Source organism: Maricaulis sp. (assembly GCF_030149235.1).
Taxonomy (GTDB): domain Bacteria; phylum Pseudomonadota; class Alphaproteobacteria; order Caulobacterales; family Maricaulaceae; genus Maricaulis.
Map to the genome: position 1 here is coordinate 1 of NZ_JASBRW010000081.1, position 44525 is coordinate 44525.

43 protein-coding genes are annotated in these 44525 nt (G+C 61.9%); 19 read left to right on the plus strand and 24 right to left on the minus strand.

Features of this window, described 5'->3' with window-relative positions:
- Positions 1 to 124: 124 nt before the first annotated feature.
- Positions 125 to 988, minus strand: a complete 864-nt coding sequence (gene coxB / locus Q1V51_RS12080) for a cytochrome c oxidase subunit II (protein WP_300556691.1) — start codon at positions 986 to 988, stop codon at positions 125 to 127.
- A gap of 248 nt (positions 989 to 1236) precedes the next feature.
- On the opposite strand from coxB, the gene Q1V51_RS12085 reads away from it, so the two are divergent.
- The 4 genes from Q1V51_RS12085 (at position 1237) to Q1V51_RS12100 (ending at position 6740) form a co-directional block, all read left to right on the plus strand.
- Positions 1237 to 1791: a tetratricopeptide repeat protein gene (locus Q1V51_RS12085; RefSeq protein ID WP_300556693.1), complete on the plus strand. Its 555-nt coding sequence runs from the start codon at positions 1237 to 1239 to the stop codon at positions 1789 to 1791.
- A 110-nt stretch (positions 1792 to 1901) separates the two neighbouring features.
- Entirely contained in the window at positions 1902 to 3317 is a 1416-nt protein-coding gene (tldD, locus tag Q1V51_RS12090) for a metalloprotease TldD (RefSeq protein ID WP_300556695.1), read from the plus strand.
- Between the two features lie 136 nt (positions 3318 to 3453).
- Positions 3454 to 5595, plus strand: coding sequence for a TonB-dependent receptor (locus Q1V51_RS12095; RefSeq protein ID WP_300556697.1), 2142 nt, complete (start codon positions 3454 to 3456; stop codon positions 5593 to 5595).
- Positions 5596 to 5768: 173 nt separating this feature from the next.
- Positions 5769 to 6740, plus strand: a complete 972-nt coding sequence (locus tag Q1V51_RS12100) for a pepsin/retropepsin-like aspartic protease family protein (RefSeq protein ID WP_300556699.1) — start codon at positions 5769 to 5771, stop codon at positions 6738 to 6740.
- Positions 6741 to 6815: 75 nt separating this feature from the next.
- Here Q1V51_RS12100 and Q1V51_RS12105 read toward each other — a convergent pair whose 3' ends face one another.
- From Q1V51_RS12105 to Q1V51_RS12115, 3 genes are all read right to left on the minus strand, one after another.
- Positions 6816 to 8645 (minus strand): peptide MFS transporter, encoded by a 1830-nt coding sequence (locus tag Q1V51_RS12105; protein WP_300556701.1) that lies wholly within the window; start codon positions 8643 to 8645, stop codon positions 6816 to 6818.
- 122 nt (positions 8646 to 8767) lie between these two features.
- Positions 8768 to 10144, minus strand: coding sequence for a glutamate--cysteine ligase (locus Q1V51_RS12110; RefSeq protein WP_300556703.1), 1377 nt, complete (start codon positions 10142 to 10144; stop codon positions 8768 to 8770).
- Positions 10145 to 10236: 92 nt separating this feature from the next.
- Complete coding sequence (locus tag Q1V51_RS12115) at positions 10237 to 10995, minus strand: 16S rRNA (uracil(1498)-N(3))-methyltransferase (RefSeq protein ID WP_300556705.1); 759 nt, start codon at positions 10993 to 10995, stop codon at positions 10237 to 10239.
- An 80-nt stretch (positions 10996 to 11075) separates the two neighbouring features.
- Here Q1V51_RS12115 and ubiA point away from each other — a divergent pair, with 80 nt between their 5' ends.
- From ubiA to Q1V51_RS12140, 5 genes are all read left to right on the plus strand, one after another.
- Complete coding sequence (ubiA, locus tag Q1V51_RS12120) at positions 11076 to 12005, plus strand: 4-hydroxybenzoate octaprenyltransferase (RefSeq protein ID WP_300556707.1); 930 nt, start codon at positions 11076 to 11078, stop codon at positions 12003 to 12005.
- Positions 12002 to 12658, plus strand: coding sequence for a 50S ribosomal protein L11 methyltransferase (locus Q1V51_RS12125; protein ID WP_300556709.1), 657 nt, complete (start codon positions 12002 to 12004; stop codon positions 12656 to 12658). Before ubiA ends, Q1V51_RS12125 begins: the two co-directional genes overlap by 4 nt.
- Positions 12659 to 12799: 141 nt before the next feature.
- Positions 12800 to 13231, plus strand: coding sequence for a MarR family winged helix-turn-helix transcriptional regulator (locus Q1V51_RS12130; RefSeq protein WP_300556711.1), 432 nt, complete (start codon positions 12800 to 12802; stop codon positions 13229 to 13231).
- A 39-nt stretch (positions 13232 to 13270) separates the two neighbouring features.
- Positions 13271 to 14047, plus strand: a complete 777-nt coding sequence (locus tag Q1V51_RS12135; RefSeq protein WP_300556713.1) for an enoyl-CoA hydratase-related protein — start codon at positions 13271 to 13273, stop codon at positions 14045 to 14047.
- A 10-nt stretch (positions 14048 to 14057) separates the two neighbouring features.
- Positions 14058 to 15401 carry a serine hydrolase gene (locus Q1V51_RS12140; RefSeq protein ID WP_300556715.1) on the plus strand — a complete coding sequence of 448 codons (1344 nt, stop codon included), beginning with the start codon at positions 14058 to 14060 and terminating at the stop codon, positions 15399 to 15401.
- Here Q1V51_RS12140 and Q1V51_RS12145 read toward each other — a convergent pair.
- On the minus strand, positions 15398 to 15838 hold the full coding sequence (locus tag Q1V51_RS12145) for a BLUF domain-containing protein (RefSeq protein ID WP_300556717.1): 441 nt from the start codon (positions 15836 to 15838) through the stop codon (positions 15398 to 15400). The two genes, Q1V51_RS12140 and Q1V51_RS12145, sit on opposite strands and share 4 nt — an antisense overlap.
- Before the next feature lie 182 nt (positions 15839 to 16020).
- Here Q1V51_RS12145 and Q1V51_RS12150 point away from each other — a divergent pair, with 182 nt between their 5' ends.
- A complete protein-coding gene (locus Q1V51_RS12150) occupies positions 16021 to 17532 on the plus strand; it encodes a UbiD family decarboxylase (protein WP_300556719.1) in 1512 nt (503 codons plus the stop codon).
- On the plus strand, positions 17522 to 17869 hold the full coding sequence (locus Q1V51_RS12155; RefSeq protein WP_300556721.1) for a hypothetical protein: 348 nt from the start codon (positions 17522 to 17524) through the stop codon (positions 17867 to 17869). Before Q1V51_RS12150 ends, Q1V51_RS12155 begins: the two co-directional genes overlap by 11 nt.
- 53 nt (positions 17870 to 17922) lie before the next feature.
- On the opposite strand, the gene Q1V51_RS12160 is transcribed toward Q1V51_RS12155, so the two are convergent.
- The 6 genes from Q1V51_RS12160 to Q1V51_RS12185 all read right to left on the minus strand — a co-directional run bounded on the left by Q1V51_RS12160 (position 17923) and on the right by Q1V51_RS12185 (position 25539).
- Positions 17923 to 19860, minus strand: coding sequence for a prolyl oligopeptidase family serine peptidase (locus Q1V51_RS12160; RefSeq protein WP_300556723.1), 1938 nt, complete (start codon positions 19858 to 19860; stop codon positions 17923 to 17925).
- Between the two features lie 976 nt (positions 19861 to 20836).
- Entirely contained in the window at positions 20837 to 21478 is a 642-nt protein-coding gene (locus tag Q1V51_RS12165; RefSeq protein WP_300556725.1) for a TIGR02594 family protein, read from the minus strand.
- A 77-nt stretch (positions 21479 to 21555) separates the two neighbouring features.
- The gene (locus Q1V51_RS12170; RefSeq protein ID WP_300556727.1) at positions 21556 to 22482 is read right to left on the minus strand and encodes a lysophospholipid acyltransferase family protein; all 927 of its coding nucleotides are present in this window, start codon (positions 22480 to 22482) and stop codon (positions 21556 to 21558) included.
- Positions 22479 to 23501 carry a tetraacyldisaccharide 4'-kinase gene (gene lpxK / locus Q1V51_RS12175; RefSeq protein WP_300556729.1) on the minus strand — a complete coding sequence of 341 codons (1023 nt, stop codon included), beginning with the start codon at positions 23499 to 23501 and terminating at the stop codon, positions 22479 to 22481. The genes Q1V51_RS12170 and lpxK overlap by 4 nt, the downstream gene beginning before the upstream one ends.
- Entirely contained in the window at positions 23498 to 24784 is a 1287-nt protein-coding gene (locus Q1V51_RS12180) for a 3-deoxy-D-manno-octulosonic acid transferase (protein WP_300556731.1), read from the minus strand. The genes lpxK and Q1V51_RS12180 overlap by 4 nt, the downstream gene beginning before the upstream one ends.
- Positions 24781 to 25539, minus strand: a complete 759-nt coding sequence (locus Q1V51_RS12185) for a lysophospholipid acyltransferase family protein (RefSeq protein ID WP_300556733.1) — start codon at positions 25537 to 25539, stop codon at positions 24781 to 24783. Before Q1V51_RS12185 ends, Q1V51_RS12180 begins: the two co-directional genes overlap by 4 nt.
- A 97-nt stretch (positions 25540 to 25636) precedes the next feature.
- Here Q1V51_RS12185 and Q1V51_RS12190 point away from each other — a divergent pair, with 97 nt between their 5' ends.
- Together Q1V51_RS12190 and Q1V51_RS12195 are read left to right on the plus strand one after the other, a co-directional pair.
- Positions 25637 to 26305, plus strand: coding sequence for a sulfur transferase domain-containing protein (locus tag Q1V51_RS12190; protein WP_300556735.1), 669 nt, complete (start codon positions 25637 to 25639; stop codon positions 26303 to 26305).
- Between the two features lie 133 nt (positions 26306 to 26438).
- Positions 26439 to 28070 (plus strand): hybrid sensor histidine kinase/response regulator, encoded by a 1632-nt coding sequence (locus tag Q1V51_RS12195; RefSeq protein WP_300556737.1) that lies wholly within the window; start codon positions 26439 to 26441, stop codon positions 28068 to 28070.
- On the opposite strand, the gene Q1V51_RS12200 is transcribed toward Q1V51_RS12195, so the two are convergent.
- The 6 genes from Q1V51_RS12200 to Q1V51_RS12225 all read right to left on the minus strand — a co-directional run bounded on the left by Q1V51_RS12200 (position 28067) and on the right by Q1V51_RS12225 (position 32928).
- Entirely contained in the window at positions 28067 to 29821 is a 1755-nt protein-coding gene (locus Q1V51_RS12200) for an ABC transporter ATP-binding protein (RefSeq protein ID WP_300556738.1), read from the minus strand. The two genes, Q1V51_RS12195 and Q1V51_RS12200, sit on opposite strands and share 4 nt — an antisense overlap.
- A gap of 6 nt (positions 29822 to 29827) precedes the next feature.
- Positions 29828 to 30085, minus strand: coding sequence for a DUF4170 domain-containing protein (locus tag Q1V51_RS12205; protein WP_300556740.1), 258 nt, complete (start codon positions 30083 to 30085; stop codon positions 29828 to 29830).
- 20 nt (positions 30086 to 30105) lie between these two features.
- Positions 30106 to 31467 (minus strand): TldD/PmbA family protein, encoded by a 1362-nt coding sequence (locus Q1V51_RS12210; RefSeq protein WP_300556742.1) that lies wholly within the window; start codon positions 31465 to 31467, stop codon positions 30106 to 30108.
- Between the two features lie 39 nt (positions 31468 to 31506).
- The gene (locus Q1V51_RS12215) at positions 31507 to 31896 is read right to left on the minus strand and encodes an MAPEG family protein (protein ID WP_300556744.1); all 390 of its coding nucleotides are present in this window, start codon (positions 31894 to 31896) and stop codon (positions 31507 to 31509) included.
- 2 nt (positions 31897 to 31898) lie between these two features.
- Positions 31899 to 32576, minus strand: coding sequence for a DsbA family oxidoreductase (locus Q1V51_RS12220; protein ID WP_300556746.1), 678 nt, complete (start codon positions 32574 to 32576; stop codon positions 31899 to 31901).
- 133 nt (positions 32577 to 32709) lie between these two features.
- Positions 32710 to 32928, minus strand: a complete 219-nt coding sequence (locus tag Q1V51_RS12225) for a hypothetical protein (RefSeq protein ID WP_300556748.1) — start codon at positions 32926 to 32928, stop codon at positions 32710 to 32712.
- 144 nt (positions 32929 to 33072) lie between these two features.
- Between Q1V51_RS12225 and Q1V51_RS12230 the strand changes: the two genes are divergently transcribed.
- On the plus strand, positions 33073 to 33639 hold the full coding sequence (locus tag Q1V51_RS12230; RefSeq protein WP_300556750.1) for a YkvA family protein: 567 nt from the start codon (positions 33073 to 33075) through the stop codon (positions 33637 to 33639).
- A gap of 9 nt (positions 33640 to 33648) precedes the next feature.
- On the opposite strand, the gene Q1V51_RS12235 is transcribed toward Q1V51_RS12230, so the two are convergent.
- The 4 genes from Q1V51_RS12235 to xseA form a co-directional block, all read right to left on the minus strand.
- Positions 33649 to 34842 carry an LL-diaminopimelate aminotransferase gene (locus Q1V51_RS12235; protein ID WP_366522747.1) on the minus strand — a complete coding sequence of 398 codons (1194 nt, stop codon included), beginning with the start codon at positions 34840 to 34842 and terminating at the stop codon, positions 33649 to 33651.
- A 246-nt stretch (positions 34843 to 35088) separates the two neighbouring features.
- A complete protein-coding gene (locus tag Q1V51_RS12240) occupies positions 35089 to 35985 on the minus strand; it encodes a M23 family metallopeptidase (RefSeq protein WP_300556754.1) in 897 nt (298 codons plus the stop codon).
- A complete protein-coding gene (locus tag Q1V51_RS12245; RefSeq protein WP_300556756.1) occupies positions 35982 to 36212 on the minus strand; it encodes a DUF2093 domain-containing protein in 231 nt (76 codons plus the stop codon). Before Q1V51_RS12245 ends, Q1V51_RS12240 begins: the two co-directional genes overlap by 4 nt.
- A gap of 45 nt (positions 36213 to 36257) precedes the next feature.
- Positions 36258 to 37712 carry an exodeoxyribonuclease VII large subunit gene (xseA, locus tag Q1V51_RS12250; RefSeq protein WP_300556757.1) on the minus strand — a complete coding sequence of 485 codons (1455 nt, stop codon included), beginning with the start codon at positions 37710 to 37712 and terminating at the stop codon, positions 36258 to 36260.
- Positions 37713 to 37819: 107 nt separating this feature from the next.
- On the opposite strand from xseA, the gene purD reads away from it, so the two are divergent.
- The 5 genes from purD (at position 37820) to Q1V51_RS12275 (ending at position 43038) form a co-directional block, all read left to right on the plus strand.
- Entirely contained in the window at positions 37820 to 39097 is a 1278-nt protein-coding gene (purD, locus tag Q1V51_RS12255; protein WP_300556759.1) for a phosphoribosylamine--glycine ligase, read from the plus strand.
- A 61-nt stretch (positions 39098 to 39158) separates the two neighbouring features.
- Positions 39159 to 40454 (plus strand): amidohydrolase family protein, encoded by a 1296-nt coding sequence (locus Q1V51_RS12260; RefSeq protein WP_300556760.1) that lies wholly within the window; start codon positions 39159 to 39161, stop codon positions 40452 to 40454.
- Positions 40454 to 41518: a phosphotransferase gene (locus tag Q1V51_RS12265; RefSeq protein ID WP_300556762.1), complete on the plus strand. Its 1065-nt coding sequence runs from the start codon at positions 40454 to 40456 to the stop codon at positions 41516 to 41518. Before Q1V51_RS12260 ends, Q1V51_RS12265 begins: the two co-directional genes overlap by 1 nt.
- 180 nt (positions 41519 to 41698) lie before the next feature.
- Entirely contained in the window at positions 41699 to 42448 is a 750-nt protein-coding gene (locus Q1V51_RS12270) for a TSUP family transporter (RefSeq protein ID WP_300556764.1), read from the plus strand.
- On the plus strand, positions 42448 to 43038 hold the full coding sequence (locus Q1V51_RS12275; RefSeq protein ID WP_300556766.1) for a GNAT family protein: 591 nt from the start codon (positions 42448 to 42450) through the stop codon (positions 43036 to 43038). Before Q1V51_RS12270 ends, Q1V51_RS12275 begins: the two co-directional genes overlap by 1 nt.
- On the opposite strand, the gene Q1V51_RS12280 is transcribed toward Q1V51_RS12275, so the two are convergent.
- From Q1V51_RS12280 to tadA, 3 genes are all read right to left on the minus strand, one after another.
- The gene (locus tag Q1V51_RS12280) at positions 43016 to 43390 is read right to left on the minus strand and encodes a hypothetical protein (RefSeq protein WP_300556768.1); all 375 of its coding nucleotides are present in this window, start codon (positions 43388 to 43390) and stop codon (positions 43016 to 43018) included. The genes Q1V51_RS12275 and Q1V51_RS12280 overlap by 23 nt on opposite strands.
- A gap of 90 nt (positions 43391 to 43480) precedes the next feature.
- Positions 43481 to 43903 (minus strand): hypothetical protein, encoded by a 423-nt coding sequence (locus Q1V51_RS12285; protein WP_300556770.1) that lies wholly within the window; start codon positions 43901 to 43903, stop codon positions 43481 to 43483.
- Between the two features lie 90 nt (positions 43904 to 43993).
- Positions 43994 to 44476, minus strand: coding sequence for a tRNA adenosine(34) deaminase TadA (gene tadA, locus Q1V51_RS12290; protein ID WP_300556772.1), 483 nt, complete (start codon positions 44474 to 44476; stop codon positions 43994 to 43996).
- Positions 44477 to 44525: the final 49 nt, after the last annotated feature.

Genomic DNA, 44525 nt, shown 5'->3' on the forward strand with positions numbered 1-44525 from the left:
CGAAGATCAGGTACATCGTGCCGATGTCTTTGTGGTTGGTGGAGTAAACCCACCGCTTCCAGTCCCACATGCTGGGGGTGTGATCGTCGTGCATTGCTGCGTCAGCCATTGCTCGGCCCTTCCCTTAGTCCAGCTGCGCCAGGCGCGTTTCACGCGCGGCGGTATATTCGGTGATCAGTTGATAAGCGTCCGAAGAGTACGGGTCCTCGGAGGACAGCTCGATCCAGCGATCGAAGACGTCCTGGCTCACGACATGAACTTCGATCGGCATAAAGGCGTGACGGATGCCGCAGAGCTCGGAGCACTGGCCGTAATAGACGCCTTCGCGGTCAACGCGGAACCAGGTCTCGTTGATGCGGCCCGGGATGGCGTCCATCTTCGAACCGAAAGCCGGCATGGCCCAGTTGTGGATGACGTCGCCCGCGGTGACCTGCAGGCGGACCGTGGTGTTGACCGGGATCACGATCGGCTGGTCGACAGCCAGGTTACGCGGCTGGTCCGGGCGCAGATCCGCTTCCGGGACCATCGTTGAGGCATATTCCTCGATACCGTGATCGGGATACTCATAGCCCCAATACCACTGATAGCCGACAGCCTTGATGGTGAACTCCGATTCCGGGATCTCGTCCTGGAAGTAGAGGATGGGGAAGGAGAAGAAGGAGATGAAGATCAGGATCAGGATCGGAACACCCGTCCAGATCACCTCGATCGTGGTGTTGTGGCTGAATTTCTTCGGCTCCGGATTGGCGCTACGGCGGTAGCGGATCATTACATAGGCCAGCAGGCCCATGACCAGGAGCGTAATCGGGATGATGATCCACAGCATCAGATTATGGAAATCATTCACCCGGTCCATGATCGGCGTAACACCGGGCTGGAATCCGAGAGCACCATCGGTGGGCTGTCCATAGACCGGAGCCGCAAGAGCACCGTCAGAGATCATGGCCCAGGTCAGGGCGGTGAGCGCGAAGGCTGTCAGAAGACGCATGGCTTCCCCATACAAGTCAGGCGTGAAGGCAGGCACCCCTGCCGATTGGCGCGGAATATAGAGCCGGACTTCCCTGCTGTCAGGTCATCTACGGTATTTTTTGTAGTACGGATCGCAGAGCGTCGAAAAATGCCCGGAAAACTAATCAGGACAAGGCGTTTCGCCTTTACCCAAAGCGCTTTGCGCTGGGTCCGGTCGGTTTCGTGTGCTAACTTAATACCCCGGATGACCCCTGCCTGGAGGCGATGATGCGTCCTTATGTCCCAATCCTGGCTCTGATCGCGATGATTTCGGCTCCGGCCGCCGCTCAAGTCACGGTGTTTGGCGAATCACACGCCGCATCCTGCTATCAATCTGCCGTTTCGGCGCGCTCGGACATCTATGCCCTGACCGATTGCGAGCAGGCGCTCGACCGCCGCCAGCTGCCGCGCCGGGACCGGGCAGCGACGCATATCAACATGGGCATCATCCTGCTGCACAGCGGACAGTATGAAGACGCGCTGGCGTCATTTGACGAGGCCGAGGCGCTCAATATCGGGATGCGAAGCGCGCTCGCCGTGAATCGCTCCAGTGCCCTGATCCGCATCGGCCGCTTTGATGACGCCCTGGTCCAGACCGGCATTGCGATCGACGCAGATGAAGCCAATATCGCCGATGCCTGGTTCAACCGTTCCATGGTACTGGAACGCCTCGGTGACCTTCCCGGCGCCTATCGGGCACTGAGCCGGGCCCTGGAAGAACGCCCCGGCTGGCCCCTCGCCCAGCGCGAAATGGATCGCTTCTCTGCCCAAGACGGCAGCTAGGCCCGTCCACACGGTTCGCAGTTTTCCTGCCGCCAGCGAGTTTCCTCTGGCCCCGGGCTCCACTATGTCTTTATGCAACAAACGCAAACACGAGGACCGGGACCGAAACCATGAGTGATGATCCGATCGAACAGTTCGATTTCGACGCCGACAGCGTTCACCCGGTCCTGGCCGATGCCATGCACGGTGCCGATGATGGCGAGCTATTCCTGGAAACGGCGAGCTCGGAAGCCCTGGTCTTCGATGACGGCCGGCTGAAGTCCGCCAGCTTCGATGCCGAACGCGGCTTCGGTCTGCGCTGCGTCGCCGGCGAAGCCTACGGCTATGCCCACTCCTCTGATCCGACCCTGGATGCGGTCAAGCGAGCCGCCGAAACCGCCAGCGCGGTCAAACGCGGTGCACCGGCAACATTGGCTCCACCGCCGCCTGGCACCAATCGCAAACTTTATGACAGCGTCGATCCGGTCGCCGCGCCGGGCTTCGAGGTCAAATCCGCCCTGCTGCAGGAGATCGATGCCTATTGCCGCGCCAAGGATGCCAGCGTCGTCCAGGTCAGCGCCTCCCTGGCCGGTTCGCGCCGGGCGATCTCGATCATTCGCGCCGATGGCGACATGAAAACCGATATCCGCCCGCTGGTCCGGCTCAATGTCTCCGTGACCGTCGAGCGCGATGGCCGCCGCGAAACCGGTTCCGCTGGCGCCGGTGGACGCGCCCTGTTCGATGCCTGGATCAAGCCGGAGGCCTGGAAAGGCCTGGCGGACGAAGCCCTGCGCATTGCCCGTGTGAATCTCGACGCGGTCGACGCACCAGCCGGTGTCATGGATGTCGTGCTCGGCGCCGGCTGGCCAGCCGTTCTGCTGCACGAAGCCGTCGGTCACGGGCTGGAAGGCGATTTCAACCGCAAGGGTTCCTCCGCCTTCGCAGGCCGCATCGGCGAGCGGGTGGCCGCCGACGGTGTGACGGTGATCGATGACGGCACCATGCCGGAGCGCCGCGGCTCTCTGACCATTGATGATGAAGGCACGCCGACCGAGCGCTCCGTGTTGATCGAGGACGGCATTCTTGTCGGCTATATGCAGGACCGGATGAATGCCCGCCTGATGGGCCAGAAGCCGACCGGCAATGGACGGCGCCAGTCCTTCGCCCACGCACCGCTGCCGCGCATGACCAATACCTATATGCTCGGCGGCTCGCACAAGCGCGAGGAAATGGTTGAAAGCCTGAAGGACGGTATCTACGCCGTGAACTTCGGGGGCGGACAGGTCGACATTACCTCCGGCAAGTTCGTCTTCCAGTGCACCGAGGCCTATCGCGTCATCGACGGCAAGATCGAGGCGCCGGTCAAAGGCGCGACACTGATCGGCGATGGCCCCAGCGCTCTGACCCAGATCACCATGATCGGCGATGATTTCGAGATGGACCCCGGTGTCGGCGTGTGTGGCAAGGCCGGTCAGGGCGTACCGGTTGGCGTGGGTCAGCCGAGCCTGAAGATCGCCGGCCTGACCGTCGGTGGCGCCGGCGGCTAACGCCTTACATTACCGATCGCTAACACCTCTCACGCGGCTGTGACCCTTGTTACGGAAGGTTACATATTAATTCCGGCTGCGCTGGATTATCCCTCTTCCCGGGAATGTTGGGCGGGCAGAGCACCCTGGGGATTTCATGCGAGGGTTTTATCTCAACGCGGTGGCTTGCACCGCTCTGATGACGGCAATCGGAACACCGGCATCAGCTTTACAGACGGAGATCGCCGCGGACTGCCTGGCGGCAGCCATTGGCGGCTGTGCGACCGTTGCGGCCAGCCATGTGGCAACGAGCAATGGCGTCGCCGTCTATGCGGCCGCTTTCTTCCAGACCTATTCACCCGTCACCGCCTTGGACATGGTTCAGCGTGTACCCGGATTTTCCCTGTCCGGGGGCGATGAAGGCCGACGCGGCCTGGCGGACAGTTTCGGCAATCTCCTGATCAATGGCGCACGCCCGTCGAACAAATCACTGTCCCTGCAGACCGTGTTGCAGCGTATTCCGATGGCCGATGTCGAGCGTATCGAACTGGTCCAGGAAGCCCTGCCGCAATACGACATGCGCGGCCATGCACGTCTGGTGAATGTGATCCTGCGCGAAGGTGCGGGCAATTCCGGCAGTTATTCGGTAGTCGCTCGCCTGTCTGACGCCAACCGCGTTGGTCCGGGCGTCGATGCGTCCTACACCATGCGCGTCGGGGCCGGTGAAATCACGGCCGGGATCGATGCCGGTTGGATGGGCAACCGGGTGCGCCGCCGCGAGGAATTGTGGACCGGTGGCGGCAATACGCTGGCCGAGCGCCGTTTCGACAATGACCAGCGTCACTACCAGGAGATCACCCCGACTTTCACGCTCAACTATCCGCTGTCCGATCGCTCCAACATCCTTTTCGATGCCCGCGCAAATTGGTGGGAGTGGCGCCGCACCCAGCGCTCCTTCATCGATGATTCTGCCGGGGATCCGCTGCGCTTCGAGCAGAACGCGACCGATAATAACGGCAATAGCTGGTCGGCCACGGCCACACATACGTACGAGCTGACCGATCAGCTCTCGCTGGAAACCATCGGCCTGATCAGCCGCGAGCAATGGGATGACGGCCCGGAAGCCTTCGAGACCTTCACCCCGGGCACCGGCTTTGTCGGCGCGATGATTTTCGAGGCCAATGGCGAATACGAGGAAACCGCACTGCGTTCGACCGTATCCTGGACCCCGAACGCACGACACAGCGTCGAATTCGGCGCCGAAACCGCGATCAATGCCCGCGATACGGCCTTCTTCCTGTTCGATGATGACGGCACCACGATCACGCCGATCAATGTCCCGGTCTCCGACACTCGGGTCGAGGAAACCCGCAGCGAGCTGTTTGCCAATCATGTCTGGTCGGTGAGCGACCGGCTCAGCCTGGAAACCGGCTTGCGCTATGAATTCTCCGAGATCGAGCAGACCGGGGATGCAGAACAGTCGCGCTCCTTCACCTATGCCAAACCGTCAGTGACGCTGACCTGGCGTCATGATGACGAGAACCGTTTCCGCGTCTCGGCGCGCCGCGATGTCGCCCAGCTCAGCTTCGGCAAATTCGCCAGCTCCATCGACTTGACCGACAATAACTCGGTGCTGGGCAATCCGGACTATGTGCCCCAGCGCACCTGGACGCTCGAGGCGGAATGGGAGCGCCGTTTTGGTGACGGCTCCTTCTCCCTCGTCGTCGGTCACGACTGGGTCCAGGATCTCGACGACTTTATCCCGATCATGTCCGGCGGGCAGGTCTTTGACGCACCGGGCAATATCGGTGATGGCACCAATCTGCGCGTCACCGCCAATCTGACCGCACCGCTCGACCGTTTCGGCCTCAACAATGCCGTGCTCGATGCCTTCCTGGAATGGTATAATACGGACGTCGAAGATCCGCTCACCTTCGAGAACCGGCCCTGGTCCGGCTATCGCGAATGGGAGTTGCGGCTGGATTATCGCCAGACCTTCCCGGAGGCCCAGATGGCCTGGGGCTGGGATTATTTCTGGCTCTCCAATGGCGAGATTTATCGGGCCCAGGAATTCCGCCAGCAGGGCTTCACCGATGGCGATCTGGACATCTATGTCGAAACAACACGCTATTGGGGTGTCACCATCCGCGCCGGCATCGATGGCGTCATCAACAACGGCGATGACCGCGAACGCATCTTCTATGACGGTTCGCGCGCCAACGGCATCATCGACGCCATCGAGTATCAGAACGCTTCGATGGGTGACACGGCCTATATTCGTGCGCGCGGCACGTTCTAACTCAATCTGCGGACCTATGGCGTTGATTTGTTCAACGCCATAGGAATTCGCGGATGATCATGCTAAGTTTGGAGTGCTGGGGCGTGGCGTTATCCGTTTGAACGATGGAAACGCCAATTAAATGCACTGCGCCGTACCGCGATCAGCGGGCGTGATGCAGGCAAGGAGGCCTTATGCTTCAAAACCTACTGCGCTCTAGTGCGACCGCAGCCCTGTTCCTGTCCCTCACCGCAGCCCCGCTCCTGGCTCAGGATGTCGAGCTCCCGGATCCGCCGCAGACGCTGCAGATGCACCGCGTCGCTGATACATTCCTGGCACTGCCGGTGAGCATCGGTGACGGCGAGCCAATGAACTGGATTCTTGACACCGGGGCGAGCCACTCGGCCATCGCCCAGACCATTGCCGAGGAGCTCGGCTTCGTCTCAGCCCGGCAAGCGCTTGCGCCGGAGCTTGACCCGGTCCAGACCCTGACCCGCATGTATGATGCGGAACGGTTCTGGACCCGTGACATGTCGATCGCCGGCCAGCCGCTGCAGGACATCAACATGGTCGTCGTACCCGTGCCGCCGGAAGGGCCAAGCATCGCCGCTGGCCTACTCGGCTATGACGCCTTCGCCGAACACGATCTGCGGATCAATTTCGATACCGGCGAGCTGGTACTGGGCGAACAGACCGTCGAGCACACCGATGCCCGCATCGCCCCGGACCGCCAGCTCATCTTCGCCGCCGCCCGCGTGGGCGCGCCGCGGCGTTATGCCCGCGTGCTGATCGACAGCGGCTCACCCGTCACGCTGGTCAATAATGAACTGAAACAGGCCCTCTCCTCCGGCGGCGTGCAATTGCGCACGATCACCGGCGTTGACGGTCTGCGCAACGAGCAGGCCGCGCCGGTTGTGCTGCGCAATCTGCGCGTCGGCGGGGTGTGCCTCGGCCGGCAGTCGGCCTTGCATGCGGACCTGGATATTTTCGATGCCCTGGGCTGGGACGATGAACCCGCCATTCTCATCGGCATGGACCTACTGCCCTATATCGAGATGACGCTCGACAAGGAGAGCGGCGCAGTAGAGATCTCCGCCGTCCGTGACCAGGATGTCTGCGACCAGCGCGTGCAGTGGGACAGGCGCTTCGGCGATCAGCCTGCCTGATTAGAGCGCCAGAGAAGGCAAAAGGCCGCGGAGCACATGCTCCGCGGCCTTCCTGTTTGGGTGTTGTGGGCGCGCTTACGACGCGTCAGAGGAGCGGTCAATGGAGGAACCGCCCGCCTCGGTCTCACGCGGATGCGGCACCATGGTTTTCTCCGCATCGCCCATCAGCTTCTTGATCAGCGGCGCGATAATCAGCATGCCGACCGCAATCGCCATGGCGATCAGGCCCACCTGGGAATAGACCTCGGTATAACCTGCCTTGGCAGCCGCGACATCCGTCAGCTGACCACCAATCGTCTCGGCACCGGTGGTCGAGGCGATAATACCCGCCAGGAAGTTGGACAGGCCGGAATATAGGAACCAGGCGCCCATCGTCATGCCCACCACGCGGGCCGGGGCCAGCTTGGTCACAGCTGACAGACCGACCGGGGAAAGCATCAGCTCACCCATGGTATGGATCCAGTAGATCAGGAACACGAAGTAGACCGCGGTCAGGCCCGCCTCACCGGACAGCCCCATGCCGAAGACCAGGGCATAGAAACCCAGCCCCGCCATGAAGACACCCAGGGCGAATTTCACTGGCGTGGACGGGTTACGCCCTTTCTTGGCCAGCGAGATCCAGAGCCAGGCCATCAGAGGCGCAAACAGGAAGATGAAACCGGCATTCAAGCTCTGGAAGATCGGCGCCGGCACTTCCCAGCCGAACATGGTGCGATCCACCAGACGATCGGTGAACAGGTTCAGGGAAGACCCCGCCTGCTCGAACAGGGCCCAGAACGGGATCTGCGCCAGGACGAAGTAGATCGCCGCGAACATCTGGCCGCGTTCCGCACCCTTGGTCTTGAACGTGGCATAGCCGACCAGGAAGAGCAGCATGATCAGGCCAAGCGGGCCCAGAACGCCACCCATATATTCCGGGTTCATCACCGCAATCATGGCGGTGGCAACAATGGCCAGACCGGCAAGGTAGCACGCCATCTCGACATTGATCGGGCCGAAGACCTTCTCTTTCAGCTTCTCCGGATTCGGCGGTTCGGCGCGGCCTTCCAGCCAGCCCTGGAAGAACAGGAAGGTCAGCAGGCCCGCGACCATGCCGATGCCGGCAAGGCCGAAACCATACTTCCAGCCATAGGCAATACCGATATAGCCAATGATGACCGAAGCTAGGAAGGCCCCGATATTGATGCCCATGTAAAAGATGGTGAAGCCGGAATCCCGACGCGTATCACCCAACCCGTACAGCGTACCTACAATGGTGGAGATATTCGCCTTGAGGAAGCCGACACCGGCAATAATGAGAGCCAGCGCCAGATAGAGAATATTGACGTAGAGCTCCTCCTGCTCGACGCGGGTCATATCTTCCGAGAAGGGCAAGGTGGCCGGCAGGCCGAGGGCTTCCGGCTGCTCCAGCACGATCTGCGTCCCGCCTTCAGCAAAGCTCATGACCGACTGACCGGCTTCGCCGATGAGGATCTGGTTCACATTCTCACCGGAACCACGTCCATCAAGCGCGATCTGATACTCCGCACCTTCATAGGTGTAGATCTGTTGCGACCCGGACCCCTCGAACGCCATCAAGCCATGCCCGAGCACCAGCAGTATGGCACCATAGGTCACCGCCTTGCGCTGCCCGAGATATCGGTCGGCGAGTGTCCCGCCGATGATCGTCATGACGTAAACCAGGGCCGTATAGGCGCCGTAGATCAACGTCGACTGCGAGTCCGAGAACAGGAAATGCTGCGTCAGGTAAATGATCAGCAGCCCGCGCATCCCATAATAGGAGAAGCGCTCCCACATCTCGGTCAGGAATAGGATGGCCAAGCCTCGCGGGTGGCCGAAGAAGGACGTATCCCGCTTCTCTTCCGGTTGCGGCGCCTGGTCCGGCGTCGTTGTTGAATCTGTCACGAATTCCTCCCCATGCCCGCATGCGCGGGCGATACTCAATCGCGCGCACTTGACCATGCGGGGCGGGCCAGCTCAAGCCTTACGCGCTGTGGGGAAATTGAATTCGGCGTGATCTGTCGTGCCTAGTAAGCGCACTCGGTGAAGACCGGCTCGATCGAGCCGTTCCACTCGCCCTCGAAGCGAGCGATCAAATCCTCGGCCCGGGTGCGGCCGGATTTGACGATGTCGTCGAGCTCATCAAGGAAGAGGGCTTCATTCTCGCCATGGCCATTGAGCCGGGCGCGGGCATTAAGGCCCGAGCGGGAAATCTTCAGCACCTGGCGGGCCAGTTCCTGCATCGTGCCGCCGCCGGGCGCCGGGGCCTTGAGACCGAGCTTCGCCGCATCGATACGCAGTTGTTCACGCTCGTCCGCATTCCATCCCTTGACCAGATCCCAGGCTGCATCGAGAGCGGAGCCGTCATACATCAGACCGACCCAGAAGGCCGGCAGGGCGCACAGGCTGTCCCAGGCACCACTATCGGCGCCGCGCATTTCCAAGAAGGTCTTGAGGCGCACTTCCGGGAACAGCGTGGAGAGATGGTCTTCCCAATCGCTGATCACCGGCTTCTCGCCCGGCAGGATGTCCAGCTTGCCCTCGAGGAAATCGCGGAAATTCAGGCCCGTCGCGTCGAGATACGCGCCCTTGCGCTTGACGAAATACATCGGCACGTCGAGCGCCCAGTTGACGTAATTCTCAAAGCCGAAGCCGTCCTCGAAGACGAAGGGCAGCATGCCGGTGCGGTGGCGGTCGGTATCGGTCCAGATATGAGCGCGATAGGAGAGGAAACCGTTCAGCCCCTTGTCGGCAAAGGGCGAATTGGCGAACAGCGCCGTCGCGACCGGCTGCAGGGCCAGGGAAACGCGGAACTTCTTCGCCATATCGGCTTCATCGGAGAAGTCGAGATTGGTCTGCACCGTGGCCGAGCGGAACATCATCTGATGACCCAGCGTACCGACCTTGGGCATGTAGGCCTTCATCAGCCCGTAGCGGGCCTTGGGCATCATCGGAGTTTCTTCCAGCGACCATTTCGGCGAGAAGCCGAGGCCGAGGAAACCGGCGCCGATCTCGTCGGCCACCTCACGCACTTCGCGCAAATGCTTGTTCACCTCGCCACAGGTCTGGTGCACGTTTTCCAGCGGCGCGCCGGAGAGTTCAAACTGCCCGCCCGGCTCCAGCGTGATCGAGGCGCCGTCGCGCTTGAGCGCCACGATGTAACCGGCTTCGACAATCGCATCCCAACCGAAGCGCTGCAGACCCTGCAGCATTTTCAGAACCGTGGGACCGTCACCGTCATAGGCGAGCGGGGTGTGATCATTGAGGGCGAAACCGAATTTCTCGTGCTCAGTGCCGATACGGAAATCGCTTTCCGGCTTGCAGCCCTTGGCCAGATAAGCGCTCAGCTGTTCGAGATTCTCGATAGGCGCGCCTTCGCCGCCCTGATTATACGTGCCGCTCATTGAGCCCCCGCCAATCCGAATTTCCGCAACAGATATGTGGGTGTGGCGTATTGAACAAGGGTTCAGGTGTGAGAATCACGCCCTCGTGAGCGTCAGCTCCAATCGCCGCAGGCGCTCTGCCACAGGGTCAGCGCCGCAATCGCCGCCGTCTCGGCGCGCAATATGCGCGGCCCCAGCGAGACCGGGCGCACAAAGTCGAGCTGGCGCAGACGGTCGCGCTCCTCGGCTGAGAACCCGCCTTCCGGACCAATCAGGATCGCCGCCGGCCCCGGCCCGCCGAGCATGTCGCGCATGGCCGCAGCGCGGCCTGCATCGCCTCCCCAGGGCCGCGCGCCGTCATCTCCCGCTTCATCACAATAGATCAGGGTGCGGGAGGCATCCCAACCGTCGAGCACGCGATCGAGTTTTTCCAGCGCGGCAATCTCGGGCAGGTCGAGGCGTTCGGTCTGCTCAGCCGCTTCGCGGGCAATCGACCGGAAGCGCTCCTCATTGATGCGTTCGGACTGGGTGTGGGTCGTGGTCACCGGGCGGATGCGTTTGACGCCCAGCTCGGTGGCTTTCTCGACAATGAGGTCCGTCTTGGCCCGCTTGACCGGGGCGAAGAGGAGCTCGAGATCGGGTACGCCCGCCTGCTCGCGTGTCTGTTCAACAAGATCGAGGACAGCGTGCTTCTTGTTGGCATCGGCAATCTCGGCCTGCCACTCCCCGTCGCGGCCGTTGAAGAGCCGGACCGTATCGCCGGCCGAGCGGCGCATGACATTGATCAGATAATGGCTTTCTTCCTTGCCCAGAGGCAGGCGGGCACCGGAGGCAAGGTCGAGATCGAGATAAAGGCGCGGATCGGTTGTCATGCCTTCTGCTTTGCCGTGTGCTGCATCGCCGCGTCAAGCATGCCTTGAATTGGCCGCAGCCCGGTGCAAAAGGGGATCGTATGCAATTGAACTTCGACCGCCGTGTTGCCGATTCCCTGCCCCAGACCTGGGTGGATCGCGCGCCGCTGGCCATCCGTCCCTATCTGCGCCTGGCGCGCTATGACCGCCCGATCGGCTTCTGGCTGCTCGCCCTGCCATGCTGGATGGGGCTGGTCGCGGCCAATATCGGCAGTGGGCTGGGCCTGGGCGATCTCTATTACGCCCTCCTGTTCGCCGTCGGTGCCATTGCCATGCGCGGGGCAGGTTGCACCTATAATGACATCATCGACCGTGACCTCGACGCCCGGGTCGCCCGTACGGCGGACCGGCCGCTGGCGGCCGGGACTGTTACGCTGAAACAGGCCTGGGGTTTTCTCGGCCTGCAAAGCCTGGCCGGGCTGCTTGTTCTCATCCAATTGCCGCTGATCGCCATCCTGACCGGCCTGGCCGCCCTGCTCCTCGTTGCAGCCTATCCCTTCATGAAGCGGATCACCTGGTGGCCACAGGCCTGGCTCGGGCTGACCTTCAACTGGGGTGTTCCGGTCGCCTGGGTTGCGGCCTCGGGCAGCTTCGAACCGGGCCTCTTCGCGCTTTATGGCGCCATGATCTTCTGGACGCTGGGCTATGACACGATCTACGCCCACCAGGACAGCGAAGACGATGCTCTGGTTGGCGTGCGCTCGACCGCGCGCCTGTTCGGCGAACACTCGCCCTACTGGATCAGCGGATTCTACCTGGTCACCGCGGTCCTGGCGGGGCTGACGCTCTACCTGCAGGCCGCCTCGCCCTTCGCGGTGATCCCGTTCGCCCTGTTCTCGGCGCACCTGTTCAACCAGATCCGCCGCCTCGACCCCGCCGACGGGATGCTGTGCCTGGACATCTTCAAATCCAACCGGACAACCGGGCTCTTGCTGGTGGCGACCTTCGCTGCCGCAGCCCTGCTGTCATGATCGACCCGGCCGAGCCGGCCGCTTTCATTGCTGCGCACACCGCCCTCATGGCGCCGCCGCTGGTTCCGGAGATTCAGCTGCACCTCGCGACAGAGAACGCGGACATCTGGCAGCAGACCGAGGAGGCCCTCGGCGATATGGGCCTGCCGCCGCCCTTCTGGGCCTTCGCCTGGGCCGGCGGACAGGCGCTTGGCCGCTATGTGCTGGACAATCCGGACATCGTCGCCGACAAGCGCGTGCTCGACTTTGCTGCCGGTGGTGCCATTGCCGGCCTCTGCGCCGCCCGGGCCGGCGCCGAACAGGTCATCGCCAGCGAACTGGACGCGTTTGCGATCGCGGCCTGTGAAGCCAATGCGCGCGTGAATGGCTACGACATCGAGACGGTGCTCGGCGACATTGCCGGTCGCGATGAGGGCTGGGATGTGGTTCTGGCCGGCGATGTCTTTTACGAAGAGGCACTGGCGCAGCAGCTCGGCGGCTGGCTGGAGCGCCTCGCCAAACGCGGCGCCCGCGTTCTCATCGGTGATCCCGGCCGGGCCTTTCTGCCAACCGGGAAGCTCGATCGGCTGGCCGAGTATTCCGTAGCGGTGACACGCGATCTTGAAGACCGTGAAATCCGTCAGGCCAAGGTCTGGCAATACAAGCGCGCTTGAGTGTCCAAGCCGGTATGAATCCGGAATTTTCCCAGAAAAAGTTTGCACACGAAACGTATTTATACGACACTAGATGCCCGGTCCCGATGTCGGCCCGGCGTGGCGTAGCGTCCCATTCACCGATTATCCGAGGAGAAGCCCATGGCCCGTGTTCGTGCCGTAGACCGCCGTCTGTTCCTGCTGCTCGAAATCGCCGCTCGCCGCCTTAATCGCGATATGGATGCGCGTCTCAAGGCCGAAGCGGGCGTGACCTCCGCGCAGGCCGCCGTGCTTTTCCTGCTGGCGCGCCGCGGTGAGCGCCGCATGGGCGAAATCGGTGACATGCTGTCACTCAACCCGCCTGCCGTGACCGGTCTGATCAATCGCATGGCCGCGCTCGACCTGGTGTCCAAGGCCGCCTCGCCCACAGACAAGCGTTCCGCCATTGTCTCCCTGACCGAAAAGGGCCGGGCAATGGGCGATGCCGCCGAGCACGTCTTCCGGGACATGAATAACGAGCTGGAGACGCGACTGGGTGACGAGGACAGCGATATGCTGCACCGGGTCCTGACCAATCTAGCCGTGGACGCCTGATCGCATTAACGTCGCCTCCAAATAAGAATGGAGGCTCGTGTGAGCGATTTGGTTTTGGTCGAAGATGCGGAAGGGATCCGCACCATCCGGTTTAACCGTCCGGACAAGAAGAATGCCCTGACGCGGGCCATGTATTCCGCTGCTGCCGAGGCACTGGAAAGCGGCGACGAGGATTCGTCGATCAAGGTCTTCATTATCGCCGGATCCGACGGCGTCTTTACTGCCGGCAATGATATCGTCGACTTCATGGAACGTCCGCCGCATGTCGGAGGGGGTAATCTTCCGCCAGTCGAGCGCTTCATGCGCGCGCTGTTCAGCGCCAAGAAGCCCGTTGTGGCCGCTGTTGACGGTCTGGCCATTGGCATTGGCGTCACCATGCTGCTGCATTGCGACATCATCTATTGCTCCAACCGCTCGACCTTCAAGACGCCGTTTGTCGATCTCGCCCTGGCGCCGGAATTCGGCTCCAGCCAGATCATGCCGCAATATCTCGGTCACGCCGTCGCGGCAGAACTCCTGATGCTGGGCAATACCTGGGGCGCCGACCGCGCCTATCAGACCGGCCTCGTCAACGGCACCACGGCTGCCGATGCGCTCGAGGAAACCGCCCGTATCGCCGCGCGCAGTCTCGCCGCCAAGGCGCCAGGCTCGCTGCGCACGGCCAAGGCACTGATGAAGCGTCCGCCGGAAGACATCACGGACCGCATCACCAAGGAAGGCGGCATGTTTGCCGAGCTCCTGCGTTCGGAAGAGTTCGCGGAGGCGGCTGCCGCCTTCATGGAGCGCCGCAAGCCCGACTTCTCGAAATTCGGCTAGGAGGCTGACCATGTTGCGTTGGATTGGCGGTATAACCGCTGCACTCGTGCTGGCCGCCATTGTGGCGCTGAATGTTTCCAAGGTCGGGCGGATCTACCTGCCTTCCGGAACCGGGATGACGGCGAAACAGCTGTGTTCGATGGTCTTCGTCTCCGGGCTGGAGGCGGACTATGCCCGATCGATCTATCTTGATCCGCTGATGGGTGAGGCCGCGGGCTTCATCAATGCCGATATCGATTATGATCGGCAGACCGTCTCGACCAATATCCTGGGCCTGTTCTACCGCCAGCATGCCGCCTATCGCGACGGTCTGGGCTGCACGCTGGTGCATCGCCGAGGCCAGTTCGACAGCGACCTGGCACTGCTGCCGCGACAGGACTTCCAGCCGCTCGAACTCGACACCGTGCATCGCGATGCGCATTTCGATGCCGCGGCACTGGAAGCGGCGGTTCTCGGCGGTTTTGATGCCCCGCAAGCCGACCGCCGCAATACGCTCGGCGTCGCCGTGCTGCACCAGGGCCGGCTCGTTGCCGAACATTATGCGCCCGCCGCGAGCCGCGAGACGCGCTTCCTCGGCTGGTCGATGACCAAATCCATCACCGCCACCCTCGCCGGTGCGCTGGAACAGGACGGCCGCATCGACATCACCGCGCAGAACGCCGTCCCGGCACTCGCCCCGGAAGGCCATGGGGACATCACGCTGGAACACCTGCTGCGCATGACGGGCGGGCTGGCCATCCATGAAGAAAACAACGGCATGGATCCCAATTCCCAGCAGCTCTTCACGGCGAGCGACATGGCGCGCTTTTCTGCCACCCGCCGGCAGTTCGCCGAGCCGGGCGAGCATTGGGAATACATGAGCGGCCAGACCAATCTGGCGATGAATGCCCTGCAGGCCGAGCTCGGCACGTCGCTGATGGACCAGCTTGCGGCAGTCCGGGCGGAGATTTTCGAGCCGATCGGGGTCTATTCCGCGATCATCGAACCCGATGAAGCCGGCACGCTGGTCGGCTCCTCCTACATGTATGCCACCACGCATGACTGGGCCCGCCTGGCGCAGCTCTATCTCGATGATGGCGTATGGGAGGGTGAACGCATCCTGCCGGAAGGCTGGGTCGAACGGGCCACGACCCCGACTGATGGCTCCAACGGGGCCTATGGCATCGGCTTCTGGCTCGCCACGGAGGGCGACAACCTGCCCGAGGGCACCTATTTCATGAATGGGTTCCAGATCCAGCTGGCCATGGTGCTGCCGGAGCAGGAACTGGTCATCGTCCGCTTCGGCGCCACCAATTACATCAGCGCCGGTGCCTTCGACATGACCCGGGCCATTGTGGCCTCGATGCGGAACTAGACCGCCCTGACCACGAGGGGCGGGGTTTCCGCCAAGACACCGTTCTGGATGGAGGTGCGGACATAGGCCCGCACCTCCGCGGCGGTCGGGACAAGTGTTTGAAGCTTTTTGACCAGGAGGGATGGCGTGGACTCCGGCCGGACCGCCCCAACGGCCCAGCTGAGGTATTCCCGGCCCTCGACGGGGACGCTTTCCAGCGCGCGCAGTTCGCCGAAGCGGTGGTCGGTGCGAAGGCTGCCCGTGAAAGCATCGAGCTCTACGGGCTCGCCCTCCAGTACCGTCAGGAAATACCCGGAGTCCCAGACCAGCGCCCCCGTAATCTGCCGGTCTATGCATGACTTCATGCAGTGCGCGAGGAGTTTGCCAAGATCGCCGCTCACCGCCCCAAGGCTGAGTTCGATACCGGCTCGTGACACCATCACACTAGAATTCAACATGCCGCCATCCCGCCGCCTGATCAGAGCGCCGGGTGTAGGCAGCGGATTTGAAAAATCATTCAAAAATAAGCCTCGAATTCGGCTCAAATTTTCGGCTTATTTGGCTCAAATGCGCTCGATTGCCTCAGGTGCTTTTTTTATTGCCTCAACCGCCCTAGTTTGCGGGGCAGAAGAGGACGCCCATGGCCTATAAATCGCTACGTGAATTCATCGACTTACTGGAAGAACAGGGGGATCTGGTCCGCATCGACCACCCGGTTTCCACCGACAAGGAGATGACCGAGATCCACAAGCGGACCCTGCATGCGGGAGGGCCAGCGCTGCTGTTTAATAACGTATTCAATGAGAAGGGCGAGAAGTCGCCCATGCCTTGCTTGGTGAACCTGTTTGGCACGGTCAAGCGCGTCGCCATGGCCGTGACGCTGGGCGATCAGAACCGCACCACGGGAGAGGAATTGCGCGAGGTTGGCGAACTGCTCGCCTTCCTGCGCCAGCCGGAACCGCCGCGCGGCATCAAGGATGCCATGGAGATGCTGCCGCTGGCCAAGACAGTGATGTCGATGCGGCCGAAAAACGTCTCCAAGGCCCCGTGCCAGGAGGTCGTGCTCACCGGCGATGATATCGATCTCGACAAATTGCCGATCCAGACCTGCTGGCCCGGCGAACCGGCGCCGCTGATCACCTGGCCGCTCGTCGTGACCCAGGGCCCCAATGTCGAGGGCGACCGCCAGGACGATTTCAATCTTGGCATTTACCGCATGCAGAAGCTGGGCAAGGACAAGACCTTGATGCGCTGGCTGAAGCATCGCGGTGGCGCGCAGCATTACCAGCGCTGGAAGGACAAGAAACCCGACCCCCTGCCGGCCGCTGCCGTGCTCGGTGCCGATCCGGGCACGATCCTGGCGGCTGTGACGCCGGTGCCCGACACCCTGTCGGAATACCAGTTCGCCGGCATTTTGCGCGGCAAGAAGGCCGAGCTGGTCGACTGCAAGACCATCCCGCTTAAAGTCCCCGCCGAGGCCGAGATCGTGCTCGAGGGCCATGTCATGCTCGACGAGTACGGTCCGGAAGGCCCCTATGGCGACCACACCGGGTATTATAACTCCGTCGAGCAATTCCCGGTGTTCAAGATCTCCGCCATCACCATGCGCAAGGATCCGATCTATCTGACCACCTATACCGGCCGCCCGCCGGACGAGCCGGCCGTGCTCGGCGAAGCCCTCAACGAGGTCTTCATCCCGCTCCTGCAGCAGCAATTCCCGGAAATTCTCGACTTCTGGCTACCACCGGAAGGCTGTTCCTACCGCATCGCCGTGATCTCGATGAAGAAGGCCTATGCTGGCCATGCCAAGCGCGTGATGATGGGCGCCTGGTCCTTCCTTCGGCAGTTCATGTACACCAAGTGGATCATCGTCGTGGACGAGGACATCAATGCGCGCGACTGGAAGGATGTGATGTGGGCCGTCTCCACCCGCATGGACCCGGCCCGCGACATTGTCACGGTGGAAAACACCCCGATCGACTATCTCGACTTCGCCTCGCCGGTCTCCGGCCTGGGCTCGAAGATCGGCCTCGACGCCACTAACAAGATCGGCAATGAAACCCAGCGCGAATGGGGCGAGAAGCTGGACATGGATGCGGCTACGAAGGCCAAGGTGGATGAGATCTGGGGCGAGCTGGGGATTGAGGTCTGAGCGCGAAAACACCAGGCAGCAGATTTCGCTCTTCGATCAGGAGAAATGGGTCGATCGAGAGATCGGTTATCTGGCTGTGAATGCCGAAGACGTCGCAGAATGTCTGGGATGGATGTGCGAGCAGTCCTTTGATGACTTCGATTATTTCCGAGTGCTTGTCGCTGAACAGCAAGGCAAGAAGATCGCCATACTAAGCCGCCCCCGGTCACCGCGGCCAGGTTCAGACGTCTTCGTCACCGACGGCGCCGGGGCATCAGACGTCCGCGCACTGCTTAGCCTTTGCAACACTCTTACCGACCACCGGTTCGTCGACATCAAGGGCAATCCACTCCCCTAGCGAGCAGCGTCGTCACGACTTGCACCGAGGGGGATATGTATCCCCGTCCGCCCCTACTGCGCCGGGAAATGCGCGTCGAGGAAGGCGCCCACCGACTGCAGCACCTGCAGGCGTGACGCCTCATGGCCGAAATAGTGGTTCTCGCCCTCGATCACGAGCAGCTCAGTGTCCTGACCTCCGCGCGCCTCGATGAAACGCTCGGAGTGCAGTACCGGAACAACAAGGTCTTCCTCGCCATGGATGAGCAGAACCGGGATGTCGTACTCGGCGCTGCGCTGGACCGGTGAGATCGCCGCCCAATGGGCGTCGTCACCGAAACGGCTACCGATATAGCGCTCCCAATAGCGCGTCGCACTGCGGCTGCCATAGGTCTCCGCGAACATGGCCTGGGGCTCGGTCACGGGCGCCATGGCGATGGTGCATTCAACACCGTTCTGATCGAGCAGGGGCAGCATCAGCGCCGCATAGCCGCCATAGCTGGCTCCGAAGGCGCAATAGCCGCCATCGCGAGCCACGCCTTCGGCAACGAGATGTTGCGCGCCATCGATCATGTCGGTGATCATGCCGTCGGCGAACTCGTTGTGTCCGGCCTCGATAAAGGCCTGGCCATAGCCGGAGGAGCCGCGGAAATTCGGCCGCAGGACGGCATAGCCCTTCTCGGCGAGATAATTAGCATAGGTGTCGAGCTGCCCGCTGTCACGTGCCTGCGGACCGCCATGGGGCATCAGTATGAGCGGAAACGGGCCATCGGCCCGGCTCATTCCCGGCGGCAGGGTGAGATAGGCCGGGATATCCAGCCCGTCGCGTGCCGTATAGCTGAAACTCTCGGTCACCGGGATCGTGCGGCCATTGAAATTGACATATTCATCGCCAGCGACCGACACGCTGCCCGCGCCGCGGTCATAGAGATAGTAAGTGGTCGAGCGGCCTATATCATGACCCGCCGCAATGATGACCTGACGGTCCTGGGACCAGTTCACCACCACGACATTTTCATGCGGCAAGGCGCCCGACAGAGCGGTTTGAACGCGCTCCAGTTCGCCATCGATATAGGTCCGCACCGGCAGGTCCCGTCCGATCCCGGCAAACGCCACCAGATCGCCGGTATAGCGATCGATGATCGGCCGGGCACGCGAAACGCCCTCGCCGAATGAGGTGCGCTCGCCGGTCTCAAGGTCAACGCGGACAAGCCCGACTTCACCCGGAATCCACACCGCCAGAGCACGGCCTTCATCCATGACACCATAAACAACGGGCAGCTCGACCTCGTGTTCGGCGCGATAAAGATCCATCCGGCCGCCGCTCAGGCGCCGGATCGTGAACTCGCCAGACCGGCGATCATGGATGACCGCAGCGATTTCATTGCCTTCCGCATCATGAACAATATCGCGCATGGAGCCGTTCTCATTGCGCAGGAAATCATCAACATCGCCGGTATCAAGCTCCACCGTCTGAACGATGAGCTGGTATTCATTGTCATCGCGCAGGCGGCTCATACTTCGGGTGGACACGTTGCGGATCGTGTTCACCTCGATGGCGATTCGCGTTGGGTCATTGGTCAACAGCGAGGTGACATTGGTAAGATCACCAAAGCGCCCGCCATAATCGCCCAGCAGCATCACGGTTTCACCGGTCGTGACATTCGACGACATCAGGCGCGTATAGACCACGTCGCGATTGCCTGAGGAGGTTGGAACGGTCGCGTATTGGGAGATCTCGGAGAGGATGTAATCATCGCTCGCCCAGTACATGCCGAGAATACGTGTCTCGGAGGACCCGGAAATCCCACGCATGGGCGTCTGACCTGTTAGGTCATGGATGCAGACACCGCGAACGCCATTCATGCGGCACCCCAGCGCCAGCTTGTTCCCATCCGGCGAAATCTGAGCGCTCCAGGCCGATGGCAGGATGGCGTAAAGCTCTTCGAGCGTTTGTGCTGAAACGCTGGACCAACCGAAAAGGGCCGCAAAAGCAGCCAGAAATACCCGCATCGTCTCCCCCCAGGATTAGTGCGCGCCCGAAGTAAGTCATGGATACGCCGAGATGGTCAAGAAGCGCCGAACAACAATCCACAGTTGAATAATTCTATGCCTGGAGGACCACGGGGGACCAGGCGTTATCCCGGGGTGGATGTCTCTGGGCGCTGGCGGTTCCTGGAGTCATCGACGTTTGTGTCTCTACCAGGCCCCGGAATAAATCCGGGGGAAAATGGGGCAGGATATCAACACTTAAACCCCTCATCCCGGACTTGTTCCGGGACCTAGAGAGGTCACGCTCGACGTCATCGAGGTCCCGGATCAAGCCCGGGATGAGGGAGAATAATCCACGGCCCGTAAAGCTCGGCGATAATCCCCCAAGCTCCCGGGATGAGAGGCGATGTGCACGTCGATATCGCCCGGGGGCCAGCGGAGCCTGTCCGCGGTGGGTGCGGTGACGCGCATCCACCTCCGGCAGGGCGTCGGGGAACGTCGCAGCGGCACTAAACGACCGACCGCTTTTACGTCCCCGGTTGGACACGGTCCGGAGACGGTCCGGGAAAGCTCCGCGTGCGGGATGCCAGTCATGCCACACAACTACACAACAGATACCGGCACGGCCGGCATTCCGCACGTCCTCTCCTCTTGGAGGGCTTCAGGCCCTCCGAGCGAGAACCCTTGTCTGGATGGTTGCGGAATGGAGATTTTCAATGAAACGCCATCGCTGGAGAAACCCCACGGCGCGTGAGCCGACCAGGGGCTGATCCAACCAAAGCGCCCCTCATCCTGACGAAAGTCAGGACCTCGACAACGTCCAACGCGACCTGTCGGGGTCCCGGATCAAGCCCGGGATGAGGGGGAGTTGATTTTCAAGCAGTGGGACTTGTTTCCCCCGCTCCGACCCGGCGCTTCGGCGCCGGGCCACCTCTCCCCGGGGAGAGGACGGGCGTCGAGCGTGACGTCTCGGGACACCTTATCGCCCGCTAGTCGATCAAACCGGCCAGCGATAACCCAGCAACTCGTAATGATTGCCCAGCTTGGGATAGTTGGAGATTTTCACCTTATTGGCCTGGTTGCCCCCCAACACCGCAACCCGGTCGCCAAGATCCTCGATGAAGAAGCCGACATGGCCGCCCGTGCCGCGCCGGAAGACGGTGATGGCGCCGCGGCGGGGATCGCCCATCGGTTCTTCCTCGCCCCAATTCTGATCGAACCAGCTGCGGGCCCAGGCGGTTTTCGGGCTGTCATGACCGGCTTGCTCCATCACCCAGCAGGCGAAGGCGGAACACCAGGGGGTTTCATCCTTGCAGCGCAGGGAAGGATCGGTCCTGGAACAGACCGCAAGATATTCCAGCACCCGCAGGGTATGATCCGGGCCCGGCGTTTCTGCGACGCCCATTTCGCGGCGCGCGATCTTGAGCCAGAGGGGATCGGGTGCCGGGTCGTTTTCCTCGGCCAGGACCGGAGCCGGGGCCGGTCCGCCATCGGGAACCAGGATCATCTCGCCGACCTTGATAAGGTCGGGGTTTTCCACCTGCGGATTGAGGACAAGCAGCCGGGCCAGCGTGATCGAATGCAGCCGAGCCAGACGGCTCAACGTGTCACCGGGACGAATTGCATAGGGTATCGGCATGGCGCGCTCCTTGCTGGGGAGCGCAATACTATCACACGGTGCAAGGCAGGTGATTTTTCCCGGAAGGCGGGAAACGGCTAACCCGTCTTGTAGACCGACTTGGCCCAGCGTCGATGGACCCAGAACCATTGTTCCGGCGCCTGGCGGATGACTTTTTCCGCCAGCTGGTTGATGCGCGTAACAGTCTCGAACACAGCCTGTTTCTTGTCCGGATTGGTCGAGATCTCGATCGGCTCATGCACCGTAACGCGGAAACGCACTCCGCCGAGACGCTGAACCGTGATCATCATCAAGGGTGCATTATGGCGCATGGCTAGACGCGTCGGCCCCGGCGCCGTCATCGCACCATATCCGAAGAAGGGCACCTCGATGCCGTCATTCATCTTCTGATCGTTCATCAGCGCGACGGACTCGCCGGCCTTGAGTGCAGCCATCAGGCTCTTGGCACCGTCTCCGCCCTTGGCCGTCATCAGCTTGATGTCATAGCGCGCGCGGGCTTCGAGAATGCGGGCATCGATATGGGGATTATTCGCCGCCCGGTAGGTGATGTGGCAATTCAGCCCGGACTTCATCAGCGCTGTGCCGCACAATTCCCAATTGGAATAATGCATGCCGAGAATGACGACTGGCGTACCGGCATCACGGGCGGCTTCGAGGCGCTCGCGGCCAACGAATTCGACCCGTTCATTGAAAAACCCGTCATCTGCGAAGGCGCCCATATTCGGCATCTCGCCGATCAGACGGCCAAACCCTTCCCAGGACTGCCCCAGAAGACGCTCGATCTCGACCGGTTCGGCCTCCGGGAAACAGCGCTGCATATTGATGCGGGCGATATTGTGGGTCGGCGTCATCGGGCCGATCCGGCGCAGCATCGCGCCGGCCGCATCGGAAGCCTTGTCGATCCCCTTGGCTCTGTACCAGGCTTCATAGGCATCCCAGCCCAGCGCCTCGAGGCGCCAGCCAAGCCGAGTCATGAAAGGAGTGGGAGCGGACGCGTCAGTCATGCCAAAGGTTTAGCACTCTCGTCGCTGGCGTCCACGACGCGCTGCAACAGCGCATCGAGAACGTCCGACTGGGCAAAGGCGGCCTCGACGGGCCAGGCCGCAATGCGTTCACGGGCATGGACCGGCAGTCGCACCCAGTCTTTCTCCGTCGTCACCAGGCTCGCGCCATGCCGCGCCGACAAGGAGAACAGGTATTTCAGCTCCCCTTCCGAGAAGACATGGTGATCACCGAAACTGACCGTATCGATGATCTCGCCGCCGGCCGCTGTCAGCGCATCATAGAATTTCTCCGGCCGGCCAATCCCCGCAAAGGCGATCAAAGCCCCGCCGGGCGGTGGAGCAGTCGGTTTCATCCAGGCGCGCAGCACCGGGTATTCGACCTCATCCAGGCCCAGCCCGCGATAATCCGGCTCGCTGTCCTGATCCGGCATCATCACAATCGCCGCATCGGCGCGCGCAAGCCCCGCCTCGACCGGTTCACGCAGGGGGCCGGCGGGAAAGACCCGGCCATTGCCCCAGCCGACTTGTCCATCGATGACCAGAATGGAGAGTGACTTCGCAAGGCTCGGGTTCTGATGCCCGTCATCCATAACCACAACGGAAGCCCCCTCCCCGGCTGCCAGCTCGGCCCCGGCCGGCCTGTCCCGACTGATCACAACCGGCCCGGCCTGGGCCAGGAGCAGGGGTTCGTCCCCGACATCACCGGCATCCTGGTGCACGGGATCAACTTGGAGCGGTCCCTTTTCACGCCCGCCATAGCCCCGCGACAGAGCAAAGGGCTGCGCACCCAGAGCCGCCAGCCGCCGCATCAGGGACTGCACAACCGGTGTCTTGCCAGTCCCGCCCAAGGTGAGATTACCAACGCAGATCACCGGCACGCTCAACTCATGCGCCTGGGTCGAGCGCAGGCGACGGGCCCCGGCCCAGGCGTAGAGCGCGGCCAAGGGCGATAGCAGGGCTCGTACCAGGGGTGCGGCCTCACGTCCTTCGCTGACCGTCCAGAATGCCGGTGCCTTCACTGCTCCGCCTCCTCGGGTTCAAGCAGCTCTTGCAAAGCCGATACGGTCCGCGCCAGGGCTCCACCGGCAGCAGCGCTGACCGCGGCCTGGGCCTGCTCTAGCCTGGGGCCACGATGGCCCCAGATATCGGCAACGGCTTCGGACATGTCGACGGCATCCTCGACCCAGCGGATCGCGTCATGCTCGGTATAGGCGTCATAGACGTCCTGGAAGCTGGGGACGTGCCGGCCAGACAGGACCGAGCAGCCGGCCTGGGTCGCCTCGATCGGATTATGCCCGCCAATCCCCGGCTTCAGGGAACCGGCAATCAGCGCCGCCGGCGAGACCGCGAACCATAGCGCCATCTCGCCCAGCGTATCGGCCAGCCAGACATCATCCTCGCTGGTCGGCACCTCATCCTTGGAGCGCCGGGCCCATTTGTGCTTGTGACGCTTCAAAAGGCGTTCGATTTCGTCGCCTCGTTCGGGATGCCGCGGTGCCAGGATCAACAGCGCGTTGGGATGTTCGGACTTCAGCATCGCATTGGCCAAGAGCGCGATCCCGTCCTCGCCGTCATGCGTGGACACCGCCAGCCAGACCTCGCGCCCGGCCAGCGCCACCTTGATACGCGAGAGCTCATGGGGATCAGGCGGAGCGGGAAGCGCTTCAAGCTTGAGATTCCCCGCCAGCGGGACGGCCGATCCGGTCAAGTCTTCCAAGCCGTCCCGGGTACGCTGATCGGCGGCGCCGATCCAGTCGAAACAGGCCAGCAGCCAGCGCGCTGTATCCGGGCGGCGGCGCCAATTGCGAAGCGAGCGGTCATTCATCCGCGCATTGACCAGCGCCATGGGCACTCCGCGGCGCGCAGTCTCGACAATCAGATTGGGCCAGAGCTCGGATTCGGCGAATACCGCCAGATCGGGTTTCCAGTGCTCAAGAAACCCGGTCGCTGCCGCTTGCGTATCCACCGGCACATATTGATGGCGGGCGTTCGACGGCAGGCGTCGCTGCATCAGCTCGGCTGATGTTTTCGTACCGGTCGTGACGAGGAAATTGAGATCCGGCCGGACTCCGCCAAGCTCCTCGACGAGCGTGGCCAGGACGAGGCTCTCGCCCACGCTGGCGCCATGCAGCCAGACCAGAGCCCCCTCGGGCCGGTGCGCCTTGGGCTGTCCCAGACGCTCATTGAGCCTGGACAGATCTTCCTTGCCCGTCTTCGCGCGCCGCTTCAGCACCATGGGCGCGAGCGGCGCTGCAAGTTGCATGGCGAAGCGGTAGGCCGCCAATGACGGCGGCAGGCTCATGCCGGGGCACCCCCAGCGTCAGCACGCGGGCGCTCACTCTCATCGGGTTCGATGACTTCGGCCCCGACCGCCTCATCGGCTTCCCGGGTAATGGCGATCATACGCTCCTCGAGCAATTGCCGCGCAGCGTCCAGCTCTTCCTGGGTGGCATCCTTGGCGACATGGATCGGATCGCCCCAGATGATCACACCCTTGGTGAAGAAATGCGGCAGGCAATGCCGGTCCCAGGCCTTGGTCAGAATGGTCTTGCGCCGAGTCGACCAGGTGAAGGGTACGATGGGCACGCCGGTATCACGCGCCATGCGGACAGCGCCATAGCCGGCGCGCATGCGCGGGCCGCGCGGGCCGTCCGGCGTGATCACGCCGCTCATGCCCTCCTCGATCAGGCGCTTCATCTCGCGATAGGCGACACCGCCGCCCTTGAACTTCTCCGGCTTGGCCTTGTTGTGCGAGGAGCCGCGCACCAGCACGACATTATACCATCGGGCCAGGCGCGAACCGAGATCGCCTTCGCGCGAACGCGAGGCCAGCGCGACCATGCGATGACGTTTGCGATACCAGCCCTGCAGCGCCATCAGCACACGACCGTGCCAGACGACCCCAAGGATCGGCGTGTCATTGTCCAGTACATTCTCGATGTACTCGTTATTGCGAACTTCCCAACGAATGGAGTAACGCACGGCCTCAATATAGAGGACACCAGCAAAGGCGAGAATTTCCTGGACCCAAGGTCGGGACATGAGTTTTTTAGACATAATAACCTTTGCTCGCCCCCAATCGCGAAAAGGTCAAGCGCGGCTCGCGGTTGCCAGCGCGCGCCTGGCGGCCTAAATGCCGCGCAGTAAAGATTGGATGAGTATGGCCTACGATCTCAACGACCCCAAGGACCGCCAGCGCGCCTGGACTGACTATTTGTGGAAAGACCACGGCATACTGCGCCAGCGTTTCTCCAATTTCCACGAAGTCGGCGGCGGCATGTGGCGCTCGAACCAACCCTCTCCGGAGCAGCTTGAAGCGCTCAAGGAGAAGGGGTTCAAGACCATTCTCAATATTCGCGGCACCCAGCCGGGTGTCTGCTATTACGATCTCGAGAAAGAGGCCTGCGACCGGCTCGGCCTGGCCATGATCGACATGCCCTTCGGATCACGCGAGGCGCCGTATCTCGACCGCATGCAGCGGGCCAAGCGGATTTTCGAGGAAATCGAATACCCGGCCCTGATCCACTGCAAGTCCGGCGCAGACCGGGCCGGGCTGATCTCGGTGTTTTACCGACTCGTCCATCTGAACCTGCCGTATGAAGAGGCGATCACTCACCTCTCCTTGAAATATCTGCATGTTAAGGCTGGCAAGACCGGGGTGCTCGACCATTTCTTCGACACCTACCGGCAGTATAACGAATCAAATCCGATCGCCTTTTGGGAGTGGGTCGAGACTGTCTACGACCGAGAGGCTGTACAGGCTGAATTTATGGCGAGCTGGTGGGGTAACCTGCTGACAGAACGCATTCTTCGCCGCGAATAGCGGGGTTTGATTCTTTATAACCGCCTGAATCATCAGATATGAATCAACTATCCACAGCTTTGCGGCACATTAATCCCCGTTAACCATGTTCAGCGCGAAGGGCGCGCCGGACTTGAGGTTGGGAGACGGGGCGATGCGCGATCTGATGATCCGGGATGAACAGGCTGGCGAACGCCTGAGCCGGTTGAACTACATTCTTTCTCGGGAATCCTGTCAGACTTTCCTTGAAGCCTTCGTCTGCTCCGTCGCCGACCTGTTCGATGCTGACCGCGTCCTCGTCGGCCGGATTGACGTACAACACAAATATGTCCGCACCCTCAAGGTCGCGACCGGCAACCAGCTGACCCAGAACTTCTGCTACGGGCTCGCAGGCACACCCTGTCGCGAGGTCATGCGCGTGGGACCGGCCATCCATGAGGACCACGTCGCCGAGAGCTTCCCGCAGGACTTCAGCCTGCGCGAGATGGGCATACGCGGCTATATCGCCATGCCGCTCTATCAGGGCGCCCAGTCCATCGGCATTGTGGTGGCCCAGTTCAAGCGACCATTGGAAGATGCCGACGAGCTGCTCGCGGTGCTGAGCCATTACAAGCGCCGCCTCACCGCCGACATCCTCACCGTTGAGTCGGGCGAGCGCGCCGCGCTAGCGATCAAGGGCACGTCCGACGGGATTATCGACTGGTGCCTGGAAACCGATCAGATTTATCTCTCCGCCCGCTGCCGCGAACTGCTGGGCTACCAGTCCCGCGATTTCACTGCCGGCTCGGAGACCTTCTCCACCCTGATCCACCGCGAAGACCGGATGCGGTTCAACTCGGCCTTCAGCGCCCATCTGGAAACCGGTCGCGCTTTCGACATGACAGCACGCATCAAGGTGGTCGGCGGCAATTACCGCTGGTTCCGCATCCGTGGCGAAGCCGTGCGCACGCCGGACGGCGAAGCCAGCCGCTTCGTCGGCGCCATGACCGATATCCATGACCTGGTCGAGGCGCGCCAGCAAGCCACGGAAGCCAGCCGCGCCAAGTCCAAATTCCTGGCCACGATGAGCCATGAAATCCGCACGCCGATGAATGGCGTGCTGGGCATGTCGAGCCTGCTGTCCGCCTCCGAGCTGGAAAGCTCCCAGCGCGAGATGGTCGAGATGATCCAGAGCTCGGGCCAGGCCCTGTTGGACATTCTCAATGACATCCTCGACCTCGCCCATATCGAGTCCGGGCGTTTCGAGGTTGAGGACGCGGTCTACAACCCCGCCGACCTGGTCCGCTCGCTGGAAATGCCTTACCGGCTCAAGGCGATGGAGAAGGGTCTGAACTTCCATCTCGACATCGATCCAATCGCCGACCGGGAAGCCGCGGGCGATCCAGCCCGGGTACGACAAATCCTATCCAACGTGCTGTCCAACGCGATCAAGTTCACCGATCGGGGTGAGATCCGCATGCGCTGCCTGATGTCGCAAAAAGAGGATGGCCGCCACGTCGTCTGCTACGAGATCGGCGACACCGGGATCGGTATGGACAGTGATCTGATGTCGCGCATTTTCATGCCGTTCAGCCAGGCCGAAAGCGAGCTGGCACGCAAGAATGGCGGTACCGGTCTGGGCCTCGCCATCGCCAAGAAACTGGCCGAACTGATGGGTGGAGACATCCGGGTCGAAAGCGCACCGGGCGCGGGCTCGGTCTTCTGGCTCGACCTCCCGGCCGATACGCAGCCGGCGACGGATACGGTCGAGAACGAAGCGGCTGATAACCTTGGCGGAACCGCCTAGTCGTCTCCGCCGAACTGAAGCTTGCACAGCTTTGCATAGAGCCCGCCGCGCGCCAGCAAGTCGTCGTGCCGGCCCTCCTCGCGGACCTGCCCGGCTTCCATGACGTAGATCCAGTCGGCATCGCGCACGGTCGAGAGCCGGTGAGCAATCACCAGCGTGGTACGATCCTCGGAAAGACGCTCCAGGGCGGCCTGCACGCGCCGCTCGGACTCCGTATCGAGGGCGCTGGTCGCCTCATCAAGCAGCAGGATGGGCGCGTCCTTCAGGATCGCCCGGGCGATCGACAGGCGCTGGCGCTGGCCACCGGACAGATTGCCGCCGCGCGGGCCGACCCGACTGTCATACCCCTCCGGCAACTCCATGATGAAGTCATGGGCGTCGGCGGCCTTGGCGGCGGCGATAATATCCTCGTCGCTGGCCCCAAGCCGGCCAAAGGCGATATTTGCGCGGACGCTATCGTCAAACAGGGTCACATCCTGGCTGACCAGAGCCAGGCTGGCACGCAAGGATGCGAGCGAAACTGCACGCACGTCCTGGCCATCAATTTCGACCTGTCCGTCCGAGACATCATAAAGCCGGGGGATCAGGTTCAGCACCGTAGACTTGCCCGAACCGGATGGTCCGACGAGGGCGACGGTCTTGCCTGGCCGCGCGACCAGATTGACGCCGTCGAGCGCCAACGTCCCGTCAGGATAGGCAAACCGCACACCACTCAGCGCCACTTCACCGGCACTGGCCGAGAGCGGTGGTGCATCAAGCGACGGGGTGACCGTATCCACCTCGTCCAGTACGCTGAAGACACGGTCGAGGACGGCAAAGCCTTCCTGCACCACGGCATTGAGCGTGCCGATCGCGCGGATGGCCGGCGACATCACGCCTATCCCGGTCAGCACGCCCAGGATATTGCCGATCGAGGTTTCGCCATTCATCAGGCGCCAGCCGGCAAACGCGACCAGACCGGCCAAGGCAACACCCCCGGCGACTTCAAGGATCGGGTCGACGCGGGCCTTGTTCTCGGTGATGCGGAACAGGAAGCGCAAACGCTCGGCAAAGGATTTGCCGGCCCGTTCGGTTTCATAGCCTTCCAGACCATAGGTCTTGACCATGCGCGCACCAGAGAAACTCTCCTCGAGCTGGCTGGTCACGGCGCCCATTTGCGACTGGGCATCGGCCGAGGTCTTGCGGAGGCGCTGACCGATCTGCAGAACCGGATAGAAGGCGATCGGATAGACGAGCAGGATCATCGCCGTCAGCATCCAGTCGAGATAGAGCATCCAGGCGATCGCACCGATAACGGTGAAGACATCGCGCACCAGGTTGTTGGCCAGGCGCACCAGCGTCTCGCGCAACAAGGTGATGTCATTGGTGAAGCGCGACACCAGCCCGCCTACGGGCTCAAGGCTCAACCGCGCGAAATCCGCATGCACCAGTTTGGAGAACATCGAGTTCTGCATGTCCTGCATGACATGCAGAGCGATATTATTGGTCTGTACGGTCTGGGCGTAGAGGCTCACCGAACGCAGCGTGGCCAAGCCCATGATGACCATGGGCGCCAGCGGGAAAAAGTCGGCGCTGCGGGCCTCGAGCAGGTTGAACGTCCAGGCGATCAACCCGGCATAGCTTGCCGCCGCCCCCGCCGTGACGACGGAGAGCGACAGGGCCAGAGCGACCAGCGCCGGCCGCTTCAGGACCCAGTCGCGCCACAGGCGGCGGCCCAGCGCGAGGGTGGACTGACGGGGAGCGGCGCTCAAAGCGATCTACTTCTTGTCGGTATTCGGTTCGAGAAGCTGGTGCGCGTGGATGATGAAATAGCGCATGTGCGCATTGTCCACGGTCCGCTGAGCCGCGCCCTTCCAGGCCGCCCGGGCCTCGGCATAGCTGCCGAACGCACCGACGAAATCGATCTGTTCGAGATCCTTGAAGGCGATATTGTCCGGATCAACGGTTTGCAGCTCCCCACCGATCACCAGGTGCAGAAGCTGTTTTTCGAATTTGCTGTCTGTGGGATTGGCCATGATGGCTCCTCTTGGAGAGATCAAAGACCGCCGACGGCCATAGCGTCGACGAAGATACTGGGTGCATTGAACGCACCCCGGAATTCAAGGTCACTGGCAGGCACGAGCCGGCCGAAAATCTCGATGAGATTGCCCGCCACGGTGATCTCGCTTACCGGGTAGGCGATCACGCCCTGTTCGATCTTGTAACCCGAGACGCCGACCGACCAGTCACCGGTATTCGAGTTCAGCGACGGGCCGAACATTTCCATGACCAGCACACCATCCTGGATCGCGCCGACCATGTCATCGCGAGACTGGCGGCCCGCCTCCATGTGGAAATTGGTCGGCCCGGCCCCCGGAGGACCGCCCATGGAGCGGCGCGCATGCCCGGTCGGGGTCATGTCGAGCTGACGCGCGGAGGCAGAATTGAGGAACCAGGTCGTCAAGCGGCCCTGGTCGATTACGGCGCTGCGCCGGTTCACCGTGCCCTCGCCATCAAACGGCGCCGAACCATGGCCCCAGTCCTTGTGCGGGTCATCGATGATATTGATCGTGTCGGCGAACACCGCCGCACCCAGCTTGTCACGCAGGAAGGAGACACCCCGGGCGACGGCCGGTCCGCTCACAGCGCCAGCCAATGCGCTCAGGAAGGTCGAGGCGACACGACGGTCGAACACCACCGGCAGGGTACCGCTTTCGATCTTGCGCGGCCCGACCCGGCGTGCCGTGCGTTCACCCGCTTCGGTGCCGATCTCCTCAATTGATTTCAGGTCCTCGGGGCGGCGGGCACTGGAGGCGGCGTAGTCGCGCTCCATCGCTCCATCCTTCTCGGCGATGACGCTGGCGCCATAGCTGAACATGGATTTGCGCCAGCCGCGGTTGAAACCGGTCGAGGTTGCATAGGCTGCTGCCCCTTGCCCCATGCTGGCAAAGGCGCTGTCGGTCATGGTCACGCCATCAACACCACGGGCAAATTTCTCGATCTCTGTCGCCTTGGTTTCCAGCTCGGCCGGTGACCACTGGCTCGCATCAAACAGGGCCAGTTCCGGCGGATCCTGGGCCAGACGTTCCGCCTCAGCCAGCGCCGAATACGGATCCTCCGGTGCGACACGTGCCATGGCTACGGCGCGTTCAATGCTTTGCTGGCAACCGGTCGCGGAAAGGTCGGAAAAGGCCACGCCGGCTTGCTGCTTGCCGACAAAGACCCGCACCCCTGCGTCCAGGCTCTCGGACCGCTCGATTTCCTCGAGCTTGCCATCACGAACGGACAGCTCGGTGGAGCGGGATTCCCCGATCGAGGCCTCGGCCGCGTCGGCGCCCGCCTTCAAGGCGCGCTGAACCAGGTCGGCGGCGATATCCTGCAAACGGACGGTGTCGGGAGCGTTGGATGTATCTGTCATGTTCGGGCTATAGCTCCAGCCGCTAGGTGCGGGCAATCCTTACAGGGCAGCGACAATCAACAGGACGCCCATGGCGACCAGGGTCAGCCAGCTCACCAGCGTCCCGACCAGGCGGCCGAAACTCCGGCCAGGTACTGACATCAGGCCCTGGGCATGGAGAAGGCGCGCCACCAGGAGCGCGATGCCCAGCCCATGCAGAATGGTGGCGGATGTGTCCACGAGTGCCAGCGCGATCAAGCCGGCCATACCGGGCACGCCATGCTCGATCTGGTTGGCGTGTACGCGCGTGGCCTGTTCCAGCTTCTGGTCTTCACCAATGCCCAGACTGACAGCAGAGCGCTGGCGGTTCAGGCTGACATTGAATGCCAGGGCTACGGTGAGAATGAGTTGAAGGCCGACATACAGGCCGGCAATTTCCAATACGGTCATGATTAGACCTCCCCTTCGTCTGCATTTTCCTCAGGCGGCATCTGGCTCGCCTCGCGAATGGCATCGGCCAGAACACCGGGCTCCTGCGCCCCGGAGACGGCAAAACGGCCATTGAAGATATAGGTCGGCACACCGCTGACCCCGAGTTTGCGGTAGAACATTTCCTCGTCCCACACCGCTTTCTCATCCTTGTCGCTGGCCAGCAACTCGCCAACAATGGGTGCCTCGAGGCCGATATCTCCGGCAAGCTCGATCAGCACGGCGATATCGCCGATATCTCGATTGTCCTTGAAGAAAGCCTCGAACAGGGCTTCCGCCGCAGCATCGGACTTGGACTGCCCGGCCGCCCAGCGCATCAGCCTGTGAGCGTTGAGCGTATTGGGGCGGTGCTTGATGCCGTCGAAGTTGAATTCAATCCCGGCGCCCGGAGCGGACTGTTCCAGATAGTCGCGCATCGCCTTCCACTGCTCCGCCTTCTCGCCGGAGAATTTAGACTTCATGTAATCGCGATAGGGCGCGCCTTCACGGGCGATGGCGGGATCAAGCTGATAGGGGCGCCAGACGGTCTGGACCTTGATGTTCGGCACCTGTTTGAGGGCCGCATCCCAGTTGCGCTTGCCCAGCCAGCACCAGGGGCAAACCAGATCAGCCACGATATCGACGGAGACGGGTTGAGTCATACCCGTCAGTTAGGCCGTTTCGGCGCGGAATGCGACCCCCGGGGTGGGGCGATCATCCCCGGTTGCGGACTACACGCCAATGAAGACTACATGTCGGGGATGATGCCCACCGGCCACCCGGGACCGGATACGATCAGACGGTTATATCGAGTAGTGTGTCCGTCATTTCGCTGGTGGTGTTGACCATTACAGCTGCCGCCTTGCTGACCATCTCGGCCTTCTTGACCGCGACACTGGCCTGGATCACGTCCTGACCGGTCGACGCGGCCTCCACAACATTGCGGGCCGCAGCCGATAACTGGGACTGCGCACTCAGCATGCCGGAGACGGCCGTATTGAAGGCAACATTCATGAGAACAATACTAGGCGAAGGGCCCTCGCGACCGAAGCCCGAACCGGCATCGTTGTTAACGCACGGTTAGCAGCAATTATGCGAGCAGCTCTGACTAGAATCTGCTTGTATGTCGCCACCACTCTTCACCAGCGAGGCCCCCCGATGTCCGAAACTTCCGCTCCTTCCCTCAAAGTCGAGTTCGAGCTTACCGAAACCGATATCGCCTTTTTCAAGGAGAAGCTGGACGAAGCCTGCGAAAAGCATGGCGATGAAGGAGAGATCCTTGAGGGCGTCGCGGCGATGAAAAAGCAGGCGCTGGCCTCCAATCCGCCGGCCTTCGTCAAGGACCGCATTGAAAAACTCGATCCGCTGGTCGCCATGATTAAGGACGAGGACTGGAAGCTCGACGGCGACGACCGCAAGCGCGTCCTCGACGCTCTGGCCTATTTTGCCGAGCCACATGATCTGATCCCCGATCACATCCCGGGCATCGGCTATGTCGATGATGCCATCATGATCGACCTGGTCAGCGCCGGCCTCGAGCCGGAACTTGAGGCCTATGCAGACTTCTGCGCCCACCGCGAGGACCTCAATGCCGGCGAAGGTGATCTGCCGCCGCTGGAAGATGCCCGCAAGGTCATGCAGTCACGCATGCGCCGCCGCCGTAGCCGTAGTCGAGCACGTCCGGGCGCTTTCGGTCCGGGCGGTTCGGTGACGCGCTATTTCTAAGGCTCTGCCCTAGACAGCACGCAATCTGGGTTGGCGGGTTTTCAAAAAACCCGCCACTTTTCTTGCGGCCTGGCGAATGCGTTGCTCATTCTCAACCAGGGCCAGGCGCACATACCCCTCACCATGCTCGCCAAAGCCGATCCCGGGCGCGACGGCAACACCAGCCTCCTGCATTAGCGCCTTGGAAAATTCGAGCGAGCCCATCTCCTCGCACCCCGGCGGCAAAGGAGCCCAGGCGAACATGGACGCCTCCGGCGCCGGCACCGGCCAGCCCGCGCGACTGAAACTCTCCACCAGGACATCGCGCCGGTTGCGATAAATCGCCCGTGCTTCATCGACACAGTCCTGTGGACCGTCGAGGGCCGCGCAAGCCGCCACCTGGACCGGTGTGTAAGCGCCGTAATCGAGATAAGATTTCACCCGTGCCAACGCCGCGACCAGACGCTCTGAACCGGCCGCAAACCCGACCCGGAAGCCGGCCATGGAATAGGTTTTCGACATCGAGGTGAACTCGATGGTCCGCTCTTTCGCGCCTTCGACCTGAAGCATGGACGGTGGCGGGGTGTCACCGAAGTAGATTTCCGAATAGGCGAGATCCGACAGGATCAGGATGTCGTGTTTCTTGGCGAAGCGGACCACGCGCTCATAATAATCCAGCGTCGCGGTCTGGGCCGTCGGGTTGGACGGGTAACACACCACGATCGCGATCGGTTTGGGCACCGAATGCTGTACGGCATGCTCCAACCCGGCCAGATAGTCTTCCGGGGTCGGCGCATGGACATGCCGGATCGTGCCGCCGGCAATGAGGAATCCGAACGTATGGATCGGGTAAGACGGGCTGGGCGCAAGCACGACATCACCCGGCGCGGTAATGGCCTGGGCGAGGTTGGCAAAGCCTTCCTTTGAACCGAGCGTGACGATAGTTTCGGTATCCGGGTCCAGGTCGACGCCAAATCGCTTCTTGTAATATCGCGCATGGGCGGCTCTCAGGCCGGGAATACCCCGCGAGGCCGAGTATCGATTAGTCCGCTCGGCGTCGGCGGTCTCCTTCAGCTTGTCCAGGATGTGCGCTGGCGTCGGCAAATCGGGATTTCCCATCCCGAAATCGATGATATCGACACCATCCTTGCGCAATTTCGCCTTGGTTCGATTAATTTCTTCGAATACATAGGGAGGAAGGCGTTTTGTTCGGTGAAACCCCATCGTACAATCCTGCTGCATTGCAATATTTTCCCATCTGACCCTGCCCCTGATCCTGAGACAAGACCCTGCGCGCAGCAGGCGACGAAAAAACGGCAATACACGGGTGTTGTGATGGTCGAAGGCTAACTGCCCCGCGTTGGGACGGGCACAGTCCACTCCCGCTCGAAGGCGGTCTGGTCACAATTGCTGGACTGGGTGAAAAGCAGACGGCGACCAGCGCTGACGAATGTCGGCGACTGCGCAGCGTTACTCGCCACGCAGCCCGGTCACGTCGAGATCCAGCAGGACCTGAGGGTCAAAGTAGAACTGATTACGCAGCTTCACACGCCAGTCCAGGTGCGGGCCGGTTGAACGGCCGCCAGCGCCAATATCGCCAATCAGCTGACCTTGCTCGACGAACTGCCCCTCTTCGACATGAACAGCGGAGAGATGCAGGAAAGCGCTGACAAGGCCCTGGCCGTGATCGATGAAAATCAGCCCGCCCTCGTAATACATGTCCGGCTCGGCAAGGGTCACAAGACCACTGGCGGGCGCGACAACAGGCGTGCCGGTCGCATTGGCCCAGTCGAGCCCCCAATGCACGCCACGCTCATCGCCATTATTGTAAACGCGTGCAGACCCATAGACACCGGTCACCCGGCCGTCGGCCGGTGCGATGAATCCATCGAGAAAGCCCTGGCCATCCCAGGTGGAATTGAAGGCCGCCTGTTTCTGCGCGTACTCACGCTGGCGGCGCGGCAGGGTGGACGGATCGGGCGTCACCGTGGATTGGGGCACACCGTCGACACGCTGCAAGCGATACTCACGCTGGGAGATCTCGCGCACCTCATCGACGATGGTCGGATTTTGTGCTTGTGGTCCGGTCAGCTCGACACGAAAGGGCAGGCTTCCCGGGGCCCGGCGCGGGATCGCGACCATGGTCCAGCCGTCCTCATCGGCCTCACCGGTCACATCGCCGAGGGTCACGCGGCTCATCGGACCGTAGTTACAAAGCAGGAAGCCGCCTTCCTGGAATTCACCGAAACAGCCTTGCGTCACAAGCGAGGCGCCACCGGGCGCATCCGCCAGAAACTCACCGATCGGATCAGCCTCGGCCGGCATGGCCCCAGCCTGAAGAGCAATCGCCAGAAGCGCTGCAATCATGCACCTTCTCCCGAATTCAGCTCACGCCAACGCTGGGTTGCAATCAGATTGTCCCGATAGGCCTCCTGCTCGTCCACATTCCAGTAGCGCAGCTCAGCCAGTGGGATGTTGTCACCGGTCACCGCACAACGCACGAAAGCCCCGGGTTTGAGGATGATGAAATCGCTATCGCCATACTCAAGGATGGCTTCGCCTTCGAACTCGGAATCAAATTTGGACTGGGTCATGGTTTTCTATCTATCACGCAGACAAGTGATCGGGGAGTGAGACTGCTAGAACAAAGTCCCTTGCCCTTCCGGTCGCGGTTTGGGTTTCTTTGGCTTCGCTGGCGGCCTCTTGACGGGTTGGGCCCTGGCCGGTTCGGTGTTTTCCTGCGACGGCGAACCATCAATCACGGCCTGACGTCGTGCGTCTGCGAATTCGAGATCGACCTTGGCTCCGGCCTTCAGGTGCAGACCATCTCGGACCAGCTTACCACTCTGATCATAGACCAGGACAAAACCGCGGCTGAGCACGGATTGATGACTGAGTGAATTGAGCCGCGCCGACCAGCTGTCGAGCGTTCGCCGCTGGTCACGCAGCAATCTCTGCATGGCCGGTTGCAGACGTTCGCCGCGGTCATGGGCACGTTGTCGCCGCTGCTGGATGTCGCGCCCCAGGGCAGCCGGTTTCAAGCCGGCGGCAAGGACGAGCAAACGGGCCCGTTTTTCCGCAGCGTGGTTGAGCAACGCGCCATCAAGGCGATCCGCTGCCATGTCAAAACGTTGCCGCTTGAGCTCCAGCAAGGCGGTCGGCCTGGGAAGCGCCCGTGCCGCGGAACGCAAATCGGTCCGTCGGCGTTCGATCAGGCGCGACAGAGACGCGACCAGGCGCCCGCCCAGCGTATCCAGCTGCGCCTTGAGCTCTGCGCGCACCGGAACCGCCATTTCCGCAGCACCTGTCGGCGTGGGGGCACGTCGATCCGAGGCATAGTCGATCAATGTGGTGTCGGTCTCATGGCCTACCGCAGAAATCAGCGGGATATTGCTATCGGCAACGGCACGAACCACGACCTCTTCATTGAAACCCCAGAGGTCCTCGATCGAGCCCCCGCCCCGGGCCACGATCAGCACGTCCGGGCGCGGGACATCGCCATCGGGGTCCATCGCGTTAAAGCCACGAATGGCCGCGGCGACCTGTTCTGCAGCGCCATCACCCTGCACCAGAACCGGCCAGAGCAGGACCTGGCGCGGAAAACGGTCACGCAGCCGGTGCAGGATATCGCGGATGACCGCCCCGGTCGGCGAAGTAACGACACCAATCGTCTTGGGCAGGAAGGGCAGAGGTTGCTTTCGCTCCGGTGCGAAAAGCCCCTCACCCGCCAGCTTCTTCTTGCGCTCCTCGAGCAGAGCCATCAGCGCGCCGGCACCGGCAGGCTCCATGGTCTCGACGATGAGCTGGTATTGCGAGCGCCCCGGATAGGTCGACATCCGGCCTTCAATGATTACTTCCAGCCCTTCTTCCGGACGGAAGCGGAAGCGAGCCGCGGTCCCTTTCCAGGCGATCGAAGCGATGACCGAACGCTCATCCTTGATATCAAAATAGACATGCCCGGATTTGGCCACTACGACGCGGCCCAGCTCACCGCGGACGCGGACATGGCCGAACGCGTCCTCGACGGTGCGTTTGAGCGATCCGGCGAGTTCGGAGACGGTAAATTCGTGGATGTTTCCGGCGGGCGAGTTCATCACGATCTTGGTAAGGTGGAATGCGCTCGATCGCAACGGCGTGACGGACTCGGCAAGCGGCTCGCTTTGAGTTAGTCAGGGCGAAAAGCGACAGATGAGGCTGACCCATGAAAGTTCTGGTCATCGGTTCCGGTGGACGCGAGCATGCCCTGGCCCGGAAAATCTCCCAGAGCCCGGCTTTGACGGAACTCCACGCCGCCCCCGGAAGCCCCGCTATCGGCGCGCTTGCGACCTGCCACAATATTGCAGTTGCTGACCTCGATGGACTGGTTGGCCTGGCGCGCGACCTGGGCGCCGACCTGGTTGTTGTCGGCCCGGAGAACCCGCTCTGTGATGGCCTTGCCGATCGCCTGAACGCGGCGGGTATCGCCGTCTTCGGACCATCGGAGAAAGCCGCGCGGCTGGAAGGCTCCAAGGCTTTCGCCAAGGATTTCTACGCCCGTCACAATGTCCCGACCGCGGGCTACGGAACCTTCACCGATGCATCCGAGGCGAAAGCCTTTCTGGACTCGATGAGCCCACCCTATGTGCTCAAGGCTGACGGGCTGGCCGCTGGCAAAGGCGTCGTCATTGTCGAGGACCGCGGTGAAGCGGAAGCCGAGATCGATGCCTTCCTGTCCGGCAAGTTCGGTGAAGCCTCGCAGACCCTGGTGATCGAGGAGTTCATGAGCGGCGAAGAAGTCTCCATCTTCGCCTTGTGTGATGGTGAGACCGTGATGTTCTGCGGCGCCGCCCAGGACCACAAACGGGTCGGCGAAGGCGATACCGGCCTGAACACCGGCGGGATGGGCGCCTATTCTCCGGCACCGGTCGCGACACCGGAATTGATCGAAACGGCCATGAAAACGATCATCGAGCCGGTTGCAAAAGGACTCGCGGCCGAGAACTCACCTTTCCGGGGGGTCTTGTTTGCGGGACTGATGGTCACCGAAACCGGCCCGAAAACCGTGGAGTTCAACATCCGCTTCGGAGACCCGGAGTGCCAGGTGGTGATGAAACGACTGGCCAGCGATATTCTGCCCTATCTAAACGCGTGCGCGACTGGCGGACTGGCCAAGCTCGAGCCGCTGACCTGGTCGGAAGAGCCCGCAATAACCGTTGTCATGGCTGCAAACGGCTATCCAGGGAGCTATCAGAAGGGCACGGCCATCAATGGTGTCGATGAAGCCAATGCCATGGAAGGCGTGGTCGTGTTCGAAGCCGGCACGGCGCGGGACGACCAGGGACAACGGACCGCCAATGGCGGGCGCGTATTGAATGTCACGGCAAGCGGTGAGAGCCTGCACTATGCCGCCGACCGAGCCTATGCCGCGATTGACCTGATCGACTGGCCGGACGGGTTTTGCCGCCGCGACATTGGCTGGCGCGCGCTGAAAACGCACTGATCTGTTTGACATCCCCGGCGCGGCCTTCACATTGAGGCGCACAAGAAACGGGGAGGTTTCCATGATCCGCTTTGCGCTTGGCGCGGCCCTGGCCGCGCTGACGGCCGGTATGGCTGTCGCTGATGACCACGACGACCTGACTGTCATTCACGCCGGCCAGCTCCTGGCGGTCCCGGGTGAAGCGGTCCTGGAAAACCACTCCATCATTATCCGCGGCGAGCGGATTGACCGGATCGAAGCCGGCTTCGTCACGCCGGATGGAGCCGAAATTGTCGATCTGTCTGATGACTTCGTCATGCCCGGCTTCATCGACAGCCATGTTCACCTGCTCACCGAGCTCGGGCCGGGCCGCCGCTTCAATCATTTCACCATGTCCAGCGCCGACCTGGCCTTTGACGGTGCCGTTCATGCAGAGCGGACCTTGATGGCCGGTTTCACCGCCGCGCAGGATGTCGGCGGTGATTTTGAAGCGATCCGCGCCCTGCGCGACGCCATTCGATCCGGCGACGTGCCCGGTCCGCGCCTGCGCATTTCCGGCACCTCTGTCACGCCGACCGGTGGTCATGGCGACATCAATGGTTTTGCGCTTGATGTCATGCATGACTTCGAAAGCCCGACGGCCTGCGATGGACCGGCCAATTGCCGTGAGGCTGTGCGGACGCTGATCCGAGGCGGTTCCGACGTCATCAAGATCACCGCGACCGGCGGCGTGTTGTCCGATACGGCCGCAGGCGTGGAACGCCAGTTCTTCAATGACGAGCTCGCCTCGATCGTTGAGGCTGCCCACATGATGGGCCGCCGCGTCACGGCGCATGCACACGGCGTGACAGGGATCAATGCCTTCCTGGAAGCCGGTGGCGATTCCATCGAGCACGGCACCTATCTCGATGACCGCTCGATCCGGCTCATGCGCCGTAACAATGCCTATCTGGTTCCCACCGTCCTGGCCGGCGTCACCGTTGCGGAAATCGCGGCCTCGCCGGAAGCCGCCAATGTGATGACCGCCAATCAGCGCGACAAGTCACTCTCGGTCGGCCCGCAAATGCTCGACATGGTTCGCCGCGCCCATGAGGGCGGTGTCACCATTGCCTTCGGCACCGATAGCGGCGTCTCGCGCCACGGTGACAATGCGCGCGAATTCGAGCTTTATGTCGAAGCCGGCATGACGCCGATGGAAGCCATTGTGACCGCCACCATCAATGCCTCCACCCATCTGCAGATGGAGGACGACATCGGCACGCTGGAGCCCGGCAAGTACGCGGACATCATTGCTGTTGATGGCAATCCGCTGGACGATATTTCAGAACTGCGCGACATCGATTTCGTCATGCAGGGCGGTGAGGTTTACAAAGACTGATGAGCAAGATCGACGACAGCTTCAGCGGCACCAAGGACGTAGCCGAGGCCCTGGCTTTTGACGAAGGGGCGCTGGCGGCCTGGATGACCGAGAATGTGGACGGTTTTGCCGGCCCGTTGAGCGTCAGCCAGTTCAAGGGTGGACAATCCAACCCGACATACAAGCTCGACACGCCATCCAAGAGCTATGTCCTGCGCCGCAAACCGCCGGGTAAGCTGCTCCCCTCAGCGCATGCCGTTGATCGCGAACACCGGGTCATGAAAGCCCTGGGTGAGCAGGGCTTCCCGGCGCCGCATATGTTCGGTCTGTGCATGGACCGTGAGATTATCGGCACGGAATTCTACGTCATGGATTTCGTCGAGGGCCGGATCTTCTGGAATGGCCTGCTCCCGGAGGTCGAGAAAGACGAGCGCGCCGCGATCTATGACGCCTCCAATGCGACCCTGGCCCAGCTGCACGGAATCGATTTCGAAGCCGCTGGACTGGGTGATTACGGCAAGCCCGGCAATTATTTTGAGCGCCAGATCGGTCGCTGGTCCAAGCAATACCGGGCTGCGGAAACCGAAGCCGTCAGCGAGATGGACAAATTGATCGAATGGCTTCCGCAGGCCGCACCGGAGCAGGAGCGCACCTCGGTCGTGCATGGCGATTATCGCCTCGACAACATGATCTTCCACCCGACCGAGCCTCGCGTTATCGCGGTGCTGGACTGGGAGCTCTCAACGCTTGGTGATCCGTTGGCCGACTTCACCTACCAGCTGATGGGTTGGGTTATGCCGCCGGAAGTGCGCGGTGGCTTCCTCGGCATCGACCTCGACGCCCACGCCATCCCCTCGATGCAGACCTATGTTGAGGCTTATTGCGCGCGGACCAATCGGGACGGCATCCCGGAGCTCGATTTCTATTTCGCATACAACATCTTCCGCCTCGCCTCGATCGTTCAGGGCGTCTATGCCCGGGCCTTGCAGGGCAATGCCTCCAATGCCAAGGCCATGGAGCTGGGCAAGGCGGTAGTGCCGCTGGCGCAAGGGGCGTGGAGCTTCGCCAAGAATGCAGGCGCGTAAGTGAAATAATCGCGCGATTGGGGCATCGGGCTGGGCACCGACGATAAAGGCGCTGGCGACCCCAGGGCTCATCAAGGCGAAACCTGCTTGGCTTCGCCTTGATGGAAGTCCGCGACCAGCTCCGTCACACCGCGAGGCGATGACTTGCTTGGGCTTGCCGACACGGCGTAAGCCGCTGTCATGAGCCCCGTCACCTTGCTCCTCCTTTTGCTGGCTACATTCATCACCGCCACGATCTCGGGCATTTTTGGCATGGCCGGCGGCTTGGTTCTGATGGGCGTGCTGGCGCTACTCCTGCCCGTCTCGTCGGCGATGGTTGTGCACGGGGCTATCCAGAGCGTTTCCAATGGCTGGCGCGCGGTCATCCTGCACCAATGGATCAACTGGCGCATTCTGGCGATCTACCTGACCGGTTCCGCCCTTGCCGCAGGCTTATTGCTGTGGCTCACTTTTGAGCTCGACGCGGCCTGGCTGTTTATTGCCCTTGGTCTGGTTCCGGGCTTTGTCTGGATACCGAAACACCTGCTCCATCTAGATGCCGCCCGTCCGCACCATGCCATCGCGTGTGGCTTCACCGTGACCGGCCTCAATGTGGTCGCCGGCGTGTCCGGCCCCCTGCTGGATGTGTTTTTCGCGGAGACCGACGCCGATCGCCGCGCGATCGTGGCGACCAAGGCTGCGACCCAGGTCGTCTCGCATGGCGTCAAGATCGGCTATTACATCCTGCCGGCCCTCACTGCCGGTGTTTTGCCTGCCGCGCATTGGCTTCTGCTTGCGGCGCCGCTTGCCATACTCGGCACGACGCTGGGCACGCGCGTGCTCAATCTGATGAGCGATATCCAGTTCCGGCAATGGACGAAATGGATCGTCAGCGTGATCGGGCTGATCTACATCCTGCGAGGTATCACAATGCTGACAGGGACGAGCTGATGCAGCTGGAACCCGTACGACTTGAAAACGAAATTGTGCGTCTGGAGCCTCTCCGCGAAGACCACCGCGAGGCCTTACGCCCGATCGCCTCGGACCCTGAATTGTGGTCTCTGAGCACGATCCGCGGCGATGGCGAATATTTCGACAGCTGGTTCGATCACATGCTGAGCAGTCAGAACCAGGCCAAGCAAATATCCCATGCCGTGGTGCGCAAGACTGACGGGGCCGTCGTCGGGCATACGGCTTTTCTCTCTATCTTTCCCGAGCATGCCCGGCTTGAAATCGGCTGGACCTGGTATGACGCGAAAGCGCGCGGCACCCAGATCAATCCCGCCTGTAAACTCCTTTTGCTGGAGCGCGCTTTCTTGGCCGGAGGCCGACGCGTCGAGCTCAAGACCCATGGCCTGAATCAACGCTCGCAGAACGCCATGCTGAAAATGGGTGCGAAGAAAGAAGGCGTCTTGCGCCAGCATACCAAGACCTGGCGCGGCGATTGGCGTGACACTGTTTTCTTTTCGGTATTGCGTGATGAGTGGCCGATCGTCCGGGAAGGTCTCAAAGCGCGGCTCAACCCGCAGTTTCCGGACTGAGCAACCACGCCAGGGCATCCTCATAAACCCGGAACCGGTCCAGCGTGATACCATTGGCGACCAGACGCTCCATGATCGGCCGCACCGCAGAAAGCGTGCTTTGTTCCTTGATCAGCACGGCGATGCGCAAGCTCGGTGGGAAAGCGTCCAGCACGGCCGCGGCGATCTTGGGGGCGTCTTCGGACTTCCAGGCCGGAATATAATAGCGCGCATCAACCAGGAGACGATGAGGGGCACCATCGTCGAAAACCGCCTTGGCCGCAGACACCCGATCCAGAACCTGTTCGAGGTCCGAAACGTGCTCATGCTCAAGCAAGACATACCCGGATTGTAGTATGACCTGCCCAATCATGCCGCAGTGCTCACCCCAAGTCGTTGCCACACGCTGAACTTATACCACCTGGTGGACGTCAAAAAGGAAAACAAGAACGCGTTCGACAGCTTAGCCGCTATAGCATTGGCCGGCCGGCTGCCCGTTGCGGAGCGCGGCAACGGCTTCACCATCCGCTTGAAAGATGTCGAAGTCAGCGGCTTCCCCGGGCATCAGATAATGCCGGGACGGCGTCCCGGCGCTCGCCCGTGCCGAAACCCGGATGATGATCGCATCATTGACTGCCGGACGAATTATATGGCCGCCCAACGCCCATTCGGCGACGTCGACACCGTCGACTTCCAGACCACCGCCCATAGCGGTAATCACACCATCCTCGATCAAAACGTCCTGGTGCTCCCAGCGACCGCTGGCATCCTCAATGGTGACATCGCGCAGGATCACAGTCGCCTCGAGACAGACCGTCGAGGCCTGTGCGGCTGGCGCGCCAATCGCTGCAATCACGGCAAGCAAAAGGAGAGAAACACGGATCATGGACGGGGCGCCCTCGCAAAGTCCCAAGAGAATTTGTGCGATATCGAATTTCGTAGCGTCTGTGCGTGACGATTCCGTGAATTTTCAAAGTTAAGGCTTCTGGACCGATTTTTTCCGCCGGGCCCGGAAAAAACTCCGTAACTGCTCGGCACTGTCACCCGCCAGAACACCGCTGACCACATCGGGGCGCCAATGACAGGTCGGTTGATCGAAGAACTTCACACCGTGATCGACAGCCCCGCCCTTTTTGTCAGGCGCTGCATAGACCAGTCGACCAATACGGGCATGACTGATGGCGCCCGCGCACATGGTGCAGGGCTCCAGCGTGACGAAAAGCTCCAATCCGGTCAGGCGGTAATTGCCTATCTTTTCAGCCGCTTCGCGCAGGACGAGGATCTCGGCATGCCCCGTCGGATCGTTCAGGCCGATCGGGCGATTATGGTCCTGTGCGATGATCTCATCGGAATCCGGATCCACCAGAACAGCACCGATCGGCGCCTCGCCGATATCAGCCGCCGCTTGCGCTAGTTCTAGCGCGACCTGCATAAAGCGTGTATCCCGCGCGTCCGCCATGTCGGCGGCCTAGAGCGCTTGAGCGAAAGGGTCAAGATTGACCGATCAG

What these genes read in the sequence shown, in the direction of transcription:
- coxB (WP_300556691.1), bottom strand. Translation starts at nt 988, where the DNA reads ATGCGTCTTCTGACAGCCTTCGCGCTCACCGCCCTGACCTGGGCCATG.
- Q1V51_RS12085 (WP_300556693.1), top strand. Translation starts at nt 1,237, where the DNA reads ATGCGTCCTTATGTCCCAATCCTGGCTCTGATCGCGATGATTTCGGCT.
- tldD (WP_300556695.1), top strand. Translation starts at nt 1,902, where the DNA reads ATGAGTGATGATCCGATCGAACAGTTCGATTTCGACGCCGACAGCGTT.
- Q1V51_RS12095 (WP_300556697.1), top strand. Translation starts at nt 3,454, where the DNA reads ATGCGAGGGTTTTATCTCAACGCGGTGGCTTGCACCGCTCTGATGACG.
- Q1V51_RS12100 (WP_300556699.1), top strand. Translation starts at nt 5,769, where the DNA reads ATGCTTCAAAACCTACTGCGCTCTAGTGCGACCGCAGCCCTGTTCCTG.
- Q1V51_RS12110 (WP_300556703.1), bottom strand. Translation starts at nt 10,144, where the DNA reads ATGAGCGGCACGTATAATCAGGGCGGCGAAGGCGCGCCTATCGAGAAT.
- Q1V51_RS12115 (WP_300556705.1), bottom strand. Translation starts at nt 10,995, where the DNA reads ATGACAACCGATCCGCGCCTTTATCTCGATCTCGACCTTGCCTCCGGT.
- ubiA (WP_300556707.1), top strand. Translation starts at nt 11,076, where the DNA reads ATGCAATTGAACTTCGACCGCCGTGTTGCCGATTCCCTGCCCCAGACC.
- Q1V51_RS12125 (WP_300556709.1), top strand. Translation starts at nt 12,002, where the DNA reads ATGATCGACCCGGCCGAGCCGGCCGCTTTCATTGCTGCGCACACCGCC.
- Q1V51_RS12130 (WP_300556711.1), top strand. Translation starts at nt 12,800, where the DNA reads ATGGCCCGTGTTCGTGCCGTAGACCGCCGTCTGTTCCTGCTGCTCGAA.
- Q1V51_RS12140 (WP_300556715.1), top strand. Translation starts at nt 14,058, where the DNA reads ATGTTGCGTTGGATTGGCGGTATAACCGCTGCACTCGTGCTGGCCGCC.
- Q1V51_RS12145 (WP_300556717.1), bottom strand. Translation starts at nt 15,838, where the DNA reads ATGTTGAATTCTAGTGTGATGGTGTCACGAGCCGGTATCGAACTCAGC.
- Q1V51_RS12150 (WP_300556719.1), top strand. Translation starts at nt 16,021, where the DNA reads ATGGCCTATAAATCGCTACGTGAATTCATCGACTTACTGGAAGAACAG.
- Q1V51_RS12160 (WP_300556723.1), bottom strand. Translation starts at nt 19,860, where the DNA reads ATGCGGGTATTTCTGGCTGCTTTTGCGGCCCTTTTCGGTTGGTCCAGC.
- Q1V51_RS12165 (WP_300556725.1), bottom strand. Translation starts at nt 21,478, where the DNA reads ATGCCGATACCCTATGCAATTCGTCCCGGTGACACGTTGAGCCGTCTG.
- Q1V51_RS12170 (WP_300556727.1), bottom strand. Translation starts at nt 22,482, where the DNA reads ATGACTGACGCGTCCGCTCCCACTCCTTTCATGACTCGGCTTGGCTGG.
- Q1V51_RS12180 (WP_300556731.1), bottom strand. Translation starts at nt 24,784, where the DNA reads ATGAGCCTGCCGCCGTCATTGGCGGCCTACCGCTTCGCCATGCAACTT.
- Q1V51_RS12185 (WP_300556733.1), bottom strand. Translation starts at nt 25,539, where the DNA reads ATGTCTAAAAAACTCATGTCCCGACCTTGGGTCCAGGAAATTCTCGCC.
- Q1V51_RS12190 (WP_300556735.1), top strand. Translation starts at nt 25,637, where the DNA reads ATGAGTATGGCCTACGATCTCAACGACCCCAAGGACCGCCAGCGCGCC.
- Q1V51_RS12195 (WP_300556737.1), top strand. Translation starts at nt 26,439, where the DNA reads ATGCGCGATCTGATGATCCGGGATGAACAGGCTGGCGAACGCCTGAGC.
- Q1V51_RS12205 (WP_300556740.1), bottom strand. Translation starts at nt 30,085, where the DNA reads ATGGCCAATCCCACAGACAGCAAATTCGAAAAACAGCTTCTGCACCTG.
- Q1V51_RS12210 (WP_300556742.1), bottom strand. Translation starts at nt 31,467, where the DNA reads ATGACAGATACATCCAACGCTCCCGACACCGTCCGTTTGCAGGATATC.
- Q1V51_RS12215 (WP_300556744.1), bottom strand. Translation starts at nt 31,896, where the DNA reads ATGACCGTATTGGAAATTGCCGGCCTGTATGTCGGCCTTCAACTCATT.
- Q1V51_RS12220 (WP_300556746.1), bottom strand. Translation starts at nt 32,576, where the DNA reads ATGACTCAACCCGTCTCCGTCGATATCGTGGCTGATCTGGTTTGCCCC.
- Q1V51_RS12225 (WP_300556748.1), bottom strand. Translation starts at nt 32,928, where the DNA reads ATGAATGTTGCCTTCAATACGGCCGTCTCCGGCATGCTGAGTGCGCAG.
- Q1V51_RS12230 (WP_300556750.1), top strand. Translation starts at nt 33,073, where the DNA reads ATGTCCGAAACTTCCGCTCCTTCCCTCAAAGTCGAGTTCGAGCTTACC.
- Q1V51_RS12235 (WP_366522747.1), bottom strand. Translation starts at nt 34,842, where the DNA reads ATGGGGTTTCACCGAACAAAACGCCTTCCTCCCTATGTATTCGAAGAA.
- Q1V51_RS12240 (WP_300556754.1), bottom strand. Translation starts at nt 35,985, where the DNA reads ATGATTGCAGCGCTTCTGGCGATTGCTCTTCAGGCTGGGGCCATGCCG.
- Q1V51_RS12245 (WP_300556756.1), bottom strand. Translation starts at nt 36,212, where the DNA reads ATGACCCAGTCCAAATTTGATTCCGAGTTCGAAGGCGAAGCCATCCTT.
- xseA (WP_300556757.1), bottom strand. Translation starts at nt 37,712, where the DNA reads ATGAACTCGCCCGCCGGAAACATCCACGAATTTACCGTCTCCGAACTC.
- purD (WP_300556759.1), top strand. Translation starts at nt 37,820, where the DNA reads ATGAAAGTTCTGGTCATCGGTTCCGGTGGACGCGAGCATGCCCTGGCC.
- Q1V51_RS12260 (WP_300556760.1), top strand. Translation starts at nt 39,159, where the DNA reads ATGATCCGCTTTGCGCTTGGCGCGGCCCTGGCCGCGCTGACGGCCGGT.
- Q1V51_RS12265 (WP_300556762.1), top strand. Translation starts at nt 40,454, where the DNA reads ATGAGCAAGATCGACGACAGCTTCAGCGGCACCAAGGACGTAGCCGAG.
- Q1V51_RS12270 (WP_300556764.1), top strand. Translation starts at nt 41,699, where the DNA reads ATGAGCCCCGTCACCTTGCTCCTCCTTTTGCTGGCTACATTCATCACC.
- Q1V51_RS12275 (WP_300556766.1), top strand. Translation starts at nt 42,448, where the DNA reads ATGCAGCTGGAACCCGTACGACTTGAAAACGAAATTGTGCGTCTGGAG.
- Q1V51_RS12280 (WP_300556768.1), bottom strand. Translation starts at nt 43,390, where the DNA reads ATGATTGGGCAGGTCATACTACAATCCGGGTATGTCTTGCTTGAGCAT.
- Q1V51_RS12285 (WP_300556770.1), bottom strand. Translation starts at nt 43,903, where the DNA reads ATGATCCGTGTTTCTCTCCTTTTGCTTGCCGTGATTGCAGCGATTGGC.
- tadA (WP_300556772.1), bottom strand. Translation starts at nt 44,476, where the DNA reads ATGGCGGACGCGCGGGATACACGCTTTATGCAGGTCGCGCTAGAACTA.